The organism is Thalassorhabdus alkalitolerans, from assembly GCF_042656525.1.
GTDB lineage: Bacteria > Bacillota > Bacilli > Bacillales > Marinococcaceae > Thalassorhabdus > Thalassorhabdus alkalitolerans.
The window spans coordinates 1-55,717 of the sequence record NZ_JBHSOZ010000017.1; the positions used below are offsets into that span (position 1 = coordinate 1).

Below are 55,717 nucleotides of genomic sequence, written 5' to 3' on the forward strand. Positions count from 1 at the left end.
GGCAACTCCCTGTGAAAGTAGGACGCTGCCAGGCAAACTCTGAAAGCACCCATGTTGTGGGTGCTTTTTTTTTATGTCTACCAAAGAAACACATCTCCTGGGAGCACTCAAAGCTGTACACCTTTTTTGAAGGCTCTGTTGCGGTCCACTGTTGATCAGATAAAAGAGCAGATGGATTCGGGGATAGCATGTGATGCGAAGAATCTCTGCCCGGTGCTTATGTCAAGGAAGCTCAGGCCATGCTCGAGGCATAGAAAATATTGTGAATGCGAATGAAATAAGCACGGATGGATGTGTCACTTGTACCATTGGGGGTGCAATCGAGCTTCTTTCACGAAAATCAACAACAAATGTAACAATGTTTGTTTCTCGGTGTCTTGGCAGAAGAAACGTCCCACTCGCTTTTTCCTTATGACCATAAGGAAAAAATAGGCACATTCCTTGTTGTTGACGCGTATGCTACTAGAAGAACAAGTGAAATCGTGACGACTTTGTATAAGAAGCAAAAAAGTGGCCATCCTATGTGTAAGGGGTGAAAACTATGAAACCGAGAAATGAAAGCGATTCTAGTGTAACTGAATTATGTTTAATATGTGAAAGAAAAAAAGAAAAAGGGATTCATATTGTAACAGCTTTTATTTGCTCAGAGTGTGAGCAGGATATTGTGCAGGCGACCACAGAGGATCCAAATTACCGCTTTTATATTGAAAGACTTAGAGAGATAAAGACTAACAAGCTGACTTCCTGAAGAGAAGGGCTTGTCTTTTTTTTTAAAAGAATATAAGGTTAAGGAATGAATGTAAAAAAGGATTGTAAACGATGAATAATCAGTATAAACGTCCTCTATATGACAAAGTTGCAGCTTTTGCAGGCAGCTCTCCTCTTTCTTTTCATGTTCCAGGACACAAGAATGGAGTTGTATTTCCCACCTTTTCCAAGGAACCCTTTTCCTCTCTGTTGCCTTTTGATCTCACAGAACTTGAGGGATTAGATGACCTTCATGAACCCGAGGGGGTCATAGGGGAAGCACAGGATCTTGCAGCAGATTTATACGGAACGTTATCAACTTTCTTTTTAGTGGGCGGCTCGACTGCTGGGAACCTTGCTATGATCATGTCTGCTTTTCAAGAAGGAGATAAAGTAGCTGTCCAAAGAGATGCTCATAAGTCAGTCATTAACGGCCTCAGGCTTGCTAAGGTCGAGCCTGTATTTATATCGCCGATTTATGACAATAAGACAGGACTTTCACTTGGAGTAACGATCGAAAGAATAAAGGAAGCTTTTCAATTATATAAAGGAATCAAAGGGATTGTATTAACATCTCCTACTTACTACGGGTGGGCTGCTCCTCTGCACAACATTATTGAGTATGTTCATGAGCAGGAAGGAGTAGTGTTAGTAGATGAGGCTCATGGTGCACATTTTGTTTATGGAGAACCTTTTCCCATACAAGCATTGGATCAGGGGGCTGATATGGTTGTTCAATCTGCCCATAAAACATTACCGGCTATGACAATGGGCGCATTTTTACATGTGAAAAGCTCCAGGCTTTTGAAAAAAGCAAAGGAGTATACTGGAATGCTTCAATCAAGCAGTCCATCTTATCCCATTATGATGTCACTGGATATTGCAAGAAGCTATCTGGCTCTCTTAACCAAAGAAGACAAACAGAAGATAAAAAACTCTCTTCTTTCTTTTCGACAAGAACTCCAGCAAATAGAAGAATTGGATATCGTGTTTCCTCCTCCTGGCATAAAGGATGATCTTCTAAAATGCACTCTCAAGGCGCCTTTCTCCCAAACAGGATGGGTTTTTCAGTCTTTTTTGCAAAAAGAGGGGGTCTACCCAGAACTAGCTGACCACCGGCATGTTTTATTGGTTCTGCCTCTATCGAGTGATTTCCCCTGGGACATAGCAGCAGAAAAAATAAGAAAAGCAGTGAAAAAAATGGCTGTTTACAAAGAGATACAGTCATCCAGGAGAGTTTGGTCCTTCCCGTTTCCTCCTATCACAAGGCTATCTTTTCCGATAAAGGAACTTGAAAACAAAGGCATCATTTCATGTCCCCTTGAGGAGGCAGAAGGTGAAATAGCTGCAGAGGACATGATTCCCTATCCTCCTGGTGTACCTTTGCTGTTAAAGGGTGAGAAAATTGACCGTCCCCGGTTGGATGCGTTAAGTGCCTGGCTTAAGGAAGGTGGAAGAATTCAGGGAGGAACAAAAGAGACAGATAAGTGTATGACTCTACGAATATATAAAGGATGACGAAAATGAAAAAGAATGGTTTATTCGTGACATTTGAAGGCGGCGAAGGTGCTGGAAAGACAACGGTGATAGAAGCCTATTATGAGAAATTAATAGAATCGGGATACCATGTAATTAAAACGAGAGAGCCCGGGGGAATAGATATTGCTGAACAAATCCGTCATATTATACTGACGCCCCAAAACACGGCAATGGAAGGCAGGACAGAAGCATTGCTGTATGCTGCTGCAAGAAGACAGCATTTAGTGGAGAAGGTTATTCCTGCCCTTGAACAAGGCGGGATTGTTCTTTGTGATAGATTCATTGACAGCAGCCTGGCCTATCAAGGATACGCTAGAAACATAGGAATAGAGGAAGTCCTGGCTATCAATGAATTTGCAATTGATCAGTATATGCCTGACTTGACCATTTACCTGGACATTGAGCCTCAGACAGGAATGAGGAGAATCCAAAAGAACAACAGTCGCGAGGTTAATCGATTAGATATGGAAAAAATTGAGTTTCATGACCAAGTGCGGGAGGCTTATCACAAATTATTAGAGAGATTCCCCGAACGAATACATAAGGTTGATGCAAACAGGGAGATAGAAAACGTTCTCGATGAGGTAAAACAAATCATTTCTCCTGCCTTACCAAACTTGTAAGCCGCAGCCTGCTTCTTTTAAAAAAAGGATTTTCATTGTAAGAGCAATCCAGTAAGATAACAGTAAAGAGTTCTCCCTTCCATGCTCTCCTTATTACGGCCCCTGGCGCTATCCAAGATTGGGAGAGCAGCTGAAACGGGAGATTATTACGAAGGAAGGGGTTAATATGAAACTTATTATTGCCGTGATTCAAGATAAGGACAGTAACCGTTTGTCTAATGCTCTGGTGGAGAATAATTTTCAAGCCACGAAATTAGCTAGTACAGGCGGGTTTTTAAAAGCAGGCAATACAACGTTTCTAATCGGGGTGAAGGACGAAGAGGTGGAAGACGTTCTTGGGATTATTCAAGGGAACTGTAAAGCTAGAGAACAGCTGGTAGCTCCTGTTTCACCAATGGGAGGCAATGCTGATTCTTATGTGCCTTACCCTGTAGAAGTGCAAGTGGGCGGGGCAACAGTGTTTATTATGCCTGTAGAACAATTTGAAAAGTTTTAATAATAGAGGGATCATATGGATTGGGAGACAATGAAAAAACAACAGCCAACGGTCTTTCAAATGCTTGAACGAAGCTTTGAAAAAAATCGGCTGGCTCATGCCTATATATTTGAAGGAACCAGAGGTGCAGGGAAAAAGGAAACAGCCATTCTCCTTGCCCAGCGGATGTTTTGTAGTAAACATCATAGAACGGTGCCTTGTGGCTCATGCAAAGACTGCACACGGATAAGACATGGAAATCATCCTGATGTTCTTCTAGTGGAGCCGGATGGGAAGTCAATAAAAAAAGGACAAGTAGAACAGCTTCAAAAAGAATTTGGATATAAAGGAATGGAGTCTTCTACAAAGGTTTATATCGTCAATGACTCTGATAAAATGACAGCAAGTGCTGCCAATAGCCTCTTAAAGTTTCTAGAGGAACCAGAAGGGGAAACGCTGGCAATTCTGCTTACTGAAAATATCCATTTTTTACTTGAAACGGTTATTTCTAGGTCGCAGGTTCTCACCTTTGCTCCACCTTCTTATGAAAGGAAAGCAAAACTGCTTGTATCCGAAGGCGTCGGCGAAAGTGTCGCACCGCTTCTTGCCAGACTTCCAGACCACCTCCTAGAAAGGTATAACGAGGACAAAGAGTGGATTGTACAAGGAAGAAGTCTAGTGATACAATTGACGGAAGAGGCGTTAAATAGGCCTCATCAAATGCTCTTAACGCTGCAGGATAAGTGGCTTGCCCATTTTAAGGATAGAGAAGAGCTGGATGCGGGGTTAGATTTGCTTCTCTTCTGGTACCGGGATCTTCTTACTGTACGACATGAGGAAACAGGTCTGGCTTTTCCAGAACAGCGGGATCAATTGAAGGCAGAAGCCTTTCAACGGACAGAACTGGAGGTTACCAGTCAGTTACAGGCTGTACTGGAAGCGAAGCGGCAGCTGCAAGCCAATGTTAACCCACAGCTCTTAATGGAGCGTTTACTGCTCCGTTTACAGGAGGGATTGTAACTTGCATCAAGTGGTAGGAGTACGATTTAAAAAAGCAGGGAAAATATATTATTTTTCACCTGGTGACTTAGCTATAGAAGAAGGACAATGGGTGATTGTTGAGACAGCCCGTGGCATAGAATATGGGAAAGTCGTTTTGGGAACAAAAGAAGTAGGAGAAGACGATGTTGTGCTCCCATTGAAGAAAGTGATTCGACTGGCCACAGAAAAAGACAATCAGAATGTGGCTGAAAACATGCAGCTTGCAAAAAAGGCTTATGATGTTTGCGTTAGCAAAATTAATGAACATAAGCTGGATATGAAGCTGGTGGAAGTAGAGTATACGTTTGACCGAAATAAGGTATTATTCTACTTTACTGCGGACGGGCGTATTGATTTCAGGGAACTCGTCAAGGATCTTGCTTCTATTTTCCGGACAAGGATTGAGTTACGTCAGATTGGTGTACGTGATGAAGCGAAAATGCTCGGTGGCGTAGGGCCGTGCGGACGTATACTTTGCTGTTCAACTTTCCTGGGTGATTTTGAGCCAGTCTCAATCAAGATGGCAAAAGATCAAAACTTATCTTTAAATCCGGCAAAAATATCTGGTTTGTGCGGTCGTTTAATGTGCTGTCTAAAATACGAAAATGACACATATGAAACAGCCAAGAAGGAATTACCTGATGTAGGCCAGCAAATTAAAACACCGGATGGAAAAGGAAAAGTCATTGGTTTAAATATCTTAGAAAGAGTAATCCAAGTATCTCTCAGTGACCCGGACCGGGTTCTTGAATACTCCCTGGAAGAAATAATGGATGAAGGCTCCTTGACGAGCTAAGGCGAAAGGATGGCGAGGTGGGAAAAAAGTGAACAAAAAAGAAATTTTCTCCCAGGTCATTCATATGGAAGAGAGAATAGGAGCTCTGCACGATGAGTTAGGAGAATTAAAAGAGCAGCTTGTCATGTTAATAGAGGAAAACCAGGCTCTCATGCTTGAAAACAAGCACTTGCGAAAGAGGCTTGACAATAAGGAAGAAGAAGCAGAGAAGAAAGAGACTGAAAAACCAACTCCCCACCTTAAAGCGAATCCTGGAGAAGGATATGATAATCTCGCCCGCCTTTACCATGAAGGGTTCCATATCTGCAACCTCCATTACGGAAGCTTGCGGGTAGATGGAGATTGTCTCTTTTGCCTATCCTTTTTAAATCAAAAATAATGAAGAGGCCTTTCCATGATGGAAAGGCCTTTTTTCAGGAATCATTTACTTATAAAGAAAAAAGGTAAAAGAAAGGAGAAGAAGGAATGAAAGAGGTAAAAGAGGGAGAACGGCTTGATTACATTAATAAAGGAAGGCTTCAAATTATTCAAAGCCCTTCGGTATTTTCTTTTTCCATTGATGCAGTGTTGCTGGCCCGTTTTGCCTCAGTACCGCGAACAAAAGGAAATATCATAGATTTTTGCTCTGGAAATGGCATCATCCCCCTTGTACTTACAGAAAGAAGTCAGGTACCTATCCTTGGCGTGGAAATCCAGCCGCTGCTGTGTGATATGGCTCGAAGAAGTGTGCAAATCAATAAAAAAGAAAAGCAAGTGACAATTAAGCAAGGAGATATCATTACAGTGGCGAAGGAAGCAGGGTCTGCTAAATTTGACTTGGTGACGTGCAACCCTCCTTATTTTGCTACAAAAGGGGAGAAAGAATATAATGAAAATCCACACCTTGCTATTGCCCGCCATGAAATATACTGCAGTCTGGAAGAAGTCATTCACGCATGCAGCCAAGTTGTAAAGCAAAAAGGTAAGGTGGCAATGGTGCATCGTCCAGAGCGGCTTTCAGAGATGATAACGCTTTTTGAGAAGCATCGAATAGCACCAAAAAGAGTGAAGTTTATTCACCCAAAGAAAGACAGAGATGCAAACATCGTTCTTCTCGAAGGAATAAAAGACGGAAAGCCAGGGATGGCCTGCCTTCCTCCTCTGTTTGTTTATGATGAAAAAGGAAGCTATACAAAGGAGTTTCAAAATTATTATGAAGGAAAATAAGCACTTTGTGTACATCTTAAAGTGCGGGGATGGCACTTATTACACCGGTTACACTACAGATGTGCAAAAAAGGCTGATCACACATGAGATGGGAAAGGGAGCGAAATATACAAGGGGAAGAGCACCTCTTTCCCTTGTGTATGAAAGTTCTTTTTCCACAAAGTCAGAAGCTCTGAAAGCTGAACGAGCAATAAAAAAACTAACTAAAGCCCAGAAGAAAAACTTAATTGATTCGGGGGAAAGTAAATGAACCAGCAAAAAAGCTATCATACAGCTGAGGCCGATAAAGGCCACTTATATCTTGTGCCGACACCCATAGGGAACCTGGAAGACATGACTTTCCGGGCAGTTCGTATCCTTCAGGAAGCAGATGTGATTTTAGCTGAAGATACAAGGCAGACGAGAAAGCTTTGTACTCACTTTGAAATTCCCGGCCCGCTTGACAGCTATCATGAACATAATAAAGAACAAAAGGAAGAAAAAGTGCTGGGCTACTTAAAAGAAGGGAAAACAGTAGCCTTGGTCAGTGATGCTGGCACTCCACTCGTTTCAGATCCAGGACAGGAGCTTGTATCTTCCTGTGTTCGTGCGGGTTTCTCTGTGATTCCTCTTCCTGGCGCAAATGCTGCTGTCACTGCCCTTATTGCATCAGGGTTAGCAGGAGGTCCCTTTTACTTTTATGGCTTTTTGCCAAGAAAAAACAAAGAGAAGGCAGAAATCCTGGATAAACTTTCCTATGTAGACGGCCCGGTTATTTTTTACGAATCCCCATACCGAATTGGTAAAACGGTTGAAGATATTGAAAAGCAGTGGGGAGATAGAGAAGCAGCCCTTGCCAGAGAGTTAACTAAGCGGCATGAAGAAATTTTCCGTGGAACCCTTACTACCATCAGGGAAGCTTTAGAAAAAGAGCCAGTCAAAGGAGAATGCTGTCTCATTGTTCAGGGGACTGGAAAAGCTCCGGTTGAAGAACAGGCGTGGTGGCAGGCTCTGGATCCTGCTGAGCATGTGAAGAGCTACATCAAGGAAGGGATGTCTTCAAAAGAGGCGATAAAGCAGGCTGCAAAGGATAGAGAGGTTCCAAAGCGTGAAGTCTACTCGGCTTTTCACGAGTTGGATTAAAAGGGGATAGTGAAAACAAAGACTCTATGCCACAATAAAAAAGGCAAAGCCTGATGAGGCTTTGCCTTTTTTTCTCTATCTATAAGAAATACATTTTTAAGTGTAAGCTTGTTATCTCTTTATCTATAAAGCTTATGCGTTTGTTTTGTGCTTATCGACGTATGACTGAAGATCCTTAATTACTTCTTCTGCGCCTTCAGGGCTTAAGATAATCTTTCCGTCCGCAATGGATACGTTGTCATCAGATACTTCACCAGTAACCTGACAAGTCATGTTAGGCTTGTACTTTTTCAGTACAATGCGGTCATGATCTACATAGATTTCAAGAGCGTCTTTTTCTGCAATATCTAACGTACGACGCAATTCAATAGGAATAACTACACGGCCAAGCTCATCAACCTTACGTACAATACCAGTAGATTTCATTAATAAATCCTCCTTATATTTTCATAGCTTTGTAGGAAGAGTCAATATTCGACAATTTTCTCTTTCTTCTTTCTAAATATACCAATCTTTAGAAAAGACGTCAATTATTATGCATAAAAAAATATTGAAGAAATTTGAAGAAATTGAAAATATATAGGAAAAATAGAAAAATAGTTTTTTATAAAGGCGTTTTATGTAAAAAGTGTTCCTTTGTTAATACAAACTAGCAAACTATGATTAATAATTTTCGACAAAATGCACCGAAACCAAAAATCAGCTGATACAAAAAATGGAAATTACAAATAATTCTTCCTATCCTTTTCAAGGAAGCTTGACACATGTTCTTCTCCTTCGATATAGTTTTTTTAAAAGACAGGAAATATGGAAACCATAGATGTAAATCCGATGAAGGGTAGAGTATGCGAAGAAGCTTCTCACAGAGAGCCGGAAAAGGTGAGAACCGGTGAGGCAGAACCGCAGAAAATGGGCCCAAGAGGAGTTCTTTCGAGTTGAAAGCCAACAAGGGTGAAACGTCTCCAGCGTTATATGGAACACTGCAAATATGTCTGGCAGCAGAGCAGTGAGAAGAGACCTTTGTTTCACATGAAACAAAGAAATTTGGGTGGTACCACGTGAGCGAAGCTTTCGTCCCTTAGCAGGATGAAGGCTTTTTTATGTCTTTTTAGAGAAAAGAAAGCATCTCTTTGTTTAGACTCTCGCCTTTTAACAAAGATGTAAGATTGGAAGGTGAGAGGAATGAAGCAGGCAGATGAAAAGAACATCAAATATCAAAATACATGAAGGAGGAAATAAAATGGCAAAGCAAAAAGAAACCTTCTATATTACAACTCCTATTTATTATCCAAGTGACAAGCTTCATATTGGTCATGCTTATACGACTGTAGCCGGAGACGCCATGGCAAGATACAAGCGTCTTCGTGGATATGATGTGCGCTATTTAACGGGAACCGATGAACATGGTCAAAAGATTGAAAGGAAAGCTGAAGAAAAAGGCCATAGTCCACAGGAATTTGTTGATGAGATTGTAAGTGGCATTCAAAATCTATGGGATAAACTTGATATTTCCTATGATGATTTTATCCGAACGACCGAGGACCGTCATAAAAAGGTAGTTCAAAAGATCTTTGAGCAGCTAAAAGAGCAGGGAGACATTTATCTTGACCACTATGAGGGCTGGTATTGTACGCCCTGTGAATCCTTTTATACAGAACACCAGCTGGAAGATGGGAAATGTCCGGATTGCGGGAGAGCTGTAGAAAAAGTAAGGGAAGAGTCTTACTTCTTTAGAATGAGCAAGTACGCTGACCGGCTCCTTGAGTTTTATGAGAAAAACCCTCAGTTTATACAGCCGGAAACAAGAAAAAATGAGATGATTAACAACTTTATTAAACCGGGACTTGAAGATTTGGCTGTATCACGAACGGCATTTTCATGGGGAGTCTCTGTAAAAAGCGACCCTAAGCATGTCGTGTACGTATGGATTGATGCGTTGTCTAACTATATCACAGCATTAGGATACGGAACAGATCAGCCTGATTTATATGAGAAATACTGGCCGGCAGACGTTCACTTAGTTGGAAAGGAGATCGTACGCTTTCACACTATTTACTGGCCGATCATGTTAATGGCTTTGGATCTGCCGCTGCCAAAGAAAGTGTTTGGCCATGGCTGGCTGCTTATGAAAGACGGAAAAATGTCGAAATCAAAGGGAAACGTCGTAGACCCTGTCCCATTAATTGACCGCTACGGCCTGGATGCCCTTCGTTATTATCTTCTCCGTGAAGTGCCATTTGGATCCGACGGAGTCTTTACTCCGGAAAGCTTCGTAGATCGGTTGAACTATGACCTGGCCAATGACCTTGGAAATTTACTAAACCGAACTGTAGCTATGATTAATAAGTATCTAGGAGGCTCCTTACCAGCGTACTTAAAGGACGGCACTTCTTTTGATAACTCATTGGTGGAGTTGGTAAATGCCACAGTTACAAAAGTCGAGAAAGCAATGGAAGACATGGAGTTTTCTGTGGCTCTTACAGCTATTTGGCAGCTCGTGAGCAGGACAAACAAATACATTGATGAAACACAGCCCTGGATTCTGGCAAAAGATGAGGGAGAAAAAGAACAGCTTGGCGCGGTGATGTACCATCTTGCTGAATCCCTGCGGTATATTTCCATTCTTATTCAGCCATTCATGACAGAAACACCAGGGAAGATATGGAAGCAGCTGGGGATTTCAAATGAGTTAACTGAGTGGGAAACAATGAAGGAATTTGGAAAGATACCGGAAGGGACTACCGTCGTAAAAAAAGGAACGCCTCTCTTCCCTCGTCTTGATGTAAAAGAAGAAACCGCTAATATTATTCGCGATATGGGCGGAGTAGTAAAAACAAATGAAGAAGAGAACAGTGAAAGGAAAGACCCAGAAGAAAACGCACAAGATACTGAAATTACCATAGATGATTTCTCTAAAGTAGATTTACGAGTAGCAGAAGTGCTGAAAGCAGAGCCAGTTAAAAAAGCAGACAAGCTGTTAAAAATCCAGCTGGATTTAGGTTACGAGAAACGACAGGTTGTCTCTGGCATTGCAAAATATTATACGCCTGAAGAGCTCGTCGGCAAAAAAGTGATCTGTGTGGTGAATTTAAAGCCTGTAAAACTTCGCGGCGAAATGTCACAAGGCATGATTCTTGCCGGATCAGAAGGAAAGCAGCTTACCTTGGCAACCATTGATGACAGTCTTCCAAACGGAGCGAAAGTGAATTAATTTAGTGAGAGAAGTCCGGCTTAAGCCGGACTTTTTTATCAATGGTACTACATGGGCTTACACACGATTCTTGAAGAAAAGCCCAGGGCTTATGTATAGTACAAAGATAGTAGAAGCTGAACAAAAGAGCTGAGGAGGATTCATAATGTTGTTTGATACACATGTTCATTTAAATGCAGATCAATTTGAAGAGGATGTGGAACAAGTCATTGAAAAAGCGCGGGGCGAAGGAGTTCGTTTAATGAATGTGGTCGGGTTTGACCGCAAAACAATCAAAGGAGCTCTGTCCCTGGCTGACAAATACGATTTTATTTATGCTTCTGTAGGCTGGCATCCCGTTGATGCGATAGATATGACAGAAGATGACTTGAAATGGTTAGAGGAGCTTTCTGAACATCCTAAAGTCGTAGCATTAGGAGAAATGGGGCTCGATTACCATTGGGATAAATCACCAAAGGAGGTCCAAAAAGAGGTCTTTAGAAAGCAAATACGACTTGCAAAGAAAGTAAACCTTCCAATCGTCATTCATGATCGAGATGCGCATCAGGATATAGTAGATATTCTCAAGGAAGAAAAAGCAGAAGAAGTAGGAGGAATTATGCACTGCTTTGGAGGAAGTTTAGAGATCGCCCGAGAGTGCTTAAAAATGAATTTTCATATCTCCTTTGGAGGGCCGGTGACTTTTAAAAATGCAAAAAGGCCAAAGGAAGTAGCAAAGGAAATTCCCATGGATAAGCTTCTTGTTGAAACGGACTGTCCATTTCTTGCTCCGCACCCATACAGAGGAAAAAGAAATGAGCCTGCTTACGTGAAGCTTGTTGCCGAGAAAATTGCTGAGCTGAAAGAACTTTCTCTGGAAGAAGTAGCGGAGCAAACGACAAGCAATGCAAAAAAACTTTTCAACATTAACTAAGTAATTTTGATAGCGGATCTTGTACATTCTCCTCCAAACGTGAGTTTTTTTCTTTAGGAATCCTTACAAATGCTGAATTAGTCGATAAATATTTCTTCTCCTTTTCCCCTGTTTTTTGCATAATGTCAACATATGCCAGCGCTTCTTTTATTGACATAAGGAGGGGAAGAAGCTAAACTTCTGATCTTGTATAGAACAGTACGTTTATACATGGCAGCGAAAGGGAGACCCTACGTCTCTTTATATATTTGTAAACCTTATGGAAAAGAGCACGCTAGTTAGGAGGAGAAGAAAATATGGACCTTAAGCAGAGACTCATGCCTTTAACAATGAGCATGAGAAAGAAGCTGATGGCCTTATTTGCTTTCATGCTGATAATTTCTATTTCTACATATGGGATATATGAAATGGCAAAGTCTTCGGTGACTATTGTGGTTGATGAAATGGAAGAAATAACAGCAGCCACTCATGCCCAAACGGTAGAAGAATTGTTCAGGGAGCAAGGGTTGCAAGTGAAAGATGCTGATGATGTAAGCCCTGACCTTACCTCTCCGATAGAAAACAATATGTCGGTTGAATGGACAAGGGCTGTACAAGTTGAAGTAATGATAGGGGATGACCTTGACGAGGTTTGGACGACAGCACGAACAGTTGAAGATTTAACATCAGAATTGGAAGTAGAAGTAAATAAACACGACTATATTAGTCATGACCTTGACCAGACTGTGGAAGAAGGATTAGCGCTGAGGTACGAACAAGCTTTTCCAGTAAGTGTAATTGTCGATGGTCAAGAAAAAGAGCTTTATACCACTTCGACTACTGTCGCTGATTTTTTACAGGAAGCTGAGGTTATCCTTGAGGAAGACGACCGGGTAAAACCGGAACTCAAGGAAAAGCTTACGAATGAAACAGAAATTCAAGTGACCAGGGTAGAAAAAATCACCGATGTAGTGGAAGAGGAGATAGATTTTAAAACTGTGACTTCCAAGGATGACAGTCTGGAAAGCGGAGAGAAAAGAGTAAACGAAAAAGGAGAAAAAGGACTTCTTGAAAAGAAGTATGAAGTGGTTCTTGAAGATGGAGAAGAGGTATCAAGGAAACTTGTAAAAGAAGAAAAAGTGAAAGAAAAGAAGGACAGGCTGGTGACAATAGGAAGCAAGCCATCAACGTCTGGGCAAAGCAACAAGCAGACACAATCAGCACCTGAACAAGACAGCTCTCCTTCCCCTACGAACAGCACTTCTTCAGCACAGAGCAGCTCTGGTCCGGAACATGAGCAGGATACACAGGAAGAAGAAGAAACTGTTACGATGGAAGCAACTGCTTATACAGCGGACTGTAAAGGGTGCAGTGGAAAGACGGCTACGGGAATTGACTTAAATAATAATCCAGATAAAAAGGTGGTAGCGGTCGACCCCGATGTGATCCCACTTGGAAGTGAAGTACATGTGGAGGGCTATGGGAGGGCTGTGGCTGGTGATACAGGAGGAGCCATCCAAGGAAACCGTATTGACCTTCATGTGCCTACCACTTCTGAGGCCACTAGCTTTGGCCGCAGAACGGTAGAAGTTACAATCATTGACTAAACGAAGGGGAGCCCCTCAGCCAAGTTGACTTTAGTTCCCTGCAGATGAATGCCTGTAAACTGCAGCCGGATAAGAAATAGCTGAAGAGGACGCAATGAATGGTCTTTGTTCATGTGACTTCCAAAGACAGTCGTCAAACTGTTTCGTGCACATCATTGAGTGCGTTACTGGAACCGTGGGGTAAGGTCTTAAAAGGGTTGGATAACTTGTTATATATAAGCCATTTCCCCTCTTATATCCGGCAAGGCTTAATGATTTTTCTTCGCCATAAAGGTGCAAATTACGAAATTGATGTAGAAACTGGAATAATACTAGCATGTTGAGTACGATTCAAACAGGATTCTCCTTTGGTGATGGGTGGTTGGACCTCCCTCATCATAGCGGAGAGTCCTTTTTTTGCTGGACTGTCATTCCTAAAGAAATTAAGAATGCAACGTCCCTGGGAAATGACAATTTTCCAATAGGATGAAGTGTTGCCGGCCATGGTTGGAGTTGAAGGGAAGGTTGAACGGATAACGTACTTGTACCGTTGCGTAAAAGCACCTCCATCCAGCGGTTGCAAATCACAGCTTTTAGCAGTTTTCTAAAGAAGGAGGCGCTTGCTCAATAGGGATCAGCTTTTTTGGGGTAAAATAAAGAAAGAGATAAAGCCTTTCATGTATAATAGATAACGACTTTTGGACTTTGAAGTGTAAATGAGTAAACTTGGAGGAAACATGAAAATAAAAGAGTGTATTGTAGTGGAAGGAAAAGACGATACAACGGCGATTAAACAGGCAGTGGATGCAGATACAATAGAAACAAATGGTTCTGCCGTCTCCCACGGGGTCATTAAGAGGATTAAGCTTGCCATGGAACGGCGAGGAGTGATTGTGTTTACGGATCCGGACACGCCTGGTGATCGTATCCGCAGAATAGTAAGTGAAGCAGTTCCAGGCTGCAAGCATGCCTTCCTGCCAAAACGAAAAGCCCTTTCTCAGAACAAAGGAAGCAGCATCGGAGTAGAGCACGCCTCTCCAGAAGCAATCAGGGAAGCTCTCGCGGCTATCAGAACTGAGAGGGAAGAACAAACTTCTCAAACCATAAGCCAGCAGGATTTAATGGACGCAGGGCTCCTGGCCGGACCTTTTGCACGAAAAAGAAGAGAACGGTTGGGAGAGGAGCTTGGCATAGGGTACGCTAACGGGAAGCAGCTTTTAAAAAGACTGGAAGTATTTTGTATTACCGAGGATGAATTCGCCCGAGCAGTTATGACGGTAATAGAGGAGGAAGATACAAAGTGACAAAAGACATTGCCACTCCAATTCGCACGCGAGAAATACTTAACAATCATAAATTCTCATTTAAAAAAAGCCTAGGACAAAACTTTTTGATTGATGTGAACATCCTGAGAAAGATTGTAGATGCCACAGGCCTGACACAAGAGGATGGAGCAATTGAAGTTGGCCCCGGCATAGGGGCGCTGACAGAACAGCTGGCCAAAAGAACAAAAAAGGTTACGGCTTTTGAAATTGATCAGCGTCTTATCCCTATTTTGCAAGATACGTTAGCTCCCTACAGCCATGTAGCGGTGCATCATCAAGATATACTAAAAGCTGATGTGAAGTCAGTAATAGAAAACGATATGCAAGATGTAAGACGTGTGGGAGTGGTGGGCAATCTCCCGTATTATGTTACGACTCCTATTCTCATGTCTTTGTTGGAGCAGGACCTTCCTGTCAGCGGCTACACAGTCATGATTCAAAAAGAAGTCGCGGATCGCATTGCTGCAAAGCCGGGTACCAAGGATTATGGTTCTTTATCTATTGCTGTTCAGTATCACGCGAAAGCAAAGAAAGTGATGACTGTCCCAAAGACCGTCTTTGTTCCCCAGCCTAATGTTGATTCAGCTATCCTTCACTTAGAGCTTCTTGAAGAGCCTCCAATAAAAGTTCCAGATAAGGATTTTTATTTTCAGGTTGTACGAGCCTCCTTTGCCCAAAGACGCAAAACCCTTCTGAACAATCTTCAGCATAATCTGTTAGGTAAGGAACAAAAACAGGAAATTATTCAGGCTCTGGAGGAAGCAGGCATTGATTCTCAGCGGCGGGGAGAAACCTTGTCCATGGAGGAGTTCTCTCGCTTAAGTTTTGCTTTGTACCCCCTTTATAATCAAGGGTAATCCAAGGGGATCACTAGAATAAACTAATTACAGAGTGGGCAGGCACACCTCTTTTTGCTGTGCATAGGCTATGTGGTGAAGGAGGAGTGTCTAATGGGCTTTCAAGCAGGTGACTTGGTAGCGAGATACTCGTATAACTGCGATATTTTGTTTAGAATTACGGCGGTTAAGGATGGGAAAGCCGAGCTGATTGGAGAAGAGGTTCGGCTTCAGGCGGATTCTCCGTTGTCGGATTTAAAAAAAATTGACGATCAGGAAAGAGAAAAACGTCAGAAGGAATCCAAAGAAAAAGAGGAAAACTGCTATCGCCTTTTCCGTCAGGAATGCAGGCTCTTAAAAGAAAGAAATGAGTATGAAACAACGGATAGTTATTCCTCATCGACTCCTTATTTTGAAATGAGAGGAAGGGTTCTCCATCTGGATGGAGACCCCTCTTATTTGGAAAAGTGTACGGCTTTATATGATCGTTTGGGGATTCCGGTATATGGTGTCCATCTTCCTGAAAAAGAAATGCCTAATCAAGTTGCCTCTCTTCTTCATATGGTCCGTCCGGATATTTTAGTAATAACCGGCCACGATGCCTATTTGCCTTCTAGAGGAGAAGAAAATGATCTTAAGGCATACCGGCATTCAAAAGCGTTTGGCCAGACAGTGCGGGAGGCGAGAAACATTGTACCCCAGCTGGATGATCTCGTTATCTTTGCAGGGGCATGCCAGTCCTATTTTGAGTGGCTGATTAAAGCAGGGGCTAACTTTGCCAGTGCTCCGAATAGAGTCAACATCCATGCCTTGGACCCGGTTTATATTGCTGCCAAAATAAGCTTGACACCGTTCATGGATCAAGTGAGTATCCTTCAGCTTATCCGGAATACAATAACCGGTGAAGAGGGACTGGGTGGACTGGAGACAAAAGGAGTGCTTCGCAGAGGCGTACCGTGGAAAAGTGAAGATTCTGCATTGAACCGCTAGCCAAAAAGGTGAGCGGTTTTTTGTACGCCTCCTTATTTCAGAAAGGAGAAAATAAAAATATTTTTAGCGAAGGAAAAAAGGCAGGAGTGTCGAGAAAGCAAGGAAAAAAAACCTCTATAATGTGGAAGTATGTATGTATTTATCGAAAACCCTTTTAAATAATAAAAATAATCACTAGTTTTTTACATATTTTTGAGAAAGTGGTACAGACTAAACAAAGCAGTAGCAGATGGAGAGGGTTAAAGGTTATTGACAACACTTTCAAAACACTGTTATAATAAAAAATTTTATTTGACAATGTGAAGGTGAAGTGATACAATTCATATTAGTGAGGTGGGTATTAACTATGGGAAAAACGCTGGTCGAAATTAAACAAGCTTTAGATGCCAATGTAGGTAAACGAGTGACAGTAAAGGCGAACGGCGGAAGAAGAAAGACTGTAGAACGCTCTGGGCTGATTGAAGAGACATATCCTTCAGTTTTTATTGTTAAGCTGGATAGGGAAAAGTATCCAATTGAAAGGATTTCCTACAGTTACACAGACGTGCTCACCAAGACGGTTCAGCTCACGCTTACAGAAGAAGAAGAGCTGCAAGCATAACAAACATACCAGCTCCCAGTTATGGGAGAAGATGGCTTTCTGTTCTTTGGGCAGAAAGCTATATTTATGTCTGTTTAAGCTCATACTATTCTTGACCAGCGGTGAAAAAAGGGGCTGGTGACCTTGAGTCGCAGACGAGGAATCATGTCCGAGAATTTCAAGTATGAGTTGGCCAAAGATCTGGGATTTTATGAAACCGTGCAAAAAGAAGGATGGGGTGGAATCAAATCTCGTGATGCAGGAAACATGGTCAAACGTGCAATAGAAATGGCCGAAGAACAGATGGCAGGAAAGAAGTAACATTACACCGCTGGTTTTGGGTCAGGCATTCATGCCTGACCCCTATTTTTTCTGTACATGGCTTCATTTTTCGACTAAAATGGACAGATGATAAGCAATATGAAAGGAAACAAAGCAAATGAAGGAGAATGGAACGTGAAGCTATCTGTAAAAGCTCCTGCCAAAATAAATTTATCCCTTGATGTTCTGAACAAGCGGGAAGATGGCTACCATGAAGTCAAAATGGTTATGACACAGGTTGATCTTGCTGACAGGGTGGAACTTCAAAGCCAAGAAGGAACTAAAATCACTGTTGAGATGTCCTCAGGTTTAGTGCCAACCGATAACCGAAATTTAGCTTATCAGGCTGCTGCCCTGCTGCAAAAGCGATTTACTGTGAATCAAGGGGTCTCAATTTACATAAAAAAGAACATCCCGGTAGCTGCAGGCTTAGCCGGAGGAAGCAGTGACGCTGCTGCTGTGTTAAAGGGATTAAATATCCTTTGGGACCTTCATTTAAGCAAAGAAGAGCTTGCTGACCTGGGGGCAGAAATCGGTTCCGATGTTTCGTTTTGTGTTTACGGAGGAACAGCCCTTGCTACAGGCAGAGGAGAAATTATTCAGCCACTGTCTTCGCCGCCTCCTTGCTGGGTAATCCTGGCAAAACCGCCGATTGGAGTATCTACTGCCGATGTGTACCGACGACTCAGCATCGATCAATCAAAGCCAAATTGTTCGGATATCATGAAGAGAGCCATTGAAGAACATGATTATAAAAAAATCTGCGACATGCTTTCTAATGATTTGGAAGACGTTACGCTGAAGATGCATCCAGAGGTAAAACAAATAAAAAAGCGAATGGAAAAGTCCGGTGTTGATGCAGCATTAATGAGCGGCAGCGGGCCTACTGTTTTCGGTCTAATTCAAAAAGAAGCAAGAGTTCATCGTGTATATAATGCCCTGAGAGGATTTTGTGACCAGGTTTATGCCGTCCGTTTAATTAGTCAGCCCAACACTTGATAAAATCCGTACAAAGATGGTATATTAAACTAAAATATTCGGTTTTTTCCGGAGGGGCTTATGAAAAAAATGAAACGCAGCGGACGTCTAGTTGACATGACTCATTTTCTCTTACAGCATCCGCACCAGTTAATCTCGTTAAGTTATTTTGCCGATCGATATACATCTGCTAAATCCTCAATTAGTGAAGATTTAGGTATCGTAAAAGAGATGTTTGAATCACAGAGTATCGGATCTCTTTTAACCATTCCCGGGGCAAACGGCGGGGTGAAATATGTTCCCACTGTTGCTCCTGAAGAAGGGGAAGAGATTATTTATAACCTTTGCAGGAAGCTAGAAGATCCGGAGCGGCTGTTGCCAGGCGGGTATTTATACATGATGGACATTCTTGGTTATCCCCGGTTAATGAATGAAATTGGACGATTATATGCAGCTGTATTTGCAGATCAGAAGATTGATGCCGTGATGACTGTAGCTACCAAGGGAATACCGCTTGCTTATGCGGTAGGCTCCTATTTGGACGTGCCAGTGAGCATCGTGAGAAGAGATCATCGGGTCACGGAAGGCTCAATGGTAAGCATTAATTATGTCTCTGGTTCATCGAAGCGGATTCAAACCATGTCTCTTGCCCGCCGCAGCCTGCCAGAAGGTGCCAATGTATTAATTGTGGATGACTTTATGAAAGCGGGAGGCACTGCTTTAGGCATGATGGATCTCTTGAAGGAATTCCGCGCCAACGTGGTCGGGATTGGTGTTCTTGTAGAAGCAGAAGATGTGGAAGAACGCCTTGTTACCGATTACGTGTCAATCACCAGACTGGCTCAGGTAAATGAAAAACAAAAAGAAATAAAAGTGGTACCAGGAAATTGTCTCGACAAAATCAAAGAGGTGGTCAAAGCATGAAAAAAGTATACACGACCAAGGCACCAGAAGCCATCGGTCCTTATAGTCAAGGGATTATAGTAAACAATATATTTTATAGTTCAGGCCAAATTCCTCTTACTCCGGAAATGGAAATCGTAGAAGGCGGAGTTCAGGAGCAGACCCATCAGGTCTTTCAAAACCTCAAAGCTGTCCTTGCTGAAGCCGGAGCATCACTGGACACCGTGGTAAAAGCCACCGTTTTCATAAAAAATATGGACGAATTTCCGTTAATCAATGAAGTATACGGTGAATATTTCAGTGAGCATCAGCCAGCTCGTTCTTGTGTAGAAGTGGCACGTCTTCCAAAGGATGTGCTTGTGGAAATTGAAGTAATTGCTCTTATAAAAGGGTAGAAGAACCATTTGAATCCACCCTTCTTTTCTTCAGAAAAATAAAAGGAACAAAAAAATATTATTTTTATGAAAGGAAAGAAGGAATTGCTGCCTTAGTCGTTGAATTTGAGTATCAAGACTTTTATTTGGCAAAAGGTGGTGACAGAATGGAAGTGACAGACGTAAGACTTCGCCGGGTAAATACCGATGGAAGAATGAGAGCGATAGCCTCTATTACAATTGATAATGAGTTTGTTGTTCATGACATTCGTGTGATTGATGGGAATAATGGTTTGTTTGTAGCTATGCCTAGTAAACGTACCCCGGATGGAGAGTTTAGAGACATCGCCCACCCTATTTCTTCACAAACGCGTGAAAAGATCCAAACAGCTGTTTTGGGTGAGTACGAACGTCAGGGAGAATTAGAAAACGTAGAATTCGAAGAAGCTGGAGCTTCTTAATTTATACTTACACGCCAAGCGGCCTTGCAGAATTTGAGCAAGGTCGCTATTTTTTGGGAAAATAATGAAGTTAAGGTGAGCCGCGTGAAGAAAAGTTGTAAAGGTTTTATGACCAGATCAAGACAAACCTTGAAAAGGTCTTTTTTTTAGGATATATTCGTAATGGAAAAAAGCATGCTTGGGGGATAAATAATGAGTGATCGCTTTGCAGTTATTTTGGCTGCGGGACAAGGAACACGAATGAGATCTGACTTGTATAAAGTACTTCATCCTGTATGTGGTAAACCTATGGTTCAACATGTGGTAGAGCAGGTCCGCCATGCAGGCTTATCAGAAATCGTCACAATTGTAGGGCACGGTGCGGAGATGGTAAAAGATCATTTGGGAGACCGGAGTTCTTACGCTCTGCAGGAAGAACAACTGGGAACAGGGCATGCTGTAGAACAGGCAGAAAACCAGCTTGCCGGCAGGGACGGAATAACCGTTGTTTTATGTGGTGATACACCGTTACTCACTGCGGAAACAATAACCGATTTAATGGACCACCACGAAAAAACAAGTGCAAAAGCTACAATTTTGACTGCTAAAGCAGATGACCCAACGGGCTACGGCAGGATTCTGCGTGATGAAAAAAGTGGAGTTGTTACCCGTATTGTAGAACATAAAGATGCAAATGATACTGAACGGGCTGTAAAGGAAATAAATACAGGTACCTATTGTTTTGATAATAAATCCCTATTTAAGGCTTTAAAGCAAGTTGAAAATAATAATGTTCAAGGAGAATATTACCTTCCTGATGTGATTGAAATCTTAAAAGAGCAGGGGGAAACGATCTCTGCCTGGCAGACTGAAGATTTTACAGAAACGATAGGTGTAAACGACCGGGTAGCTCTTTCCAAAGCGGAGCAGGCTATGAAACGCCGAATCAATGAGAATTGGATGAGGCAGGGTGTTACTCTTCTTGACCCTGATAATACTTATATTTCTTCAGAAGCAGAAATTGGACGCGATACGGTCCTTTCTCCAGGTGTAATAATAACAGGCCGTACAAAAATCGGAGAAAAATGCACAATTGGCCCTCACAGTGAATTAATTGACAGTACCATTGGAAACAGCACTCATATTAAACAGTCTGTTGTGGCTGACAGTGAAGTGGGGAACAATGTAAATATTGGCCCATTTGCTCATATCAGGCCTCAATCACAAATTAGTGATGAAGTGAAGATCGGGAACTTTGTGGAAGTGAAAAAGTCTTCCATGGATAAAGGAAGCAAGGCTTCTCACTTAAGCTATATTGGGGATGCCGAAGTAGGCACAAACGTTAATTTAGGCTGTGGTTCGATTACAGTAAATTATGACGGCAGTTCAAAGCACCTGACAAAGATCGAGAATGATGCTTTTATCGGATGCAATTCTAATTTGATCGCTCCTGTAACTGTCGGAGAAGGTGCATATGTGGCTGCTGGATCGACAATTACCGACGATGTACCGGGCAAAGCTTTATCCATTGCTCGCGCAAGGCAGACAAATAAAGAAAATTTTAAAAAGAAATCTAACCAATAATAGCACGGAGGGAATAAAGAAATGGCAATGTATGATGATCCGTATTTGAAGGTATTCACCTTAAACTCTAATCCAAAGCTGGCTGAGGAAATAGCAGAACATATAGGGATTGATTTGGCAAAATGCTCGGTAAAGCGTTTTAGTGACGGCGAAGTTCAAGTCAACATCGAAGAAAGCATCCGAGGGTGTGACGTATTTATAGTCCAGTCAACTTCTGAGCCTGCAAATGAACATCTTATGGAGCTTTTAATTATGGTGGATGCCGCCAAACGTGCTTCAGCTAACACCATCAATGTGGTGATACCTTATTATGGATACGCCCGTCAAGACCGTAAAGCCCGCTCACGTGAGCCGATTACTTCAAAGCTTGTAGCAAACCTCCTAGAGACAGCAGGAGCCACGAGAGTGCTTAGTATGGATCTTCATGCTACACAAATACAAGGATTCTTTGATATTCCTGTGGATCAGCTTCTCGGTGTGCCCCTTCTTTCCAAGCATTATGAGGAAAAAGGATTAGAGGATGTAGTCATTGTTTCTCCGGACCACGGAGGTGTGGTACGGGCAAGAAGAATGGCTGACCGTTTAAAAGCTCCGATTGCTATTATTGATAAAAGACGTCCAAAGCCTAATGTGTCCGAGGTTATGAACATTGTCGGTAACGTAGAAGGAAAAACTGCCATTATTATTGATGACATTATCGATACCGCCGGAACGATGACATTAGCTGCAGATGCATTAATTGAGCATGGCGCCAAAGAAGTGTATGCATGCAGCACGCACCCGGTATTATCAGGGCCTGCTATTGAACGGATCAAGAATTCGCAAATTAAAGAGCTGACTGTAACAAATACAATCGCTCTCCCAGAGGAAAAGAAAATCGAAAAGATTCATGAGCTTTCCGTTGCTGGTCTAATGGCAGAAGCGATTATCCGTGTACACGAGCACACGTCTGTCAGCACGCTGTTTGATTAAAGCAAAGAAGTATGGTTTTCTATAAAGAAGAAACATTTCCACTAAGGTGTACAAACGAAAAACTTACCACTTGCCAGTAACATTCAACAACCTTTTCAAGTAATTTATTCAGATTTTTGGTTTCGGAAGATGAAATGTCGGGAATAAAGAATAATGGACACTAATAAGGGGTGAATAGAATGTCAGCAGTATTAGAGGCTAAGTCACGTACAGATTTAAAACGTTCTGCCACAAGAAAGCTTCGCGTGGAAGGTTTTGTGCCAGGTGTACTATACGGTAAAAAAGTAGAGAGCACACCGGTAGCGGTTGAAAATGTTGACTTTATTAAAACCATTCGTGAAGTAGGACGTAACGGCATTGTAGAATTAGAAGTGGAATCTACAGGAAAGAAACATAAAGTTATCGCTCATGATATTCAAGTAGATCCGCTTAAGGACCATATCATGCATATAGACTTCTTTGAAGTTGATTTAGATGCTGAAATGGATGCAGATGTTACAGTAAGTCTAACTGGAGAAGCACCGGGTGAGAAAGAAGGAGGCATTGTCTCTCATCTTCTTTACAACATTACCGTGCGAGCTAAGCCAGAAGATTTTCCAGAAGAAATAACAGTGGATATTTCTGAACTAAACATTGGTGATTCCATTCAAGTTGACGCCTTGAAGTCCGGCAGAAACTTTGAAATTCTAGGTGAACCGGATGAAACAGTGGTAACCGTGCTTCCACCTCAAGAAGAGGAAGAGCCTGCTGCTGAAGAAGGCGGAGAGCCTGAGCTGGTAGGCGAAGAGGGTGCAGAGGAATCTGGTGAAGACGCCTCTGAAGACAATAATGATTCAAATCAATAACAAATAGATTACAAGGTATAGCCGGTTGTGGCCGGGTATACCTTTTTCACATCTGAGATTTTTGAAAGGAAAGACGGAGGTAGAGCCTGTACGGGCTCTTCTCCGTCCATTCTGCGTGAAAGAAAGCGATGAAGTGAGGGAAAGATTATGAAGCTCATTGTCGGTTTAGGCAATCCAGGGGCAAAGTACAATGAAACAAGACACAATGTTGGCTTTGAAGCTATTGATATAGTGGCAGAAAAATTGAGTATCTCTTTAGATCAAAGCAAATTTAAAGGGGTATACGGGACAGGAGTTCAGGGTGGCGAAAAAGTATTTTTACTTAAGCCCCTGACCTTTATGAACTTATCAGGGGAATCGGTTAAGCCGTTGCTTGATTACTTCTCCATTGAACCTGAAGATGTACTAGTAATATATGATGATTTAGACCTGGAACCAGGTTCATTGCGCCTTCGGCAAAAGGGGGGCCATGGAGGCCATAATGGCATGAAGTCTCTTATCAACCATTTGGGCACAAAAGATTTTAAAAGAATCAGAATAGGTGTTGGACGTCCCGAAGCAGGAGCATCCATTACCTCTCATGTGCTGGGTAAATTTCCGCCTGAGGAAAAGGAAGCTGTAAAGGAAGCGATTGAGAAGTCAGCTGAAGCCGCTGCTCTGTGGACGAAAGAGGATTTTGCTTCAGTGATGAATGAGTTTAATCGCAAAGAAGGAGTATAGGGAATGCTTCTGCCGTTTATACTACGAAAAAATAGCTGTAAACGGTAGAAGGGAGTATGCATATGGCAATTTCATATCACTGCCGTCATTGCGGGACAACCATCGGTGAGGTAGAAGACGATCGGCTGCTGGATTCTCATAAGCTTGGTTTACAAGAGCTTACAGAAAGTGAACGGGCAGAAATGGTTCATTACGGAAATAATGGAAATACCTATGTGAAGGTCACATGTGAGCATTGTCAGGAGGCATTGGAGAGAGATCCTTCTTTGCATGCAATTGAGCGTTGGATTAACTAATTAATCGTATTATCATGATAGTATATAAGATAGAAAAACAGCTTTGGTGAGACGTGAGCCAAAGCATTTTTCTGTTCTCTGGCTGCAAGTAAGGTGGAAAGAAGCAGTCTTGGATTGTATATAATTGGTGTACAGCAGCTATGTGCATCTGAATAGATAAGTAGGAGAAGGCCGTCATCCTGTTCCAAAGAGTGGGAGAGGTGGTTGAGAAATGAGGAGGAACAAAAAGAATGAAGGGTATCCAACAGGTCTTACTGAACAATAAAGATGTTCAAGCGGTAAAAGAGGGGGTGGAAGCGGGTTTAAAGGAGCAGTTGGTAACAGGGTTGACAGGGTCGGCCCGCACGATGTTAATGGCTTCGTTTTTTGAAGAGACTTCCCGCCCACAGGTTGTGATCACACATAACCTGTACCAAGCTCAAAAACTCTATGAAGACTTAATAGATCTTTTAGGTGATAATGTTTACTTATACCCTGTGAATGAACTTATTTCCTCGGAAATAGCTGTGGCCAGCCCTGAAATGATGGCTCAGCGAATCGAGGTATTAAATTCACTGCTGCATGGAAAGAAAGGCGTTGTGGTTGTCCCTATTGCAGGAATGAGACGTCTTCTCCCTCCTCCATCTCTATGGGAGCGCTGTCAATATCGTTTAAGAGTCGGGGAAGATCTGCCTATAGATGACTTTGTGTATACGCTGACATCTACGGGGTATCAACGAGCGGATATGGTCAGCTCTCCAGGCGAATTCAGCATTCGCGGAGGTATCATCGATATCTATCCACTGACAGAGGAAAATCCTCTGCGTATTGAACTTTTTGATACCGAGATTGATTCCATTCGCTACTTTCACGCAGAAGACCAGCGTTCATTAACGCAAGTAAAAGAAGTGCTCATTGGTCCGGGCCAGGAAATTATTCTGTTTAAAGAGCATCTATACCGGGGAGCAGAAAAGCTTGAGCACTCCCTTGCAGCCTCTTTAAAGAAATTGAAAAACAACGAAGTGAAGGAAAAGCTCCAAAGCTATTTAACGTATGAAAGGGATCAGCTCCGCGAGGGAAGCAGATTTCAGGGGCTGTATAAGTACGTAAGTTACTACTACGAGGAAACCGGCACGTTATTAGATTACCTGCCGGAAGACTCACTGGTAATGGTTGATGAATTAACAAGAGTTCAGGAAATGGCAGAAAGGCTGGACAAAGAGGAAGCTGAGTGGAACACCGCATTACTGGAGCAAGGTGAAGTCCCACATGACCTTGAATTATCCATCCCATTTGAAAAGCTTTTTACTCGTATGAAGCAGCCAAAGGTTCACCTGTCCTTGTTTTTACGTCATGTGCCTACCATTAATCCGCAAAATATTGTAAATGTGAACTGTAAGTCAATGCAGCAGTTCCATGGGCAAATGCCTGTGTTACAGGGGGAAGTTGACCGATGGAAAAAAGGCAGCTTTACAGTGGTATTCGTAGCAAGTGATGATGAGCGGGCGAAAAAGCTGCAAAATATACTGAGTGATTATGATATCGTAACGGAAATAGCGAAGGAAGGTACCTCACTTCGACCAGGATATCTATATATCACCACGGGGTATTTAAACAGCGGCTTTGAGCTTCCTATGGAAAAGATAGCTGTGATTACGGAAAAAGAAACGTTTACGAAGAAAGTAACAAGAGCAAGAAGAGGTCAGAAGATTTCTAATGCTGAGCGGATCAAAAGCTATTCAGAGCTTCAGGTCGGTGACCTTATCGTTCACACTAATCATGGGATAGGTAAATATTTAGGAATTGAAACTCTTGAAGTAAACGGTATTCATAAAGATTATTTAAATATTTCCTACGCAGGAAACGATAAGTTGTATGTGCCTGTGGAACAAATAGACCAGGTGCAGAAATACGTCGCTTCAGAGGAGAAAGACCCTAAGATCTACGCGCTTGGGGGAAATGAATGGAAAAAGGTTAAACGAAAAGTACAAAATTCAGTAGAAGATATAGCAGACGACTTAATCAAGCTTTATGCCGAAAGAGAAGCTTCGAAAGGTTATGCCTATTCACCTGACAGCCCTGAACAAAAAGAATTTGAATCTTCTTTTCCTTATCAGGAAACAGAGGACCAACTAAGGGCAATTCAAGAAATTAAAGAGGACATGGAGAAAGGCAGGCCAATGGACCGTCTTCTTTGTGGAGATGTTGGTTATGGGAAAACGGAAGTTGCAATCAGGGCTGCCTTTAAAGCCATTATGGATGGGAAGCAGGTAGCAATACTGGTGCCGACGACCATACTTGCCCAGCAGCATTACGAGACCATCCAGGAACGGTTTTCGGAATACCCTATTAATGTAGGCCTCTTAAGCCGTTTCCGTACACGAAAGCAGCAAAATGAAACGATAAAAGGGTTAAAGGCAGGAAGCGTAGATATTGTAATCGGTACCCACCGCGTTCTTTCCAAGGATGTAATATTCAAGGATTTAGGTCTATTAATCGTGGATGAGGAGCAGCGTTTTGGCGTGACCCATAAAGAAAAGATTAAGCAGCTGAAATCTAATATCGATGTGCTTACGCTGACAGCCACTCCTATACCAAGAACCCTTCATATGTCTATGCTCGGTGTCCGGGATTTGTCCGTTATTGAAACACCTCCGGAGAACAGGTTTCCCGTTCAAACGTATGTGCTCGATTATAATGCATCGCTCATCAAGGAGGCCGTAGAAAGAGAATTGAGCCGGGGAGGACAAGTGTATTTCCTCTACAACCGCGTAGACGATATAAGCCGTATGGCAGATCAAATTTCTATGCTTGTTCCGGAAGCAAATGTCACCTATGCACACGGGCAAATGAACGAACAAGAGCTTGAGTCAGTGATGATAGACTTCCTGGAAGGAAATAAAGATGTCCTGGTGACAACTACTATTATCGAAACAGGTGTAGATATACCGAATGTAAACACTTTAATCATTTACAACGCTGATAAGATGGGGCTCTCGCAGCTGTATCAAATACGTGGACGGGTAGGAAGATCTAACCGGGTGGCTTATGCCTATTTTACCTACCAAAGGGATAAGGTGCTAAGTGAAGTTGCTGAAAAACGGCTGCAGGCTATTAAGGAATTTACAGAATTAGGCTCCGGTTTTAAAATCGCGATGCGCGATCTTTCTATCAGAGGTACAGGAAATCTTCTCGGTGCCCAGCAGCACGGCTATATTGAATCCGTGGGGTTTGATTTGTATTCACAAATGCTGAAGGATGCAATTGAAGAGAGGAAAGGGGATAAACCAAAAGAGAAAGCACCTGAACTTGAAATTGATATGAAAGTAGATGCTTATATACCTGCCAGCTATATTGAAGACTCCAAGCAAAAAATTGAAATGTACAAACGTTTTAAAGGAGTGGAGTCAACAGAGGATATCAGGGATCTGGAGGATGAAATGATTGACCGCTTTGGTGATTTCCCTGTGGAAGTCAAGAACCTTATTTCTCTGACAAAAGTTAAGGTATACGGACAGGAAGAAGGAGTTGAGGCTTTGCTGCAGGAGAACAACAAAACTTCACTCATTCTTTCAAAAGAAACGAGTGATCAGATAGACGGGGCAAAGCTGTTTGCTGTCATAAATGATCTTGGCAGAGAATTGGGTCTAGGAGCGACGGATCAAAAAATCAAAATTGTTCTTCAACGACGCAAGATGTCAGATGAAAAGTACTTGGGCATACTCGAAAAGCTTTTGAAAAGGCTGCCAGAAGCAAAAAAAGAAACGGTTAATCAGACCAATTAAACAGTATTAAAGGGAAAACAGGCAAATTTTAAAAAATATATGGAAATTGAATGAATAGTTCTTTTTTGGTGACGGATAATAGGAGTAGCAAAACGATGAAGTAGAACTTTTCAACAGAAAAGTCTCGAAAAGAAAGGCAGCTAAGTTTATACCACCATTCTTTTATTCATCTCATCAAGAGAAAACAACTTAGAAAGTGAGGCATCTCAGATGAAAGCTACTGGTATTGTCCGTCGGATTGATGATCTCGGAAGGGTCGTCATTCCTAAAGAAATTCGCCGAACTTTACGAATAAGGGAAGGCGATCCATTAGAGATTTTTGTAGATCGAGACGGGGAAGTCATACTGAAGAAATATTCCCCTATCTCAGAATTGGGTGATTTTGCAAAGGAATATGCAGAGGCATTATACGAAACACTGCACCATCCTATTTTGATCGCTGATCGCGATACGTACATTGCTGTTTCTGGGGGATCAAAGAAAGAGTATGGCACGAAAAGCGTTGGAGAAGTAGTTGAGGAAGCCATCTCCGAACGTCAGACAAAGATCGAGAGCAGTCAAGGAGAATATAACGTCGTCAGTGACCATAAGGAAGAAATGCAAGGCTATGTGGTAGCTCCTATCATTGCTAATGGTGATCCTATTGGAGCAGTTGTTATGGTTGCCAAGAATGAATCATTTCATAGTGAAGTAACACAAAAGCTTCTGGAAACTGCAGCCGGTTTTCTAGCCAGACAAATGGAGCAATAATAAAGATTATAACCGATTTCAAAAAAGCAGCCAGCGGGCTGCTTTTTTGCAGTCATCTTTCGTTCTCTTAGGAAAGTCGTACAATGTGATATAATTAACGCCGGATACAATCCCGGGAGATAAAGCTACATATGAGAAAGGAAGAGCCTTTTTGGAGAATCGGAACATACCCGCTGGCAGTAAATTAATAAAGGGAGCTCTTATCCTTTCAGCAGCCGGTTTACTGGGAAAAGTACTTAGTGCTCTATACAGAGTCCCTTACCAGAATTTAACCGGAGACTTAGGTTATTATGTTTATCAGCAGATTTATCCATTCTACGGAGCTGTAATGGTCATCTCCATGTATGGGTTTCCGGTGATTATTTCAAAAATGATGCTTGAAGATCGTTTACATAGATCCAAGGGAGAGGAAATCGCAGCCGCCTCTTTTATATTACTTTCACTTTTTTTCCTGCCGTTATGTATTCTATTGTGGGTAGCTGCTCCTTTTCTTGCAGAGTGGATGGGAGACGAAATGCTAGCGTTCCCGCTTCAAATCATCTCTTTATCCGTATTGACAGTCCCCTTTCTAGCTTCAGTCCGCGGGTACGGACAAGGAAGGGGAAATATGGTACCTACAGCTGTTTCTCACCTATCCGAGCAAGTGCTGAGAGTAGCGGTGATATTGATATTTGCTTGGGTTACATACATAAGCCAGGGAACAGCATATCAGGCAGGAACAGGAGCAGCCCTTGGGTCAGTTATCGGAAGTGCAGCGGGAGCTGTGGTACTCTTTTTTGTTACATTTAAAAGCCACCCGATTTCCTTTACACATCTTCACTGGCCAAGTGTGTTTGCTTCAAGCAGACAAATAGGAAAAAGACTTTTTGTAAATGGTATGCTCGTTTCTTTAGGAGCTATGATGTTTATTATCTATCAGCTTGTTGATGCATTGATGGTCATTCGAATGCTTCAAGGAGCAGGACTTGCTGGAGAAGAAGCGATGGTGGCAAAAGGTGTATTCGACCGCGGCCAGCCTCTCTTACAGTTTGGAACACTGGCGGCTACTGCATTTTCCTTAGCTGTAATTCCATATATCAGCAGAGAAGTTTCAAGGAAAAACGAGAAGGAAGCCCGCATATTCGGGGAGCTTGCCATAAGGGTAAGCATCATTCTTGGGGCAGCAGCTGCCTTGGGGCTGTGGGTCATTGCTGAATCCGTAAACGTCATGTTGTTTGTTAATGGACACGGTACAGAGGTGCTTAGGTGGCTTGGCTTAACACTAGCCGTAAGCGGCGCAGCCGTCACATCAGCAGCTGTACTTCAAGGCAGAGACCACTTTTATCTGCCGGCTATTCACTTAAGTATAGGTATTATCGTCAAAATTTCTTTGAACATTTTGCTTATTCCAGCTTTCACAACAATTGGAGCTGCGGCAGCAACCGTAACAGGGATAGGAGTTACAGCTCTGCTAAATATTATTTTTATTTACCGAAAAGGCTATGCTGTAAAAATACAAGCCTTGCATGTTGTCAAAGGGGGAGCTGCTCTGCTTTTTATGTTACTGTGCACTTGGATTTTACATACCTGTCTTATGACTGCAGGGGAAGGTGGACGGGGAGTTCATGCCATTGCGGCGGTATGTTCTGCCACCGGAGGAGGAGGCATCTTTTTGCACCTCTTGTTACGCTGGAAAGTGATCTCCTCTCCTGAAAGCAGCTATCTCCCTGGCATGGACCGTTTAGAAAAGATTCTGTTGGTAAAGGAGCGATCAGCATGACTAGTAAAAAAATTTCAATCGTAGGTCTAGGACCTGCAGGTCTTGAATTTCTTCCACTAGGAGCATACAGGTTCATTAAAAAACAAGAGAAGGTCTACGCCAGAACAACAGATCATCCTGCTGTGAAAGATCTTCAGGAGGAATCTATAGCAATTGACAGCTTTGATTATTTATACGAAAAGCATGGAAATTTTGAGGATGTTTATAAGGAGATTGTAGAACGGCTCAGTGAGGAAGCACGCTCAACGAATGTTTGCTATGTCGTTCCTGGTCATCCCATGGTTGCTGAAATGACGGTACAGCTGCTCATTGAAAAAGAAGCAAAGGGTGAAGTGTCTATAGAATTTAAGGGAGGAGCAAGCTTCCTTGATCCCATGTTTCAAGCTCTTCAGATTGACCCGAGTGATGGTTTTCAGCTTTTAGATGCGACTGAGCTGAGTAAGGAAAATATGAATGTACGACAGCATATGATCATTACCCAACTATATGATCCACTTATTGCTTCGGAGGTTAAGCTTACTCTGATGGAAAAAGTTCCAGATGACTATGAGGTAAAGCTGGTAACAGCGGCAGGGTCTAGGAGGGAAAGGGTAGAGACGCTCCCTTTGTATGAGTTGGACAGAAAAGCGGAGATAAGCAATTTAACAGCACTATATATTCCTCCAGTAAAGGATGAAGCGCTCCTGTACCAGGACTTCAACACACTTCGGCAGGTAATTGCAGAGCTTAGAGGTCCAAATGGCTGCCCGTGGGACAAAAAGCAAACACACCAGTCTCTTAAAAAATATCTTCTTGAAGAAGCTTACGAAGTATTGGACGCTATTGATGAAGAAGATGACTGGCATCTTCAAGAAGAGCTGGGAGATGTATTGCTTCAAGTCATGCTTCATGCGCAAATTGGAGAAGATGAGGGTTACTTCACGATAGATGATGTGATAGAAACCATTACAGAAAAAATGATTCGCCGCCATCCTCATGTATTTGGAGAAGAGCAGGCAGAAACGGCCGACGAGGTAGTGACTAATTGGGATGCAATAAAAAAGGAAGAGAAAAAAAACAAAGGGGAAGATACAGAGACATCCTCTATATTAAGCAGTATCCCCGTGTCCCTTCCGTCCTTAATGAGAGCATTCGATCTCCAAAAACAAGCAGCGAAAGTGGGGTTTGACTGGGGCGAAGCAGAGCCAGTCTGGGCTAAACTTCAGGAGGAAATAGAAGAAATAAAGGCTGAAATTCAACAAGCTGACAAGGAAGCGATGAAAAAGGAATTCGGGGATCTGTTGTTTGTCCTGGTAAATCTGGGCCGCCACTATGGCCTTCATCCTGAAGAATCCCTTCATATGACGAACCAGAAATTCCAACGTCGATTTGCCTATATCGAAAAAAGGGTACGAGAAGAAAAGAAAAACCTTGAGGACATGAAATTAGAAGAAATGGATGCTTTATGGGAAGAGGCAAAAAGGAAGGAGAGAGAATCATGAGAATTGATAAGTTTTTAAAGGTTTCCCGTTTAATCAAACGCAGAACCTTAGCAAAAGAAGTGGCTGCCAAGGGAAGAATTACAGTTAACGGAAACAAGGCTAAAGCCGGCACCGAGGTAAAAGAAGGCGACGAGATTGCGATTCAGTTTGGAAGTAAAAAAGTTACGGTAAGGGTAGAGGCAATCAAGGATACGACAAAGAAAGAAGAATCAAATTCGATGTACACTGTTTTAAAAGAAGAAGTGCAAGAGGCAAAAGAAGAGGAGAGAAATTACTAAAGTTAACCTGGCTGCGGTCAGGTTATTTTTGTTTTGCTTATTCGTTTATTCTATTACTCTCTTGTGACGCATAGGGATGAAACAAGCTAAAGAAACAGGAGAGTGGTCGTATGACATACCGTGATGATTATCAAGTAGAGCGTCCTCAAAAGGTTCATGATATTACCCTCAAAGGAAGAAAAACATTAGAGATTTCAGGTGTGAAAGAAGTTGAAAGCTTTGACAATGAAGAGTTTCTATTAGAAACAGAGCTTGGCTATCTTTCCATCAGGGGCCATAACCTTCACATGAAAAACCTGGATGTAAAGGAAGGCGTTGTTTCTATTGAAGGGAAGGTAGATGACCTCATCTATCTGGATCAGCAGGATAACAAAACAAAAGGCTTATTCGGGAAGTTGTTCAAGTGACACTCTCTGTCCAGTTCTACACTATGCTTGTAATGGTCCTTATGGGAACAGCAGTAGGAATGAATTTAGATTTATATCACCGGTTCCTGGGGAAAGAACGATATTTTTCCTGGAGACGAGCTTTACTTGATGTATTGTTCTGGGTGGTTCAAGCCTTATTGATATTTTATTTTCTCCTTCATGCTAATGAAGGAGAAATGCGTATTTATGTTTTTCTTGCTCTCCTCTTTGGCTTTTATTTTTACCGTCTTTGGGGCAGAGAAGTTTTTATGTCTACCGTCGAGAAAGTAATTACCTTTGTAAAACATTTGCTTCGTATTTGCAAGCAGATAATTACATTAACCGTTTTCAAACCTGTCAAATTCATATTGAAAGTCTTGGTAAGCTTAGGTATGATAGGAATAACAACCTTGTGTTCGATAGCAATAGGAATCTTCCGTGTAATTATATTCCCTCTTCGCTGGTTGGCATCGCCAATTGTTAGCCTGTTTATCCGCTGGTTCCCTCCTTCTTTGCGAAAAAGCATAAATTCTAAGGTAGATTTATTAAAAAAATGGGTAAAGGAGTGGCGGATATTTAAACGTAAAGGTGGTTAGAAATGGCAGATCAAAAAAAGAAAATTACCAGACTGAAAACACAGTACGCAAGCGAGAAGAATCGTGAGCAGGAAAGAATGAAAGCTGTAGAAGAAAAGCGTAGACGCGGCCTGTCACGGCGCCTTACTGCTCTTGCAGCAGTCGGCATTCTTTTTACTATTATTGCCTCCGTTACTTTAATATCCCAGTGGTCCATGCTTGAAGCAAAGAAAGAAGAAAGAAACAGCTTGGAAATAGAGATAAAAGAGCTGCAAGCGGAGGAAATAGAATTGAAGCAGGAGATCGAGAACTACAACGATATAGATTACATAGCAGAAATTGCTAGAAGAGATTATTATCTAACAAAGCCTGGAGAAACGTTATTTAAAGTTCCGGCACAACAACAGTCTGATTGACACTTATTTTTTCATTCAAGTATAATAGTGGTGGCTGGCGGAAGGCATGCATGAAAACTTGCCCTGCTTACAAATAAGTGATTAACAAATTGTCTCACTTATCGTGTATAATAAAGGTGCAGGATATTCTTGCCCAAGGCCGCAATGAAATTTGAGAAGTATACAAGGAGGAGCATTTTTTTCATGTCAATTGAAGTAGGCAGCAAGTTGGAAGGGAAAGTAACCGGTATTACCAACTTTGGAGCATTTGTGGAACTTCCGGGAGGCAAAACCGGACTGGTGCATATCAGTGAAGTTGCCGATAAGTATGTGGATAACATTAATGAATTTTTAACTGTGGGAGATACAGTCACAGTGAAAGTAATGAAAGTAGAGGACGATGGTAAAATCGGCCTTTCTATCCGCAAAGCGCAGGATCGTCCTGAACGTCCAGAGCGTCCAGAGCGACAAGAAAGAACAGACCGTCCTAAAGGTGACCGTCGTGGCGGCTCCGGACGCGGGCCGGGCCGTGGTGGACCAGGCGGACGACCGCAACGCCCCGCTTCTTTTGAAGATAAAATGAATCGTTTTCTAAAAGACAGCGAAGAGCGTTTGGCCTCGTTACGTAAGAACACTGATTCCAAGCGAGGTGGCCGTGGATCTAAGCGCTAATCTTGCTGCCGGCTCTTGCAAATAATATAAGAAAAAGGGTGACTTATACAGGGTGGTGCCTGTTTGCCTCTAACCTTTCCTCCTGATCGTTAAAAAGGAAAGAAGAGACTGTAAGCATTCCCTGCCTGTCACCCTCTTTTCTGTTAAAAAAACTATTGACTTATTTGTAGAGAAAAGATACAATATTTATTGTCGCATAAACGAGGCGGTGTAGCTCAGCTGGCTAGAGCGTACGGTTCATACCCGTGAGGTCGGGGGTTCGATCCCCTCCGCCGCTACCATACTTAGTTTATCTTTACTAAATTAATAGATAAATCTTATAAATACGACCGAAAGGGATCTCCCTTTCGGTTTTTTTGTCTAATAAATGATTGTTTCCTGTTATTTGAAATATATGTAGCCAAATAAAAAGAACCGGATTTAATTATCTGACTTTTTCAACTTCTTTCGCCTTGATCTGTCTTTATAGACAGGTCCTTTTTTTGAAAAAAGAAAAGTTTTAAGATTATAATTAGCTATTTATTTTTGGAAAAAAAAGTAAAATCCTTAGTGGGACAGGGAATTGGTTTAAGAAAAAGAAAACGTCGAAGAGTTTTTTGGGGGGGATTTGGCATTTTGACAAACATTGTACTTTTCAACATCTATACTTGCTTTACAACTCCTTACAAGGCGGTGAAGCATGTGTTACAAAAAGAGACCACGACTAAAAGAAGCGTAGACGTGTTATGGCCTGTTAAACAAACATGGGGAATGATAACCGCAACAGGAAAAAAAGGAAAGGAACGAGCGATACGAGGATCTGAATTGGTTTTTCTGCAGTGGGGAGGGCTCCTTTTTATTGTAGGGGTGCTATTGGGAAGAGCTGTGCTGTTAGCAGAGCTTTATCCTTTTGCCATCCCTTTCTTTGCTGCCGTGTATGTGTGGAGGCGAAACAAAGGGGTCGTTGCAGCGGCAGGTATTCTTTTAGGAACGTTCCTCGGAGCTCCTTTTCACGCTACGTTTGTATTAGGAGGAATTATTCTTTTTGTTTTACTCTTTGAATGGATGAAACGATACAGCTGGAAAACCTCCATGTCTCTTCCTATAAGTGTTTTACTGGCCACCGGGCTTTCACGGTTGTTCGTAAACTGGGCTTCCCTTGGCGAAATTACTAGTTACACAGGGGTAATGACCGGTGTGGAAGCTGGGCTGAGCTTCGTACTTACTATGATATTTATGCAGAGCCTTCCTCTCCTGATGACTAAAAATCGCAGACAGCCTTTAAAACACGAAGAAATTGTCTGCTTCATTATACTTTTGGCTTCAATAATGACTGGTGCTATTGGTTGGGTAATTTATGGCTTAGCTGCCGAGCATATGCTGGCTCGTTACTTGGTGTTGTTGTTTGCTTATATTGGTGGAGCAGCAATTGGTTCAGCTGTCGGGGTAGTCGTAGGTCTGGTGCTAAGCCTTGCAGCGGTAGCTAACCTGTATCAGATAGGGCTCCTGGCATTTGCCGGCTTGCTTGGAGGACTATTAAAAGAAGGGAAAAAACTGGGGGTGAGCCTGGGGCTGTTGTTAGGAACGGCTCTGATTGCTTTATATGGAAATGGAATGGGAGCCGCAAGCTTGACGTTAGCAGAGTCTGCTGTAGCCGTTTTGTTATTTTTCTTTACGCCTAAAGTGGTGACCAGCTTTTTAGCTAAATATGTTCCCGGGACTTCTGAACACGTGCAGGAGCAGCAAAAGCATGCCAAGAAAATAAAAGACGTTACAGCTATGAAAGTCGAGCAGTTTTCAAAGCTGTTTCAAACGCTGTCTCATAGCTTTTCCGTACCCCCGTCTGTTCACAGGAGAGAGGAGGAACAGCATGAAGTGGATTTAATGCTGAGCCAGGTGACGGAAAAAACGTGCCAAACGTGCTTTAAAAAAGAAAGATGCTGGGTTAATCAATTTAATGAGACCTATGAAAGCATGTCAACCATGATTGAAGAATTACAGGTAAGTGGAGGGATTTCCCAAAAGACACAAGGGAGCTGGAGCCGCTTATGCCACTACAATACAAAAGTAATCAATGTGATGAAGGAGGAATTGGCTGATCATGAAAAGAGACAAACATTAAAATTAAAAGTAGAGGAGAGCAGAAGACTTGTAGCGGATCAATTAGAAGGAGTCTCCAAGATTATGGAAAACTTTGCTGGTGAAATACAAAAAGAAAAAGAAAACCATTATTGGCAGGAGGAACGAATACATGATGCGCTTAATCATGCCGGGGTAGAAATTAATCACATTGATATTTATAGGCTGGATGAAGGCAATGTAGAAATAGAAATGATCATGGAAAAGGATGAAGGGTTTGGTAAAGGAGAAAAAGTGATCGCGCCGATGCTTTCCGATATTTTAAATGAACATATTGTTGTTGCAAAAGAAAAAAGTGATGAAGCAGAGGTTGGATATTCCTGCATTACCTTTGTATCAGCCAGGACATACACCGTGGAAACAGGAATAGCGACTGTCGCTAAAGGAGGGACGTGGGTATCTGGTGACAGCCACTCAGCAGTGGACATTGGGTCAGGAAAGTTTGCCGTGGCAATTAGTGACGGCATGGGAAATGGAAAACGAGCCCATGAAGAAAGCAAGGCCACTCTGCAGCTCTTGCAGACCATTTTGCAGTCGGGAATGGATGAAACAGTAGCGATTAAGTCTATTAATTCAATCCTCTCCCTTCGTACAAATGAAGAGATGTTTTCTACACTGGACTTGGCGATGATAGATTTACAGGATGCAGACGCCAAGTTTCTAAAAGTTGGTTCCATACCGAGCTTTGTAAAAAGAGGGAGTAAGGTATTTCAAATAGAAGCAGGTAACCTCCCGATGGGGATGCTGGACAACGTTGAGGTGGATGTCGTAAATGAGCAGTTAAAAGATGGGGATCTTTTAATTATGATGAGTGATGGAATATTTGATGTTCCTAAAGGAATCGAAAACAAAGAAGTGTGGATGAAACGTCTTGTCTATCAGTTAAATGTTAATAAGCCGCAGGAGGTGGCAGATCTTTTATTAGAAGAAGTGATTCGGGCCGGACAGGGGGAAATTAACGATGATATGACGATCGTGGTAGCAAAAATTAAGCGAAATATACCAAAGTGGGCGTCAATACCAGTTGGACAGCATGTAAATCTGTTAAGGAAAAAAGCTCAGTAGCAGAATCATAGAAAGAAAGGAGAGAAAAGTATATTCCCCTTCGGATTTGTGAAAGATGGTACCATTACATCTTCATAACGGAGGGGTATTTTATGAGTAAAGGCACGTTAAAGCAAATTTTGTTGTTAACTGATGGGTGCTCGAATCAGGGTGAAGATCCGGTTGCTATAGCTGCTCTTGGGAAAGAGCAAGGAATAACCACAAACGTTATCGGTGTCCTTGAAGAAGGGATGATGAGCCAGCAAGGGGAGAAAGAAGTTGAGGAGATTGCTTTAGCTGGAGGGGGAATAAGCCAGATTGTATACGCAAAGCAGTTGGCACAAACGGTACAAATGGTAACAAGAAAAGCGATGACACAAACTCTTCATGGGGTGGTGAACAAAGAACTTTCGAGTATTCTTGGAAAAAATCAAGAGTTGGATGATCTTCCTCCTGAGAAGAGAGGAGAGGTGATGGAGGTCGTTGATGAGCTGGGAGAAACCATTCGCCTTGAAGTACTAATTCTAGTAGATACTAGTGCCAGTATGAAAACAAAGCTGCCCATGGTGCAGGAAGCTCTTACTGATTTGTCTGTAAGTTTAAATTCCAGAGTTGGAGAAAATCGCTTTTCCTTATATTCATTTCCCGGGAAAAGAAAAGAGGTAGATCAGCTTCTGGACTGGACTCCAAAGATAGAGTCATTGACCGGCAAATTCCAAAAGCTTACGGTTGGAGGAGTTACTCCTACAGGGCCGGCTTTACAGGCTGCTTTGCTGAATTTTGGAAGACGTCAGGATAAAAGGAGTCTGATTTCTCGTGGTCACGAAGAAGACTACATGGAAGAGTCAGGATTCTAACTTGCAAAGGGGGACATGTATAACAGGGAAATGGCACGGGCACAAGTACCACGTATTAAAAAAGCTTGGGGAAGGAGCGACGGGTACTGTTTATCTGGCCGAATCGCCAAAAGGAAAAGTAGCGGTAAAAGTGGGAAAAAACAATATGTCTATTACTTCAGAGGTCAACGTATTGTCCCACTTTTCAAAAGTGAAAGGACAGGTCTTGGGGCCTTCCCTCCTTGATATGGATGATGTGATCCTTCAAGGAGAGGCCTTTCCGTTTTATGTAATGGAGTATTTAGAAGGAACAACTCTCCTTTCCTTTGTAGAGAACAGAGGAAGTGAATGGGCACCTATATTTATTGTTCAGCTGCTTGGAGACTTGGATCGCCTTCACCGGGCCGGGTGGGTATTTGGAGATCTTAAGCCTGATAATTTAATTATTACCGGTCCTCCTGCAAGAGTCAGATGGTTTGACGTGGGCGGCACTACCCTCATAGGAAGGTCGGTAAAAGAATACACAGAGTTTTTTGATAGAGGATATTGGGGATTGGGAGACCGAAAAGCAACCCCATCCTATGATCTTTTTGCTTCCGCCATGATCTTTCTGAATGTCGCCTATCCAAATAGATTTGAAAAAAAGGGAGGAGAAAACCCTCTTCTTTATCTTTCAGGAAAAATAGAGTCGGCTCCTTTGCTGCGTCCGTACAAGAAAGTATTGATTAGGGCATTAACCGGGGAATATCCAAACGCTCAATTAATGAAAAAAGATTTAATGGAATCCATCTCTGACAAACAGAGAAAAGAAAAGCCTGAAAAAAAAGGAAAGCAATTGAAGAAAAAAAAGAGTCCCCCCCCCGCCAGTGCTCCTCCTGAGAAAAAGCCTTCCTACAAAATAGAAATAATGTTAACTGCCTCTTTTCTCTTTTTAGCATCTGTCTTATACTTAGTGGGACAGTGGATATAATTGAGAAAATTTACTAAAAAGCGAGGTGGGCCTGCTTATGGCAAAAGCAGAAGAAACAATGGATGTATGCCTTTTAGCAGGGCACCTTTTACTAAAATACGGAGCGGAAACATACCGAGTAGAGGATACAATGAAAAGAATGGCGCAAGCCTCGCATATGAAAAAGGTCAACAGTTTTGTTACCACTACCGGTATCTTTTTATCGTTTCAGACTGAAGATGGCTCTGATTTAATGCAGATGATTCGGATCGTTGAAAGGTTTCAGGACTTAAGCAAGGTTACGTCAGTAAACCAAATATCAAGAGAGTTTGTAATTGGAGATATTTCATTAGAAGAAGCAAATCTTCAGCTTCTTGATGTAGAAAACGCTCCTATGAATTATCCTCTCTGGCTCATCTATTTAGCTTCAGGAATAGGTGGGGCAGCTTTTTCGTTTCTAATGGGCGGGAACTTGTTTGATATGCTTCCTGCATTCATAGGAGGAGTCATTACTACATTAAGTCTCGTATTTTTTCAGCATTTTTTGAAAGCCAAGTTCTTTTCAGAGTTCATGGCTGCTTTTATAGGAGGAGGGACAGCTTTTTTTCTTGTGGGTATTGGTTTTGGCTCAAATATTGATCAGATCATTATAGGGTCATTAATTCCGCTGGTCCCGGGTATTCCATTAACGAACTCTGTCCGTGACTTGATGTCGGGAGATCTGGTTGCCGGAGTGGCGAGGGGCTCTGAAGCAGCTTTAACATCACTTTCCATTGCTTCCGGGATAGCCTTATCAGTGACAATATTTTTAGGAATAATAGGGTGATAGAGGTATGTTATTAGAGTTATTCCTTTGTTTTATAGCTACTGCTGCCTTTGGCATAATCTTTAATGTACCTTTCCGTCTTGTTTGGGTTGGAGGGTTCATCGGTGTACTTACATGGTTTCTTTACCGAATCTTGCCTGAATTTGATATTCCATTAGCCTTTGCCACCGGAGCTGCGGCTTTTAGTGCAGCATTTATTTCACACTGGCTGGCACGTTTTCAAAGAGTACCTGTCACTACTTTTACCATTCCGGGGATAATTCCTCTTGTTCCTGGTGGCAAAGCATATGCTACCATGCTTGCATTTGTTGATGAGGATTATATAACCGGCCTTGAGCAGGGAGTAGGGACCTTGCTTCAAGCAGGTGCGATCGCAGCCGGCCTGGTGTTTGCTTTATCTGTGTTTTCAATAGGCAGAGGAGTGGGACAGCGTTATGAAACAAACCGTTAAGGATTTTATTACCTCCCACAAGTTAATTGACAAGGGAGATACCATTGTTGCAGCTGTTTCAGGCGGCCCTGATTCCATGGCTCTTCTTCATTACCTTCATGAGATGAAAGATACCTGGGATCTTCAGGTTGTAGCAGCACATGTGGAGCATGGCCTCCGCGGTACACCCTCTATAAAGGATGCAGAATTTGTAGAGGAGTGGTGCCGGGAGCATTCTGTCCATTTTGAAAAGGTTCACCTTTCATTAGCTGATAAAGTAAAGCAAGACAAAGGATCAGTGCAAAAGACAGCTCGCCAGGCAAGGTACGAATTCCTGGGAAATGTAATGATCAGATGGGGAGCACAGAAGCTTGCAACCGCCCACCACGGAGACGACCAAGTAGAGACAATGCTTATGAAGCAGACGTCAGGAAGAGCGTTAATTGGAGAAATGGGGATACCGGTGAAAAGAGAAGAGGCATATGGCGTAATTATCCGGCCATTTCTCTCGGTTACAAAGGAAGAGATTTTGGCGTATTGTCAAAAAGAAGGAGTTACATACCGGGAAGATGAGAGTAATAAGAAAGACGACTATTTAAGAAACAGGTTTCGAAAAAGGGTCCTTCCTTTTTTAAAAGAGGAAGAACCGGAAGTCCATTCCCATCTACAAAAACTATCTGAATGGATGAATGAAGACAGAAAGTATATAGAAGCGATGGCAGAATCAGAAATAAAGAAGTCAGTCATCTCTAAACAGCCTGATGAAATTACCATATCTGTCCCTTGCTGGGCATCTCTTCCTGTTTCTTTACAAAGACGGGGGATTCCTCTACTATTAAAGTATCTTTTTAGGGATAAAGAGCCAGAACTTTCATCAATACATATAGAGGATTGTCTGCGCCTTATTTCGGGTACTAGTCCCTCAGGACAACTGGATCTCCGCCAGGGACTGAGGGTGGTTCGTTCATACGAGAAATGCCGTTTTACAATGGAAAGACTCGTGGAGAACAGGAATACAGAGGGAAAAAGAAGTCTGAAGGTACCTGGTGAAACAGTGTGGAACGGTCACAAGGTCACAGCAAGGATTAGTGATCAGATTCCACCTGCCTGGAAAGAAAAGGACATATTTGTATGTGAGCTTGAGGGGCTGCCTCTTCCCCTGACAGTGAGAGGGCGTCAGCCAGCTGATCGCATACGGCCAGCGGGGATGAAAGGAAGACAGAAAGTGAACCGGATTTTTATTGATGAAAAAGTCGATAAAAGCATACGTGATCACTGGCCGGTCATTGTTGATGGAGAAGGGGATATTTTGTGGCTTCCCCTGTTAAAAAAATCTGAGAGAGCGCTCACTGCAACACAAAGCAAGCCTTTTTTAATTTTATTGTATGAAAAAAGGTGAAAGTGACAAAATGGTGAAAGATACGGCATCGTGGAGTTTTATGTGCCTATTTAAAGTGCAGGAAGGGTGTAGAGTGCTTTTTCTCATGGTAAGATAGGTCTCGAGGTAAAAAGACGCACGCTTTTGAGGCTTGCAAACATACATTCCATTCGGGAGGGTACACATAAAGAATGAAAGATGAAATCCAAAAAGTTCTAATTACTGAAGAAGAGATCCAGGAAAAAATAGGTGAAATTGCGAAAGATATGACGGCTGAATACGAAGGGCGTTTTCCATTGGTGATTGGAGTGCTCAAAGGAGCTCTCCCTTTTTTGACCGATTTGACGAAACGAATTGATACTCATTTGGAATTTGATTTTATGGATGTATCAAGCTATGGCAACAGTACTGTTTCTTCTGGAGAAGTAAAGATTATTAAGGACCTTGATACATCAGTTGAGGGCCGGGATGTTATTATTCTGGAAGATATCATTGACAGCGGATTGACATTAAGTTATTTGGTAAGCCTAATAAAGCACAGAGGGGCTAAATCATTAAAAATTGTTACTCTTCTCGATAAGCCGGATGGCCGAAAAGTTGACTTAGTTCCTGATGTAGCAGGTTTTAATGTTCCGGATGAGTTTGTCGTCGGGTATGGATTGGATTATGCAGAAAGATATCGAAACCTCCCCTACATTGGTATTCTTAAGCCGGAAATTTACAAGAGCTAATTATTGTGAGGAAGAGAGCAAATATGATACTATTATCTAAGCTTTTATTGTCCGTGGGAGGAGGTCAGGAATGAATCGTATTTTTCGTAATACAATCTTTTACTTGCTTATATTTCTCGTTATCATAGGGATTATCAGTTTCTTGGGAGATGATCCGCAACAAGCTGACCTAGAGGTAACGTCTAATGAATTTGTTAGCACTCTGGAAAACAACGAAGTAACATCCATGATGGTACAGCCTGAAGGAGAAGTGTATTTCGTTCAATATCAAACTCAAGAGTCCGCTGAGGACGAGTATTTTCATACACACATTCCTATTTCAGAAGCATCAACTAACTTACTTATGACAGCACAAGGACCTGATGGGAACGTGGTGACGTTTGAAACGGAACCAGCCGAAGAGCCTGGAGGCTGGGTTACTTTCTTTGTTTCAGTTATCCCTTTCATCATCATCTTTATCCTGTTCTTCTTCTTGCTTAGCCAGGCCCAGGGCGGCGGCAGCAAGGTTATGAACTTTGGTAAGAGTAAGGCCAAGCTTTATCAGGAAGATAAGAAGAAAGCCCGCTTTAAAGATGTGGCTGGTGCAGATGAAGAGAAACAGGAGCTTATGGAAGTTGTTGACTTCCTTAAAGACCCGCGGAAATTCGCCACAATCGGTGCCCGTATCCCTAAAGGTGTTCTTCTTGTAGGACCGCCGGGAACAGGTAAGACATTAATCGCAAGAGCTGTGGCAGGGGAAGCCGGAGTACCGTTTTTCTCCATCAGTGGTTCAGACTTTGTGGAAATGTTTGTCGGTGTCGGTGCATCCCGTGTTCGTGACCTCTTTGAAAATGCAAAGAAAAATGCTCCGTGTATTATTTTCATTGATGAAATTGATGCCGTGGGCCGCCAGCGTGGTGCCGGTGTCGGCGGCGGGCACGACGAACGTGAGCAGACGCTTAACCAATTGCTCGTAGAAATGGACGGGTTTGGTGCCAATGAGGGGATAATTATCATTGCTGCGACAAACCGTTCGGATATTTTGGACCCAGCGCTCTTGCGTCCTGGACGTTTTGACCGTCAGATTATGGTAGGCCGTCCTGACGTGAAAGGCCGTGAGGAAGTACTTAAAGTACATGCCCGTAACAAGCCTTTAGCAGATGACGTGAATTTGAAAGCCATCGCACAGCGTACACCTGGTTTTTCAGGAGCTGATCTTGAGAACCTCTTAAACGAAGCTGCCCTGGTGGCTGCTCGGGAAGACAAAACGAAGGTTCACATGAAGCATGTAGAGGAAGCCATTGACCGTGTAATTGCTGGTCCTGCGAAGAAGAGTCGTGTGATTTCAGAGAAAGAAAAAGGAATCGTTGCGCACCACGAAGCAGGCCATACAGTCGTCGGTGTGAAGCTTGAAAATGCGGATATGGTTCATAAGGTAACGATCGTTCCTCGAGGACAGGCAGGCGGTTATGCTGTTATGCTTCCAAAAGAGGACCGTTACTTCATGACGAAGCCGGAGCTTCTCGACAAAATTGTCGGTCTACTTGGCGGACGTGTAGCTGAGGAAATTATCTATGGCGAGGTAAGTACAGGAGCCCATAATGATTTCCAAAGAGCGACTGGTATCGCAAGGAAAATGGTTATGGAATACGGTATGAGTGATAAGCTGGGACCTCTGCAGTTTGGTTCAGGGTCCGGCGGTCAAGTATTCTTGGGACGAGACATCCAAAATGAACCAAATTACAGTGATGCAATCGCCCATGAAATTGACCAGGAAGTTCAGCGCATTATTAAGGAATCATATGAGCGCTGCCGCCAGATTTTAACCGAAAACAAGGACGCTCTTGAACTGGTTGCTCAAACGCTTCTAGAGCTTGAGACCCTGGATGCTGAACAAATCCAATCTCTTGTTAATGAGAAGAAGCTTCCGGAAGGTCATCATGCGAACCCTGAAAACCAGGACAATGATGATGTGAAGGTAAATATTCAGTCTAAATCAGACAATGACAAGGCTGATGTCTCTTCTTCTGAAGAAGGAAATGTGACAAAAGAGCCAGAAGATGGAATCGAAGAATCTGGTCCAAACGATCTGTCGGAAAATCCAGATCCTGAAGACAGAGATAAGCGTTAAGATGAGTATTTTTTTAAAAAAGGGGTGCCTGCGGGCATCTCTTTTTTAATGCCTGGTATTGTAGCTGAGCAAGCTGGATCAGAAAAAAGGTGTAATACCTCTGGTAAGAAGGGGACAAGTTCTATAGGAATCTGATCAGGGGAAAAGACATTTTGCTTTCATATTTTTTGTCTATAAGCTATTCTTTGTAAGCAAACGTTTTAACAATTAAAAAAGGTGCAATAGTGGTGATATAAATGATTTGTGTAATTGACGTGGGAAACACCAATATAGCGTTAGGGTTATATGATAAAGAGACACTTTTATATCATTGGCGCATTTCTACTGACCGAAGAAAAACGGAAGACGAGTATGGGATGATAATTAAATCTCTAATGGAGAATAATAATGTATCAGCCCAAAGTGTAGAAGGCATTATTATTTCTTCCGTTGTTCCTTCCATGATGTTTGTATTTGAGCATATGTGCAAAAAATACTTCAACCTTTCACCTATGGTGATTGGCCCGGGAATTAAAACGGGACTGAACATTCGGTATGACAGTCCAAGAGACGTAGGGGCTGACAGAATTGTTAATGCAGTCGCAGCTCTGCATCAATACAATGGTCCTTTAGTGATTGTAGACTTTGGGACAGCGACGACTTTTTGTTATATTGATTCCTCAAATCAATACGCAGGGGGGGCAATTGCTCCCGGCCTCACGATTTCCACAGAGGCCCTGTACAATTATGCCTCTAAGCTGCCAAGAGTTGAAATAAGCAAACCAGAGAGCGTAGTAGGGAAAAATACGGTTCATGCTATGCAGTCTGGAATATATTATGGTTTTGTAGGACAGGTAGATGGGATAGTATCTCGAATGATTGACCAGGCTGATCAGACCCCATTTGTCATTGCTACCGGTGGGCTTGCCAAGTTAATCAGCAAAGATTCAAAAACGATCAACAAAGCAGATCCATTTTTAACCTTAAAAGGTTTAAAAGTCATTTATGAAAAAAATAAATAAATCATTAAAAGGAATTTTCTACGGAAAGGATGGACTAGTATGTCTGATTATCTTGTAAAAGCAACGGCCTATGAGGGAAAAGTAAGGGCCTATGCAATTAAATCCACCGAAATGGTGAATGAAGCGGTCCGCAGACATCAGGCGTGGCCAACAGCCGCAGCAGCTTTAGGACGAGCGATGACGGCTGGGTCCATGATGGGAGCCATGCTAAAGGGAGACGATAAACTAACGATTAAAATCGAGGGTGGCGGCCCAATGGGACCAATCGTAGTTGATAGTGACTCTAAAGGGAATACGAGAGGGTATGCTCATAATTTACAGGTTCATTTTGATTTAAATAAGCATGGAAAATTGGATGTAGCCCGGGCAGTAGGAACAGAAGGACATTTGGCAATAGTAAAGGATTTAGGAATGAAGGAGCACTTTACTGGTAACAGTCCTATTGTATCCGGTGAACTTGGAGAGGACTTCACTTATTACTTTGTTACCTCTGAACAGGTTCCTTCATCAGTGGGACTGGGAGTACTTGTTAACCCTGATAATACGATAATGGCTGCTGGTGGTTTTATTCTGCAACTGCTTCCAGGAGCTGATGATGAGCTGATTGACAACTTAGAGAAGCAGCTTGGTGCAATGCCTCCTATTTCTAAGCTCATTGAAAAGGGAAAAAATCCTGAAGAAATTCTCCAAATTATTTTTGGAGAGGAAGTAAAGATTCTTGATAAACAAGAAGTGAAATTCACTTGTCAATGCTCTAAAGAACGAGTTGGAAATGCAATTGTGAGTCTTGGAAGCGAGGAATTAGAGGATATGATCCAAAAGGACAAGGGAGCGGAAACACAGTGCCATTTTTGTAATGAAATCTACAATTTTTCTGTAGAGGACTTACAGGAACTAAAGGAACGTGCGTTGAATAGTGAAAGTAATACCCCTGGATAAAAAGGGGTATTATCATTGAGCCCCGGCTTTAATGAATAAAGTGTTTGACACTTTAAATAATCTACTGGTAAGATAAAAACAATAAAGCCTATGAAATTACTAGGGTATTAGGAGGAGTCTTAATGAGAGTAGCAAATTCAATTACTGATTTAATTGGAAACACTCCGCTAGTAAAGTTAAATCGTTTAGTGGGAGAAAACGACGCAGATGTATACTTAAAGCTTGAATTTATGAATCCGGGAAGCAGTGTTAAAGATCGTATTGCGTTAGCGATGATTAAAGACGCTGCAGAACAAGGAAAGCTTAAAGAAGGAGATACACTTATAGAGCCAACAAGTGGAAACACGGGTATTGGACTAGCAATGGTTGCTGCTGCTCAAGGATACAAAGCAGTGCTTGTCATGCCTGATACAATGAGCATGGAGCGCCGGAATCTGTTACGCGCATATGGTGCAGAACTTGTACTTACACCTGGATCTGAGGGTATGGGTGGAGCAATCCGTAAAGCGAACGAGCTGGCAGAAGAAAATGGATATTTCATGCCTCAGCAATTTGAAAATGAAGCAAACCCTAAGATTCATCGTGAGACAACAGGAAAAGAGCTTCTGGAACAAGTAGACGGTCAAATTGACTCATTCGTATCTGGTATTGGAACTGGCGGCACCATTACAGGTGCAGGTGCCCTCTTAAAAGAAAATTATCCGGAGATGAGAATTGTAGCTCTTGAGCCAACTGACTCCCCGGTTCTTTCTGGCGGAAGCCCCGGCCCGCATAAAATCCAGGGCATTGGCGCCGGTTTTGTACCAAAAATCCTCGACACTGACGTGTATGATGAAGTCGTTCAGGTAAGCAAGGATCAAGCTTACGAATATGCTCGCCGTGCAGCGAGAGAAGAAGGCATCCTTGGCGGGGTATCTTCGGGTGCGGCGATTTATGCTGCATTAGAAGAAGCAAAAAAGCTTGGTAAAGGAAAGAAAGTTGTAGCTATCATTCCTAGTAATGGAGAGCGCTACCTCAGTACACCTCTTTATCAATTTGAAGAATCAGAATAAGAAGCTATTAAAAAGCAGCCGTTTCTGGCTGCTTTTTTTTGGAATCTTTTAAACGATGGGGTAAAACACATTAGCGGAGAAGGCTCCTTATTTTTTTTCTTGTCTCTTAATGGTACAATGAGGAACGATTTAAAGCTTCCCATGGAAGAATGCGAGGAGTGACAATGATGAATGAAGCTTTTTCCCCGCTTCCTGCAAAAGAAAGCCGTCGATACGTCAAAGCGCAGAGCTTTTCTTTTCCAGAGGAGAAGTGGTTTCACGCATATAAACATATGAGCAAAAATCTAGAATATCACGTTCTGCTTGAAAGTGGCCGAAGCGGCCGCTACAGCATGGCCGGCCTCTCTCCTTTTGCTTTATTAAGAGGAAAAGACGATCTATTTACCGTAGAAACAAAAGAGGGGAAAGCTGAAACCAAAGGAGATATCCTTGAGGAAATGAGGCGGTGGCTGGCACCTTACCAAACTAAAAAACATCCGGAGCTTCCCGATTTCCAGGGAGGAGCTATTGGTTTTTTCAGCTATGACCTTGTCCGGCAGGTCGAGCTTTTACCACAGGATTCAAGCGATGATTTAAATACAGATGATTTTTATTTTCTAGTGTTTAACGATGTCTTTCTTTATGATCATCAAGAGAAAAAGCTATGGATAATCGTTCATTACCAAGAGAGTGAACAGCAGAAAGCAGAGGCCAAAATAGCAGATTATTATGCAAGCTGGTCTGATCCTTATCCCTCCTGGGAATGGTCAAACAAAGAAGAGCAAGAGGAAATGTGGGAGGTTTCTCTAAATGAAGGTGAGTTCTCACAAGCTGTACGAAAGGTACAAGACTACATCAAAGCTGGTGACGTGTTTCAAGTAAATCTATCAGTGCGGCAGGCGAAGACTCTTCAAACGGATCCCCTTCATATTTATGAAAAGCTAAGAGAACTTAACCCGTCTCCGTATATGGCTTACATTCACACTCCAGATTTCCAGCTTGTGAGTGGATCACCGGAATTATTAGTAAAGAAGGATGGAGAGGAAGCAAGCACAAGACCGATTGCCGGGACGAGGTCAAGAGGGAAAACCAAGGAGCAAGATCTGGCCCTTGAAGAAGAGCTCCTCTATAATGAAAAAGAGCGGGCTGAGCACGTTATGCTCGTCGATTTGGAAAGAAACGACTTAGGAAGAGTGTGTAAATACGGGAGCGTCTACGTAGACGAACTCATGGTTATTGAACGATACTCCCATGTCATGCATATCGTTTCAAATGTAAAAGGAATACTTGCCGAAGACATAGATGTATATGATATGATAAGAGCAACCTTTCCAGGAGGAACCATTACAGGTGCTCCTAAGATTAGAACCATGGAAATCATTGAGGAGCTGGAGCCTGTCCGACGGGGAGTGTACACAGGATCTATAGGCTGGATTGGGTTTAACGGAGACATGGAAATGAATATTGTCATTCGAACCTTGCTTGCAAAGGAAGGGAAAGCTTATGTCCAGGCTGGAGCAGGTATTGTAATTGATTCTAATCCTGCGGCTGAATATAAGGAGTCCTTGAAAAAGGCAAAGGCCTTGTGGAAGGCAAAAGAGCTGAGTGAAGAAGAGGTATCAGGAAAACAGAGTAGAGCGGAGGAGGAACATTTATGATTTTAATGATTGATAATTACGATTCATTTACGTATAACCTAGTACAGTATCTGGGTGAAATGGGAGAGGAACTGGTTGTAAAAAGAAACGACCAGGTAACTCTTGAAGAGATAGAAGAATTAGCACCGGATTTCATTATGGTATCCCCGGGCCCTTGTACTCCAAACGAGGCAGGGATCAGCATGGAAGCGATCCGTCATTTTGCTGGAAAAATTCCTATTTTTGGAGTGTGTCTGGGTCACCAGTCTATTGCCCAGGTATTCGGCGGAAAAGTGATTCGTGCTGACCGTTTAATGCACGGGAAAACATCCGACATTTATCACGAGGATAAAGGAGTGAACAAGGGACTGCCACAGCCTTTTACAGCAACTCGCTATCACTCGTTAATTGTGGAAAAAGAAAGTCTGCCTGACTGTTTTGAAATTACTTCTTCCACAAAAGAAGGAGAGATTATGGGTATCCGCCATAAAACACTGCCGGTGGAAGGTGTGCAATTTCACCCTGAATCCATAATGACAGGAGACGGAAAAACTCTTTTACGCAACTTTATTGAAACCCACCGGGCTGTACAAGGAGTATAAGATGTATATTCATATAAACGGAAAAATTATGAAGGCGGGCGAAGCTCGCCTTTCCCCTTTTGAACATGGATTTATGTACGGATTAGGGCTTTTTGAAACATTCAGGGTGTATGAGAATCACCCTTTTTTGTTAGATGATCATTTTAGGCGGCTGGAAGAAGGTCTAGCGATGATGAATATTCGGTGGACATACGAGCGGTCATCTGTAGAAGAAGAAATAAATCTTCTTCTTAACGCCAACAATCTTCAAAACGCTTATGTCAGATATAATATCTCAGCAGGAGAACAGGACCTAGGGCTGACAACAAGCCAGTATCACAACCCCACGAAAATTATCTACATGAAGCCTCTCACGCCTCCTGTTTCTTCTCTAACAAAAAAAGGAGTAATCCTTTCTACCTCCAGGAATACGCCAGAAGCTGATATTCGACTAAAGTCCCACCATTACTTCAATAGTATATTAGGAAAAAGAGAGCTTGGAGATCATCCGGATGAAGAAGGTATCTTCCTGACCAGAGAAGGGTATATAGCAGAAGGAGTAGTTTCTAATATATTCTGGCTGAAACAGGGAACACTATATACGCCATCTGTAGACACTGGCATTTTAAACGGAATCACTCGACAATTCGTAATGACATTAGCTAGAAAGCTAGGCTATTACATTCGCACTGGAAGATTTTCGTTGGATCATTTATTGAGTGCAGACGCAGCATTCGTGACAAATTCAATCCAGGAAATTGTGCCTTTATCGGAAATAGATGAAAGAAAGTTTAAAAAGTCTGAGGATATCACACGGTTGAAAGCACACTATGCTTCGTTTCGTGAAAAATTATGGAGCCGTCAAGAAATCTAAACATGCAAGGAGGGACAACAATAATGAAACATTCATTTGTTTCCTGGGGGAAATGGGAGCTCGATTTTACAGAAAAGACGTTTGTTATGGGAATTATTAACGCAACACCTGATTCCTTTTCCGACGGGGGAAGATACAATAATGTAGAAAAAGCGGTTAAAGGGGCGGTTGAGTTTGTAAGACAAGGCGCTGATATTATAGATGTAGGCGGGGAATCAACACGTCCTGGAAGCACAAAAGTAGAGGAGAAGGAAGAGCTGGAAAGAGTCATTCCTACAGTAAGAGAGATGGTAAAACATCTCACTGTTCCTATTTCAGTGGATACATATAAAGCAGAGGTGGCAAGGCAGGCGATTGAAGCAGGCGCCGCGATTATTAATGACGTGTGGGGGGCAAAGGCTGACCCTGACATGGCTCGTGTAGCCGCAAAGTACGACGTACCGATCATTTTAATGCATAACCGAACGAATACTGATTACGGTGATCTGCTTGAAGACATGATTAACGATGTACAGGAAAGCATTGATATTTGCCGCAGAGCCGGAGTGAAAGAAGACAAGATTATACTTGATCCAGGAATCGGTTTTGCTAAGACATATGAACAGAATCTAGAAGCAATGAGAAGAATGGATGAATTTACAGCACTTGGTTACCCGGTTCTTCTAGGAACCTCCAGAAAGTCACTTATTTCAAAAACACTTAACCTCCCGCCTTCAGAAAGGGTAGAAGGAACAGGGGCCACGGTTTGTCTAGGGATAGAAAAGGGATGCAATATTGTCAGGGTGCATGATGTGCTGGAGATGAGCAGAATGGCTACAATGATGGATGTGATGCTTGGAAAGAGGAAGGTGAGTACTTTTGGATAAAATTTTTGTAAATGGGATGGAGTTTTACGCCTATCACGGGGTATTTCCGGAAGAAAACAAGTTGGGACAACGTTTTCGAGTGGATTTGACTCTTGAAGCAGATCTGAGCGAAGCAGCAGCCAGTGATGATTTAAAGAAAAGCGTGAATTATGGAGAAGCCTACCAGGTTGTAAAAGAAATTGTCGAAGGACAAACATATGATTTAGTGGAAACCATAGCCCAGGCAATTACTGATAAAGTACTGGCAGAGTTTTCAATTATTGAGAGGGTCACTGTTAAAGTGATTAAGCCTGATCCTCCAATACCCGGACATTATGATTACGTTGCCATTGAACTAACGAGGGAAAGATAAATGAATGAGGCCTATATCTCACTTGGCTCAAATATGGGGAACCGGGAGCAGTATTTGTTCGAAGCGGTTCACTTATTACAGCAAGTTCCAGGTGTTATCGTGGAAGAAAGTTCGTCTTTATATGAAACCGAACCGGTAGGTGTAACGGATCAGAAATCTTTTTTGAATATGGTCACTAAGATTCAAACAGAGCTTTCACCTGTGGAACTACTAGAAGCAACACAGGAAATTGAAAATAAATTACAGAGAGTAAGGGTTGTTCGGTGGGGCCCCCGCACAATAGACCTTGACATTTTACTCTACAATAAAGAAAATATTGAAATGAGTCACTTAAATATCCCCCATCCCCGCATGATGGAAAGGGCTTTTGTATTAATACCGCTGCAAGAGCTTGCTCCTCACCTTATCTTGCCGGGGTTTCATATAACGATAGATAAAGCGGTAGATCAGCTGTCAGATAAAGATAAAGAAGGTGTAAGCGCATGGAAAAGCAACATTGGGCAAGAAGAATTCGGGCATACCGAAAATTAAAAGGCTATACCCAGCAAAGCTTTGCTAATGAGCTTGGAGTATCTGTTTCTTTATTGGGAGATGTTGAGCGTGGAACGCGCATCCCCGATGAAGAATTTATAGAGAAGGTCACCGAGGCACTAGGGATTTCAAAACACGAGCTTCAATCAGGTTGACACAAAACGAAGGTGAAAATGCTATAGGCATTTGAAATGAAGAATCGAGTGGTTCCTGCTCCGATGGCTGGTGTATGTCATCCGGCATCTCTGACCGCTAAGGATTTTGGAACGGGTTTGGTATGCGCAGAAATGGTGAGTGGCAAAGCCCTCTTGCATAGGAACGAGAAATCTCTTCAAACGCTTTACGTAGAGGAAAGAGAAAAGCTGCTGAGTCTCCAGATTTTCGGAGTGACTAAAGAAACGGTAACAACAGCCGCTAAGGTCATTGATAAGCAGACGAACGCGGACATTATTGAATATGTCCGGTTCCAAAAGTAACAAAGTGTGATGCCGGTGCCAAGTGGCTTCTCTACCCAAGGTCTATGAGATGGCAGCCGTACCGTTGATGCCGTTGACAAGCCAGTGACAGTGAAAATGCGCATGGCATGGGATAAGGACCACATACATGCCGTAAAAAATGCAAGAGCTATTGAAAGAGCGGGCGGACAAGCGGGTATCCCTTCATGGACGAACGAGAGTGCAAATGTATGAAGGGACTGCAAATTGGGATATCATTAAGGAAGTAAATGATCACTTGCATACAAGAGAAGAAATTTCCAATGTTCTTTACAACTACGTAGAAGAAGTGGAAGCGAGAGAAGCTGAAAAAGTTTCTGCCTGCTAAAAAGTGCTTGGATGTGCACGCCCCCTTCTTTAAACTGTAACTAGAGGTCTCCCTCCAAAGCGTCTTCCTTCCGTTGTTCTTTAAGGAGTTTTAGACGAAAGGAGCTAAAGCAGGGCTCCCTCTTTTTTTACATACTTTACTTAGGTTCAATAGAGTTGAAAAATGGTGTACCGAAAATAAGCAGGATCGGGAGTTGATGATATGAGCGAAGAGCTTGAATATAATGACCAGATGAGTGTACGAAGAGATAAGTTGAAGGCAATGCAAGAAGAGGGACAGGATCCATTTGGAGGCCGCTTTGAAAGAACTCATACTGCAGAGTCCATGAAAAAAGAATTCGATCAATATACCAAGGATGAGCTTTCAGAAAAAGAAAGCCATGTCACTTTAGCTGGACGAATCATGACAAAGCGCGGGAAAGGGAAAGCAGGTTTTGCCCATATTCAGGACCTTACCGGGCAGGTTCAGATCTACGTAAGAAAGGATCAAGTAGGCGAGGAACAATACGAAATATTCCAAAGCGCGGATATTGGCGATATTGTAGGTGTTAAGGGATCAGCTTTTAAAACAAAAGTTGGAGAGCTTTCAATCAAAGTGAGCGATTTCACCTTTTTATCTAAATCTCTTCGTCCTCTTCCAGATAAATTTCACGGTTTAAAGGATGTAGAACAAAGATATCGGCAACGCTATCTGGATTTAATTGTGAACCCCGAAGTGCGCGATACATTTGTGACTCGAAGCAAAATCCTTCAATCCATGCGTCGGTACCTTGATGAAAATGGCTACTTGGAAGTGGAAACCCCTATGATGCATTCAATCCCCGGGGGGGCATCCGCGCGTCCTTTTGTGACTCATCATAATGCCTTAGACATGGAGCTATACATGCGAATCGCGATAGAGCTTCATCTAAAAAGGCTCATTGTCGGTGGAATGGAAAAGGTGTATGAAATCGGGCGAGTGTTCCGAAATGAAGGAGTTTCCACTCGTCACAATCCCGAATTCACCATGATTGAATTGTATGAAGCATATGCAGACTACAAAGATATAATGAAATTAACGGAAAACGTGATCGCTCATATAGCACAGGAAGTGATCGGATCAACGAAAATTACCTATGGGGACTATGACGTAGACTTGACACCGGAGTGGAAAAGGGTTCATATGGTCGATGCAATAAAAGAATATACTGGTGTCGATTTTTGGCAGAATATGAGTGATGAAGAAGCAAGAGCTCTTGCAAAAGAGCATAAGGTACCTGTCAAAGAGACAATGAGCTTTGGGCATGTCGTTAACGAGTTTTTTGAACACTTTGTAGAAGAGAAACTTATTCAGCCAACGTTTGTGTATGGACACCCCGTTGCTATTTCTCCCCTTGCCAAAAAGAATCCGGAGGATCCTAGATTTACGGATCGCTTTGAGCTGTTCATCGTAGGGAGAGAACATGCAAACGCCTTTACTGAATTAAATGATCCGATAGACCAGCGGGAACGTTTCGAAGCACAAGTGAAGGAACGGGAGCAAGGAGACGATGAAGCACACATGATGGATGAAGATTTTCTAGAGTCTCTTGAATATGGTCTTCCGCCTACCGGTGGATTAGGTATAGGAATTGACCGGCTCGTTATGCTGTTAACGGATTCTCCATCTATTCGTGACGTTTTGCTTTTCCCGCAAATGCGGCACCAAGAATAATAACCAAATGTAATAACAAAAACACCTGCAGAAAAGGCAGGTGTTTTTTGTAACTAATGCAAGGGTAAAGGAGGGGGGAAAAGAACTATCATTTTCAGAGAGGTTCCGTTATCATTATAAAAGACATTAAAAAAAGTTAGTAAAGGTGTTGCATTTCTTTTTAGATGGTGATATATTATTTCTTGTCGCCAAAAAGCGATGAGGAAACAAACAAATAAAATTGAAGCAGTTATTATACTACGGTAATACAGCTTCTGGTCAGTCATTTCTTTTTATAGGTATTGACACTTTAGCCAGAACTTGTTACTATAACATTCCTGCTTCAAAAAGCGCTCAAAAAACTTTAAAAAAGTTATTGACTTTTTATCAACTATAGTGATATGATAATAAAGTCGCAAAAAGAGCGGCAGGGAAATGTTGTCCTTTGAAAATCGAATGAAAGTCAAACGTCAGTTAATTTCTATTAAAGTAAGTTAAGTTAGTTTC

57 protein-coding genes, 1 tRNA gene and 1 pseudogene are annotated in these 55,717 nt (G+C 42.3%); 58 read left to right on the forward strand and 1 reads right to left on the reverse strand.

The genetic code is table 11. The features are described 5' to 3' along the window. The first annotated feature begins 541 nt into the window (after positions 1 to 541). The 10 genes from ACFPU1_RS16785 to rsmI all read left to right on the forward strand — a co-directional run bounded on the left by ACFPU1_RS16785 (position 542) and on the right by rsmI (position 7,549). The gene (locus tag ACFPU1_RS16785) at positions 542 to 748 is read left to right on the forward strand and encodes a sigma factor G inhibitor Gin (RefSeq protein ID WP_054637325.1); all 207 of its coding nucleotides are present in this window, start codon (positions 542 to 544) and stop codon (positions 746 to 748) included. A 71-nt stretch (positions 749 to 819) separates the two neighbouring features. Then, positions 820 to 2,265 (forward strand): aminotransferase class I/II-fold pyridoxal phosphate-dependent enzyme, encoded by a 1,446-nt coding sequence (locus ACFPU1_RS16790; RefSeq protein WP_385943150.1) that lies wholly within the window; start codon positions 820 to 822, stop codon positions 2,263 to 2,265. A 5-nt stretch (positions 2,266 to 2,270) separates the two neighbouring features. Beyond that, entirely contained in the window at positions 2,271 to 2,909 is a 639-nt protein-coding gene (gene tmk, locus ACFPU1_RS16795; protein ID WP_385943152.1) for a dTMP kinase, read from the forward strand. 166 nt (positions 2,910 to 3,075) lie between these two features. Then, positions 3,076 to 3,405: a cyclic-di-AMP receptor gene (locus ACFPU1_RS16800; RefSeq protein WP_054637330.1), complete on the forward strand. Its 330-nt coding sequence runs from the start codon at positions 3,076 to 3,078 to the stop codon at positions 3,403 to 3,405. A gap of 15 nt (positions 3,406 to 3,420) precedes the next feature. Continuing rightward, positions 3,421 to 4,404: a DNA polymerase III subunit delta' gene (gene holB, locus ACFPU1_RS16805; RefSeq protein WP_385943154.1), complete on the forward strand. Its 984-nt coding sequence runs from the start codon at positions 3,421 to 3,423 to the stop codon at positions 4,402 to 4,404. A gap of 1 nt (position 4,405) precedes the next feature. Continuing rightward, positions 4,406 to 5,221: a PSP1 domain-containing protein gene (locus ACFPU1_RS16810; RefSeq protein ID WP_054637332.1), complete on the forward strand. Its 816-nt coding sequence runs from the start codon at positions 4,406 to 4,408 to the stop codon at positions 5,219 to 5,221. Positions 5,222 to 5,249: 28 nt separating this feature from the next. Beyond that, a complete protein-coding gene (gene yabA, locus ACFPU1_RS16815) occupies positions 5,250 to 5,600 on the forward strand; it encodes a DNA replication initiation control protein YabA (protein WP_100400527.1) in 351 nt (116 codons plus the stop codon). Positions 5,601 to 5,686: 86 nt separating this feature from the next. Beyond that, complete coding sequence (locus ACFPU1_RS16820) at positions 5,687 to 6,427, forward strand: tRNA1(Val) (adenine(37)-N6)-methyltransferase (RefSeq protein ID WP_385943156.1); 741 nt, start codon at positions 5,687 to 5,689, stop codon at positions 6,425 to 6,427. After that, on the forward strand, positions 6,414 to 6,677 hold the full coding sequence (locus ACFPU1_RS16825) for a GIY-YIG nuclease family protein (protein ID WP_054637333.1): 264 nt from the start codon (positions 6,414 to 6,416) through the stop codon (positions 6,675 to 6,677). Before ACFPU1_RS16820 ends, ACFPU1_RS16825 begins: the two co-directional genes overlap by 14 nt. After that, the gene (gene rsmI / locus ACFPU1_RS16830) at positions 6,674 to 7,549 is read left to right on the forward strand and encodes a 16S rRNA (cytidine(1402)-2'-O)-methyltransferase (protein ID WP_385943158.1); all 876 of its coding nucleotides are present in this window, start codon (positions 6,674 to 6,676) and stop codon (positions 7,547 to 7,549) included. The genes ACFPU1_RS16825 and rsmI overlap by 4 nt, the downstream gene beginning before the upstream one ends. Before the next feature lie 132 nt (positions 7,550 to 7,681). Here rsmI and ACFPU1_RS16835 read toward each other — a convergent pair whose 3' ends face one another. After that, positions 7,682 to 7,975 (reverse strand): AbrB/MazE/SpoVT family DNA-binding domain-containing protein, encoded by a 294-nt coding sequence (locus ACFPU1_RS16835; RefSeq protein ID WP_054637334.1) that lies wholly within the window; start codon positions 7,973 to 7,975, stop codon positions 7,682 to 7,684. Between the two features lie 814 nt (positions 7,976 to 8,789). Between ACFPU1_RS16835 and metG the strand changes: the two genes are divergently transcribed. The 48 genes and pseudogenes from metG (at position 8,790) to lysS (ending at position 55,231) form a co-directional block, all read left to right on the forward strand. After that, a complete protein-coding gene (gene metG / locus ACFPU1_RS16840; protein WP_385943160.1) occupies positions 8,790 to 10,760 on the forward strand; it encodes a methionine--tRNA ligase in 1,971 nt (656 codons plus the stop codon). 145 nt (positions 10,761 to 10,905) lie between these two features. Further along, positions 10,906 to 11,673, forward strand: a complete 768-nt coding sequence (locus ACFPU1_RS16845) for a TatD family hydrolase (protein ID WP_054637335.1) — start codon at positions 10,906 to 10,908, stop codon at positions 11,671 to 11,673. Between the two features lie 296 nt (positions 11,674 to 11,969). Further along, entirely contained in the window at positions 11,970 to 13,259 is a 1,290-nt protein-coding gene (locus ACFPU1_RS16850; RefSeq protein WP_385943162.1) for a ubiquitin-like domain-containing protein, read from the forward strand. A 716-nt stretch (positions 13,260 to 13,975) separates the two neighbouring features. After that, the gene (gene rnmV / locus ACFPU1_RS16855) at positions 13,976 to 14,542 is read left to right on the forward strand and encodes a ribonuclease M5 (RefSeq protein ID WP_385943164.1); all 567 of its coding nucleotides are present in this window, start codon (positions 13,976 to 13,978) and stop codon (positions 14,540 to 14,542) included. Continuing rightward, on the forward strand, positions 14,539 to 15,420 hold the full coding sequence (rsmA, locus tag ACFPU1_RS16860; RefSeq protein ID WP_385943166.1) for a 16S rRNA (adenine(1518)-N(6)/adenine(1519)-N(6))-dimethyltransferase RsmA: 882 nt from the start codon (positions 14,539 to 14,541) through the stop codon (positions 15,418 to 15,420). Before rnmV ends, rsmA begins: the two co-directional genes overlap by 4 nt. A 93-nt stretch (positions 15,421 to 15,513) precedes the next feature. Continuing rightward, entirely contained in the window at positions 15,514 to 16,389 is an 876-nt protein-coding gene (gene yabG / locus ACFPU1_RS16865) for a sporulation peptidase YabG (protein WP_054637337.1), read from the forward strand. A gap of 346 nt (positions 16,390 to 16,735) precedes the next feature. Further along, positions 16,736 to 16,990, forward strand: a complete 255-nt coding sequence (locus ACFPU1_RS16870) for a Veg family protein (protein WP_100400538.1) — start codon at positions 16,736 to 16,738, stop codon at positions 16,988 to 16,990. A 123-nt stretch (positions 16,991 to 17,113) separates the two neighbouring features. Beyond that, positions 17,114 to 17,290, forward strand: a complete 177-nt coding sequence (locus ACFPU1_RS16875) for a small, acid-soluble spore protein, alpha/beta type (RefSeq protein ID WP_054637338.1) — start codon at positions 17,114 to 17,116, stop codon at positions 17,288 to 17,290. 135 nt (positions 17,291 to 17,425) lie between these two features. Then, positions 17,426 to 18,289, forward strand: a complete 864-nt coding sequence (gene ispE / locus ACFPU1_RS16880) for a 4-(cytidine 5'-diphospho)-2-C-methyl-D-erythritol kinase (protein WP_385943168.1) — start codon at positions 17,426 to 17,428, stop codon at positions 18,287 to 18,289. A gap of 60 nt (positions 18,290 to 18,349) precedes the next feature. Further along, the gene (gene purR / locus ACFPU1_RS16885) at positions 18,350 to 19,192 is read left to right on the forward strand and encodes a pur operon repressor (protein ID WP_054637339.1); all 843 of its coding nucleotides are present in this window, start codon (positions 18,350 to 18,352) and stop codon (positions 19,190 to 19,192) included. Next, positions 19,189 to 19,566, forward strand: coding sequence for a RidA family protein (locus ACFPU1_RS16890; RefSeq protein ID WP_054637340.1), 378 nt, complete (start codon positions 19,189 to 19,191; stop codon positions 19,564 to 19,566). Before purR ends, ACFPU1_RS16890 begins: the two co-directional genes overlap by 4 nt. A gap of 146 nt (positions 19,567 to 19,712) precedes the next feature. Beyond that, positions 19,713 to 20,006, forward strand: a complete 294-nt coding sequence (spoVG, locus tag ACFPU1_RS16895) for a septation regulator SpoVG (RefSeq protein ID WP_054637341.1) — start codon at positions 19,713 to 19,715, stop codon at positions 20,004 to 20,006. Positions 20,007 to 20,198: 192 nt separating this feature from the next. Then, entirely contained in the window at positions 20,199 to 21,569 is a 1,371-nt protein-coding gene (gene glmU / locus ACFPU1_RS16900) for a bifunctional UDP-N-acetylglucosamine diphosphorylase/glucosamine-1-phosphate N-acetyltransferase GlmU (protein ID WP_385943169.1), read from the forward strand. Between the two features lie 21 nt (positions 21,570 to 21,590). Then, complete coding sequence (locus ACFPU1_RS16905; RefSeq protein ID WP_083465565.1) at positions 21,591 to 22,541, forward strand: ribose-phosphate diphosphokinase; 951 nt, start codon at positions 21,591 to 21,593, stop codon at positions 22,539 to 22,541. A gap of 179 nt (positions 22,542 to 22,720) precedes the next feature. Beyond that, positions 22,721 to 23,386 carry a 50S ribosomal protein L25/general stress protein Ctc gene (locus ACFPU1_RS16910; RefSeq protein WP_054637343.1) on the forward strand — a complete coding sequence of 222 codons (666 nt, stop codon included), beginning with the start codon at positions 22,721 to 22,723 and terminating at the stop codon, positions 23,384 to 23,386. A 147-nt stretch (positions 23,387 to 23,533) separates the two neighbouring features. Continuing rightward, on the forward strand, positions 23,534 to 24,106 hold the full coding sequence (gene pth / locus ACFPU1_RS16915) for an aminoacyl-tRNA hydrolase (RefSeq protein ID WP_385943171.1): 573 nt from the start codon (positions 23,534 to 23,536) through the stop codon (positions 24,104 to 24,106). Positions 24,107 to 24,168: 62 nt separating this feature from the next. Further along, positions 24,169 to 24,402: an anti-sigma-F factor Fin family protein gene (locus ACFPU1_RS16920; RefSeq protein WP_054637344.1), complete on the forward strand. Its 234-nt coding sequence runs from the start codon at positions 24,169 to 24,171 to the stop codon at positions 24,400 to 24,402. Positions 24,403 to 24,632: 230 nt separating this feature from the next. Then, positions 24,633 to 28,166, forward strand: coding sequence for a transcription-repair coupling factor (gene mfd / locus ACFPU1_RS16925; protein ID WP_054637345.1), 3,534 nt, complete (start codon positions 24,633 to 24,635; stop codon positions 28,164 to 28,166). A gap of 210 nt (positions 28,167 to 28,376) precedes the next feature. Further along, the gene (gene spoVT / locus ACFPU1_RS16930; protein WP_385943173.1) at positions 28,377 to 28,916 is read left to right on the forward strand and encodes a stage V sporulation protein T; all 540 of its coding nucleotides are present in this window, start codon (positions 28,377 to 28,379) and stop codon (positions 28,914 to 28,916) included. Positions 28,917 to 29,067: 151 nt separating this feature from the next. Further along, positions 29,068 to 30,675 carry a putative polysaccharide biosynthesis protein gene (locus ACFPU1_RS16935; RefSeq protein ID WP_385943175.1) on the forward strand — a complete coding sequence of 536 codons (1,608 nt, stop codon included), beginning with the start codon at positions 29,068 to 29,070 and terminating at the stop codon, positions 30,673 to 30,675. After that, positions 30,672 to 32,156, forward strand: a complete 1,485-nt coding sequence (gene yabN, locus ACFPU1_RS16940) for a bifunctional methyltransferase/pyrophosphohydrolase YabN (RefSeq protein ID WP_385943177.1) — start codon at positions 30,672 to 30,674, stop codon at positions 32,154 to 32,156. The genes ACFPU1_RS16935 and yabN overlap by 4 nt, the downstream gene beginning before the upstream one ends. Beyond that, positions 32,153 to 32,434 (forward strand): RNA-binding S4 domain-containing protein, encoded by a 282-nt coding sequence (locus ACFPU1_RS16945; protein WP_100400548.1) that lies wholly within the window; start codon positions 32,153 to 32,155, stop codon positions 32,432 to 32,434. The genes yabN and ACFPU1_RS16945 overlap by 4 nt, the downstream gene beginning before the upstream one ends. A gap of 110 nt (positions 32,435 to 32,544) precedes the next feature. Beyond that, positions 32,545 to 32,841, forward strand: a complete 297-nt coding sequence (gene yabP, locus ACFPU1_RS16950) for a sporulation protein YabP (protein ID WP_100400549.1) — start codon at positions 32,545 to 32,547, stop codon at positions 32,839 to 32,841. After that, entirely contained in the window at positions 32,838 to 33,437 is a 600-nt protein-coding gene (gene yabQ / locus ACFPU1_RS16955; protein ID WP_054637350.1) for a spore cortex biosynthesis protein YabQ, read from the forward strand. The genes yabP and yabQ overlap by 4 nt, the downstream gene beginning before the upstream one ends. Before the next feature lie 2 nt (positions 33,438 to 33,439). Next, a complete protein-coding gene (locus ACFPU1_RS16960) occupies positions 33,440 to 33,832 on the forward strand; it encodes an FtsB family cell division protein (RefSeq protein WP_385943179.1) in 393 nt (130 codons plus the stop codon). A 183-nt stretch (positions 33,833 to 34,015) separates the two neighbouring features. Then, complete coding sequence (locus ACFPU1_RS16965; protein WP_054637351.1) at positions 34,016 to 34,483, forward strand: S1 domain-containing RNA-binding protein; 468 nt, start codon at positions 34,016 to 34,018, stop codon at positions 34,481 to 34,483. A gap of 204 nt (positions 34,484 to 34,687) precedes the next feature. Further along, positions 34,688 to 34,764, forward strand: a tRNA-Met gene (locus tag ACFPU1_RS16970). Between the two features lie 400 nt (positions 34,765 to 35,164). Next, positions 35,165 to 37,666 carry a stage II sporulation protein E gene (gene spoIIE / locus ACFPU1_RS16975; RefSeq protein ID WP_385943181.1) on the forward strand — a complete coding sequence of 834 codons (2,502 nt, stop codon included), beginning with the start codon at positions 35,165 to 35,167 and terminating at the stop codon, positions 37,664 to 37,666. A gap of 92 nt (positions 37,667 to 37,758) precedes the next feature. Beyond that, on the forward strand, positions 37,759 to 38,502 hold the full coding sequence (locus tag ACFPU1_RS16980) for a VWA domain-containing protein (protein ID WP_054637352.1): 744 nt from the start codon (positions 37,759 to 37,761) through the stop codon (positions 38,500 to 38,502). Next, positions 38,462 to 39,451: a protein kinase domain-containing protein gene (locus ACFPU1_RS16985; RefSeq protein ID WP_385943182.1), complete on the forward strand. Its 990-nt coding sequence runs from the start codon at positions 38,462 to 38,464 to the stop codon at positions 39,449 to 39,451. Before ACFPU1_RS16980 ends, ACFPU1_RS16985 begins: the two co-directional genes overlap by 41 nt. Before the next feature lie 37 nt (positions 39,452 to 39,488). Beyond that, complete coding sequence (locus ACFPU1_RS16990) at positions 39,489 to 40,256, forward strand: threonine/serine exporter family protein (RefSeq protein ID WP_054637353.1); 768 nt, start codon at positions 39,489 to 39,491, stop codon at positions 40,254 to 40,256. Between the two features lie 7 nt (positions 40,257 to 40,263). Beyond that, complete coding sequence (locus ACFPU1_RS16995) at positions 40,264 to 40,707, forward strand: threonine/serine exporter family protein (protein ID WP_054637354.1); 444 nt, start codon at positions 40,264 to 40,266, stop codon at positions 40,705 to 40,707. Next, entirely contained in the window at positions 40,691 to 42,085 is a 1,395-nt protein-coding gene (tilS, locus tag ACFPU1_RS17000; protein ID WP_385943184.1) for a tRNA lysidine(34) synthetase TilS, read from the forward strand. The genes ACFPU1_RS16995 and tilS overlap by 17 nt, the downstream gene beginning before the upstream one ends. 170 nt (positions 42,086 to 42,255) lie before the next feature. Next, positions 42,256 to 42,795 (forward strand): hypoxanthine phosphoribosyltransferase, encoded by a 540-nt coding sequence (gene hpt, locus ACFPU1_RS17005; RefSeq protein WP_054637356.1) that lies wholly within the window; start codon positions 42,256 to 42,258, stop codon positions 42,793 to 42,795. 70 nt (positions 42,796 to 42,865) lie between these two features. Beyond that, positions 42,866 to 44,905, forward strand: a complete 2,040-nt coding sequence (gene ftsH / locus ACFPU1_RS17010) for an ATP-dependent zinc metalloprotease FtsH (RefSeq protein ID WP_385943186.1) — start codon at positions 42,866 to 42,868, stop codon at positions 44,903 to 44,905. A 236-nt stretch (positions 44,906 to 45,141) separates the two neighbouring features. Further along, entirely contained in the window at positions 45,142 to 45,906 is a 765-nt protein-coding gene (locus ACFPU1_RS17015; RefSeq protein ID WP_385943188.1) for a type III pantothenate kinase, read from the forward strand. A 39-nt stretch (positions 45,907 to 45,945) separates the two neighbouring features. Beyond that, positions 45,946 to 46,845: an Hsp33 family molecular chaperone HslO gene (hslO, locus tag ACFPU1_RS17020; RefSeq protein WP_054637358.1), complete on the forward strand. Its 900-nt coding sequence runs from the start codon at positions 45,946 to 45,948 to the stop codon at positions 46,843 to 46,845. Positions 46,846 to 46,967: 122 nt separating this feature from the next. Then, on the forward strand, positions 46,968 to 47,897 hold the full coding sequence (gene cysK / locus ACFPU1_RS17025) for a cysteine synthase A (protein WP_385943190.1): 930 nt from the start codon (positions 46,968 to 46,970) through the stop codon (positions 47,895 to 47,897). 167 nt (positions 47,898 to 48,064) lie between these two features. After that, positions 48,065 to 49,534, forward strand: coding sequence for an aminodeoxychorismate synthase, component I (gene pabB, locus ACFPU1_RS17030; protein WP_385943192.1), 1,470 nt, complete (start codon positions 48,065 to 48,067; stop codon positions 49,532 to 49,534). After that, a complete protein-coding gene (gene pabA / locus ACFPU1_RS17035) occupies positions 49,531 to 50,115 on the forward strand; it encodes an aminodeoxychorismate/anthranilate synthase component II (protein WP_054637360.1) in 585 nt (194 codons plus the stop codon). The genes pabB and pabA overlap by 4 nt, the downstream gene beginning before the upstream one ends. 1 nt (position 50,116) lies before the next feature. After that, positions 50,117 to 50,968 carry an aminodeoxychorismate lyase gene (gene pabC / locus ACFPU1_RS17040; protein WP_385943194.1) on the forward strand — a complete coding sequence of 284 codons (852 nt, stop codon included), beginning with the start codon at positions 50,117 to 50,119 and terminating at the stop codon, positions 50,966 to 50,968. 23 nt (positions 50,969 to 50,991) lie between these two features. Then, entirely contained in the window at positions 50,992 to 51,834 is an 843-nt protein-coding gene (folP, locus tag ACFPU1_RS17045; protein WP_385943196.1) for a dihydropteroate synthase, read from the forward strand. Continuing rightward, the gene (folB, locus tag ACFPU1_RS17050) at positions 51,827 to 52,186 is read left to right on the forward strand and encodes a dihydroneopterin aldolase (protein ID WP_385943198.1); all 360 of its coding nucleotides are present in this window, start codon (positions 51,827 to 51,829) and stop codon (positions 52,184 to 52,186) included. The genes folP and folB overlap by 8 nt, the downstream gene beginning before the upstream one ends. After that, entirely contained in the window at positions 52,187 to 52,717 is a 531-nt protein-coding gene (folK, locus tag ACFPU1_RS17055; protein WP_385943200.1) for a 2-amino-4-hydroxy-6-hydroxymethyldihydropteridine diphosphokinase, read from the forward strand. It begins immediately after the preceding gene. Then, positions 52,669 to 52,872, forward strand: a complete 204-nt coding sequence (locus tag ACFPU1_RS17060; protein ID WP_054637361.1) for a helix-turn-helix domain-containing protein — start codon at positions 52,669 to 52,671, stop codon at positions 52,870 to 52,872. Before folK ends, ACFPU1_RS17060 begins: the two co-directional genes overlap by 49 nt. A gap of 63 nt (positions 52,873 to 52,935) precedes the next feature. After that, a pseudogene (locus ACFPU1_RS17065) lies at positions 52,936 to 53,406 on the forward strand (tRNA-dihydrouridine synthase). After that, on the forward strand, positions 53,333 to 53,539 hold the full coding sequence (locus ACFPU1_RS17070; protein WP_385943202.1) for a tRNA-dihydrouridine synthase: 207 nt from the start codon (positions 53,333 to 53,335) through the stop codon (positions 53,537 to 53,539). The pseudogene ACFPU1_RS17065 and the gene ACFPU1_RS17070 overlap by 74 nt, the downstream one beginning before the upstream one ends. Positions 53,540 to 53,740: 201 nt before the next feature. Next, a complete protein-coding gene (lysS, locus tag ACFPU1_RS17075; protein ID WP_385943204.1) occupies positions 53,741 to 55,231 on the forward strand; it encodes a lysine--tRNA ligase in 1,491 nt (496 codons plus the stop codon). Positions 55,232 to 55,717 lie beyond the last annotated feature (486 nt).

Excerpts from the sequence above, each read along its gene's own strand:
- ACFPU1_RS16785 (WP_054637325.1), top strand. The coding sequence starts at position 542 with ATGAAACCGAGAAATGAAAGCGATTCTAGTGTAACTGAATTATGTTTA.
- ACFPU1_RS16790 (WP_385943150.1), top strand. The coding sequence starts at position 820 with ATGAATAATCAGTATAAACGTCCTCTATATGACAAAGTTGCAGCTTTT.
- tmk (WP_385943152.1), top strand. The coding sequence starts at position 2,271 with ATGAAAAAGAATGGTTTATTCGTGACATTTGAAGGCGGCGAAGGTGCT.
- ACFPU1_RS16800 (WP_054637330.1), top strand. The coding sequence starts at position 3,076 with ATGAAACTTATTATTGCCGTGATTCAAGATAAGGACAGTAACCGTTTG.
- holB (WP_385943154.1), top strand. The coding sequence starts at position 3,421 with ATGGATTGGGAGACAATGAAAAAACAACAGCCAACGGTCTTTCAAATG.
- ACFPU1_RS16820 (WP_385943156.1), top strand. The coding sequence starts at position 5,687 with ATGAAAGAGGTAAAAGAGGGAGAACGGCTTGATTACATTAATAAAGGA.
- ACFPU1_RS16825 (WP_054637333.1), top strand. The coding sequence starts at position 6,414 with ATGAAGGAAAATAAGCACTTTGTGTACATCTTAAAGTGCGGGGATGGC.
- rsmI (WP_385943158.1), top strand. The coding sequence starts at position 6,674 with ATGAACCAGCAAAAAAGCTATCATACAGCTGAGGCCGATAAAGGCCAC.
- ACFPU1_RS16835 (WP_054637334.1), bottom strand. The coding sequence starts at position 7,975 with ATGAAATCTACTGGTATTGTACGTAAGGTTGATGAGCTTGGCCGTGTA.
- metG (WP_385943160.1), top strand. The coding sequence starts at position 8,790 with ATGGCAAAGCAAAAAGAAACCTTCTATATTACAACTCCTATTTATTAT.
- ACFPU1_RS16845 (WP_054637335.1), top strand. The coding sequence starts at position 10,906 with ATGTTGTTTGATACACATGTTCATTTAAATGCAGATCAATTTGAAGAG.
- ACFPU1_RS16850 (WP_385943162.1), top strand. The coding sequence starts at position 11,970 with ATGGACCTTAAGCAGAGACTCATGCCTTTAACAATGAGCATGAGAAAG.
- rnmV (WP_385943164.1), top strand. The coding sequence starts at position 13,976 with ATGAAAATAAAAGAGTGTATTGTAGTGGAAGGAAAAGACGATACAACG.
- yabG (WP_054637337.1), top strand. The coding sequence starts at position 15,514 with ATGGGCTTTCAAGCAGGTGACTTGGTAGCGAGATACTCGTATAACTGC.
- ACFPU1_RS16870 (WP_100400538.1), top strand. The coding sequence starts at position 16,736 with ATGGGAAAAACGCTGGTCGAAATTAAACAAGCTTTAGATGCCAATGTA.
- purR (WP_054637339.1), top strand. The coding sequence starts at position 18,350 with ATGAAAAAAATGAAACGCAGCGGACGTCTAGTTGACATGACTCATTTT.
- ACFPU1_RS16890 (WP_054637340.1), top strand. The coding sequence starts at position 19,189 with ATGAAAAAAGTATACACGACCAAGGCACCAGAAGCCATCGGTCCTTAT.
- spoVG (WP_054637341.1), top strand. The coding sequence starts at position 19,713 with ATGGAAGTGACAGACGTAAGACTTCGCCGGGTAAATACCGATGGAAGA.
- glmU (WP_385943169.1), top strand. The coding sequence starts at position 20,199 with ATGAGTGATCGCTTTGCAGTTATTTTGGCTGCGGGACAAGGAACACGA.
- ACFPU1_RS16905 (WP_083465565.1), top strand. The coding sequence starts at position 21,591 with ATGGCAATGTATGATGATCCGTATTTGAAGGTATTCACCTTAAACTCT.
- ACFPU1_RS16910 (WP_054637343.1), top strand. The coding sequence starts at position 22,721 with ATGTCAGCAGTATTAGAGGCTAAGTCACGTACAGATTTAAAACGTTCT.
- pth (WP_385943171.1), top strand. The coding sequence starts at position 23,534 with ATGAAGCTCATTGTCGGTTTAGGCAATCCAGGGGCAAAGTACAATGAA.
- ACFPU1_RS16920 (WP_054637344.1), top strand. The coding sequence starts at position 24,169 with ATGGCAATTTCATATCACTGCCGTCATTGCGGGACAACCATCGGTGAG.
- mfd (WP_054637345.1), top strand. The coding sequence starts at position 24,633 with ATGAAGGGTATCCAACAGGTCTTACTGAACAATAAAGATGTTCAAGCG.
- spoVT (WP_385943173.1), top strand. The coding sequence starts at position 28,377 with ATGAAAGCTACTGGTATTGTCCGTCGGATTGATGATCTCGGAAGGGTC.
- yabN (WP_385943177.1), top strand. The coding sequence starts at position 30,672 with ATGACTAGTAAAAAAATTTCAATCGTAGGTCTAGGACCTGCAGGTCTT.
- ACFPU1_RS16945 (WP_100400548.1), top strand. The coding sequence starts at position 32,153 with ATGAGAATTGATAAGTTTTTAAAGGTTTCCCGTTTAATCAAACGCAGA.
- yabP (WP_100400549.1), top strand. The coding sequence starts at position 32,545 with ATGACATACCGTGATGATTATCAAGTAGAGCGTCCTCAAAAGGTTCAT.
- ACFPU1_RS16960 (WP_385943179.1), top strand. The coding sequence starts at position 33,440 with ATGGCAGATCAAAAAAAGAAAATTACCAGACTGAAAACACAGTACGCA.
- ACFPU1_RS16965 (WP_054637351.1), top strand. The coding sequence starts at position 34,016 with ATGTCAATTGAAGTAGGCAGCAAGTTGGAAGGGAAAGTAACCGGTATT.
- ACFPU1_RS16980 (WP_054637352.1), top strand. The coding sequence starts at position 37,759 with ATGAGTAAAGGCACGTTAAAGCAAATTTTGTTGTTAACTGATGGGTGC.
- ACFPU1_RS16990 (WP_054637353.1), top strand. The coding sequence starts at position 39,489 with ATGGCAAAAGCAGAAGAAACAATGGATGTATGCCTTTTAGCAGGGCAC.
- ACFPU1_RS16995 (WP_054637354.1), top strand. The coding sequence starts at position 40,264 with ATGTTATTAGAGTTATTCCTTTGTTTTATAGCTACTGCTGCCTTTGGC.
- tilS (WP_385943184.1), top strand. The coding sequence starts at position 40,691 with ATGAAACAAACCGTTAAGGATTTTATTACCTCCCACAAGTTAATTGAC.
- hpt (WP_054637356.1), top strand. The coding sequence starts at position 42,256 with ATGAAAGATGAAATCCAAAAAGTTCTAATTACTGAAGAAGAGATCCAG.
- ftsH (WP_385943186.1), top strand. The coding sequence starts at position 42,866 with ATGAATCGTATTTTTCGTAATACAATCTTTTACTTGCTTATATTTCTC.
- ACFPU1_RS17015 (WP_385943188.1), top strand. The coding sequence starts at position 45,142 with ATGATTTGTGTAATTGACGTGGGAAACACCAATATAGCGTTAGGGTTA.
- hslO (WP_054637358.1), top strand. The coding sequence starts at position 45,946 with ATGTCTGATTATCTTGTAAAAGCAACGGCCTATGAGGGAAAAGTAAGG.
- cysK (WP_385943190.1), top strand. The coding sequence starts at position 46,968 with ATGAGAGTAGCAAATTCAATTACTGATTTAATTGGAAACACTCCGCTA.
- pabB (WP_385943192.1), top strand. The coding sequence starts at position 48,065 with ATGAATGAAGCTTTTTCCCCGCTTCCTGCAAAAGAAAGCCGTCGATAC.
- pabA (WP_054637360.1), top strand. The coding sequence starts at position 49,531 with ATGATTTTAATGATTGATAATTACGATTCATTTACGTATAACCTAGTA.
- pabC (WP_385943194.1), top strand. The coding sequence starts at position 50,117 with ATGTATATTCATATAAACGGAAAAATTATGAAGGCGGGCGAAGCTCGC.
- folP (WP_385943196.1), top strand. The coding sequence starts at position 50,992 with ATGAAACATTCATTTGTTTCCTGGGGGAAATGGGAGCTCGATTTTACA.
- folK (WP_385943200.1), top strand. The coding sequence starts at position 52,187 with ATGAATGAGGCCTATATCTCACTTGGCTCAAATATGGGGAACCGGGAG.
- ACFPU1_RS17060 (WP_054637361.1), top strand. The coding sequence starts at position 52,669 with ATGGAAAAGCAACATTGGGCAAGAAGAATTCGGGCATACCGAAAATTA.
- ACFPU1_RS17070 (WP_385943202.1), top strand. The coding sequence starts at position 53,333 with ATGCAAGAGCTATTGAAAGAGCGGGCGGACAAGCGGGTATCCCTTCAT.
- lysS (WP_385943204.1), top strand. The coding sequence starts at position 53,741 with ATGAGCGAAGAGCTTGAATATAATGACCAGATGAGTGTACGAAGAGAT.